Origin of the sequence: Streptomyces sp. NPDC058637 (genome assembly GCF_042717325.1) — a bacterium.
GTDB lineage: Bacteria > Actinomycetota > Actinomycetes > Streptomycetales > Streptomycetaceae > Streptomyces.
Map to the genome: position 1 here is coordinate 1 of NZ_JBHXRD010000015.1, position 55,793 is coordinate 55,793.

Below are 55,793 nucleotides of genomic sequence, written 5' to 3' on the forward strand. Positions count from 1 at the left end.
GTTTTTTTTTTGGGTGTTGTTTTTTTTTTTTTTATCCTCCCCCCCCCCCGGTGGGGGGGGTGGGGGGGGGGGGGGGGGGGGGGCCCCCCCCCGCGGCCGCCGTACGTCCGTGTCCGGCTCTCACCGGGTTCGGTCGCCGCACACCGCGGCGGTGCCGTCATCGCCCCGTCGTACGTACGCCGTCCGAGCCGCCCGCACACCGCAGGGCCCGAGCCGACCGGCTCGGGCCCTGTCGTGTACTCGGTACTCCGGCCACGACGCCCGCCCCTGAGGCCGGCACCACTCGCGCATGCCGTCCTCGGCCGAGGTGCGGACCACGTCCCGCCCGCGGCCGTGCGTACCGACCGGAGTCAGTAGCGCAGTTCCGCCGTCACCAGGCAGCGCTTCACCCGGGAGACCGAGCGCGGGTTGTCCATGGGCACCTGGATGGTCTTGGACGCTCCGGCGTCGACCTCGACCTCGGCCTCACCCGTGTCGACGGTCAGGCCCTTGGCGTCGACGAACGTCACGTCCACCTCGTACACGTGCGTGACCGCCGCGGTCGAGCGGATCTCGACCGACGAGGAGGTCGTCGCACGGCGCTTGCCCTTCTTGGGCGACACGCAGCGGATCACGCGCAGGGCGGGCGACTCCGAGGCGGTCGGGCCGGGGGCGGCCGACTCGTACGTGGAGCCTCCGGACGAGCTCGACGAGCTGTCGTAGTCGTCATCGTCGTAGTCGTCAGAGCTGCCGTTGCTCTTCTTCGAGTTGGAGCAACCGCCGTCGCTCGATCCGCCGCTCTTGCCGCTGCGGCTCTTGCCTCCGCTGCTGGAGGTCGAGAATCCGGTGAGCGCGAGCACCACCACGACCAGAACCGCTGCGAACCTGATCCGCCGCCGCATCATCGATGCAGCCCCCCTTGTTGTCGTCGGCCACCCGGCCGTCACGCAGCCGCGCGACACCGTAACGCACAGCCTCTCCCGCCCAGACCCTCGGCCCGGTCATGGCCCTGTCACGGTCTGGTCATGGTCTCCGGATGGCAGGGGTGAGGGGCCCGGCGTAGCGTCGAGCCGGGGAGCGGTGCAGTTCCGTGCGTGGCGCGCAGGCCCGGGAGGCCGACCATGATCCGCAATGTCCTCGGTTCCGTCCTCGCCCTGCTGGGCGCGGCGGCGGCCGTTCAGAGCCCCTTCCGCGGCTGGTACGGCGACCGCCTCGGGCGGGACTTCCGTGTCCAGGACCTCTTCGAGGGCATCGGCGACGTGTCGTCCGCCGTGCTGGGCTCGATCCTGCTGCCGTTCCTCTTCGCCGCCCTGGTCGCCCTGGTGGGCGTGGTGCTGCGGTCGCGCTGGGTCGTGGCCGTTGCGGGGCTGATCGCGCTCGGGTTCACCGTGCTGTGGATGGTCCGGCAGGGCCAGGCGGCGGGCGGTCTGGCGGTCGTCGGCGACGGTTCCGGGCTCGGATGGGGCGTGGCGCAGGCGCTGGGCGGCGGGGTGCTGCTCCTGCTGGGAGCGCTGGTGATGTCCGGGCGGCGCGCACGGACGAGGCGTAAGAACGATCCGTACCCCGTGCCGACCGACGCCCATCCGGACACCTGGCCGCCGACGCAGGAACCGGGACCGTCGGCGCAGACGTCGCCGTGGCCGGAGCCGGAGGCCGATCCGTACACAGGACCGCACACGGGACCGCGTACGGGTCCGCACGGCGACCCGTACGCGGGGCCGGGTACGGGTCACCACCGGGCGCCGCGGGCGGACGAGGACACGGCCTCGTACCCGGTGGTCCCGGACGAGGACCGCGACCGTTACCACCCGCCGCACCCCTGAGACGCGGGTCAGGCGCGGGCTCGGTTCCCCGTACCGGTCCCCTTCAGCGCGTCCAGCGCGTACACGCAGCGGTCCTTGCTGCACGCGTACACGACCCCCGCCTCGGCCACCGGTGAGCCCGTGATCTCGCCGCCGGTGGCGAGCTTCCAGCGCAGCTGGCCGCCCGCCGCGTCCAGCGTGTACAGCACGTGGTCGGCCGAGCCGAAGTGGACCCGGCCGTCCGCGACCACCGGCGCTCCGACCACTTCGCCGCCCGCCGCGAACCGCCATTTCGGTGTGCCCGTCACCGCGTCCAGCGTGTACAGCGCGCTGCCGCTGCCGACGTGCACGTTGCCCGCCGTGACCAGCACCGGCTCGATGGACTGCCGGGACTCCGTCGCGATCCGCCACCGGTCCTTGCCGGTCGAGGCGTCCAGCGCGTACACGGTGCCGAGGTAGTCGGCGAGGTACACCCCGCCCCCCGTGACCGCGGGTCCGGGCGCGAAGGCGGGCGGCGAGAGGAAGACGGCCGGCGACTCGAAGTGCCAGCGCACCCGGCCCGAGACCGTGTCCACGGCCAGCACCCGGGTGCCCGCGGCGACGTACACGAAGCCGTCCGGCGCCGGTGTCACCCGTACGGGCACGCCGCCGCAGGAGGCCGCGTCACCGATCGGGTACGACCACCGCTCCATGCCCGTGCGCGCGTCCACGGCCCGCAGCCGGGCGTCCTGCCACAGGTACACCACGCCGTCGTGGAGGACCGGCCCGGCCTCCGGCGTCTCGAAGTCCGTCTGGGCGCCCCTGGCCTCCCACAGCTTCTCGCCGCTGGACGCCTCCCACGCCTGTACGCCGCCGCCGCGCGTCCCGGTCACGACGGTGCCCCGGTCGGCCTTCAGCGAGTACACCCACGCGTCGGTCCGCAGCCGCCACCGCTCGGCCCCCGTCGCCGCGTCCAGCGCGTACAGGGACGGACCGTCCGAGGCGTGGATCCTGCCCCCGTCGACGGCCATCGCCCAGGCCACGTCCCTGGTCTTGAACTGGCGCCGCCCGTTGCCCACATCCAGGGCGTGGACCTCGAAGGACGTCACGTACAGCAGGTCGCCGACGACGACGGGAGTGCCCCAGACGTCGTTCGACATGCGGAAACGCCACGGCCGCCAGCGCTCCGGCGCGGCGGGCGACGTCTCGGGGGACGGCATGGGCGCGGGCACCGGAGCCGTCGCGTGACCGGCGGCGCCGTTCAGCCCGGCGGGCGGGCGGACCCAGCCGGTCGCCGGGTCGGCGTGCGCGGCGGCGGCGCCCCGCACGTCCACCGGGCGCGGGCCGGGACCGATCGGCAGCTTCGCCCCGGCCAGCCGCACCGGACCGCCGTCGGCCGCCGGGCCGGGCGCGGTGCGCACGTCGCCGCGCCAGGCCCCGTCCGCGTCGGCGCCCGGCGGCGGCTGCGACGGGGGCGGCGGCACGACGACCGGGGCGGGTACGGCGGCGATCGCACGCCCGCCGCCGCGCCGCTGCTCGATCATCGCGGTGGCGAGGGTCGGCAGCCAGGCCGAGGCCGTACCGCTGTCGTCGCTGCCGGAGGCGAACAGATGGGGGGCCAGCTGGGCCTGCAGGTCCGCCGGGCTGGGCCGCCGCGTCGCGTCCATCTGCATGCAGGACTCGATTAGCGGTCTCAGGTCGTCGGGCAGCCCCTCCGTGTCGGGCCCTTCCCGCAGCAGCATGAACACGGTCTCGACCGGATTCGCCCCGTGGAAGGGCGCGTGCCCCGTCGCCGCGAAGACCAGGGTCGAGCCGAGCGAGAAGATGTCGCTGGCCCCTGTCACGCTGCGCGAGTCGCGGGCCTGCTCGGGAGACATGTACGCGGGCGTGCCCACCGCCACGTTCGTCATGGTCAGCCGGGTGTTGGAGACACCGGACGCGATACCGAAGTCGATCACCCGCGGCCCGTCCTCGACCACGAGCACGTTGGACGGCTTCAGGTCACGGTGGACGAGGCCGGCCCCGTGGATCGACTGGAGGGCCTCGGCGATACCGGCGGCCAGCCAGCGCACGGCCTGCGTCGGCATCGGCCCGCACTCACTCACTATCTCCTCGAGCGAGGGCGCGGGGACGTAGGCGGTCGCCAGCCACGGCACGGCCGCCCGGGGGTCGGCGTCCACCACGGCGGCGGTGTAGAAACCGCTGACGGCGCGGGCGGCCTCCACCTCACGCGTGAAGCGGACCCGGAACAGCTGGTCCTCGGCCAGTTCCGTACGGACCGTCTTGATCGCCACCCGACGGCCCGACGCCGATCGTGCGAGATAGACCAGCCCCATGCCGCCGGCGCCGAGCCGTCCCAGCACCTCGAACGGGCCGATCCGCCTCGGGTCATGCTGCGTCAGCTGCTCCACTTGCCTGCCACCTCCCCGTACGGGCCTCAGGAACAGAAGCCCGCGAAATCCCGCCCTGTGCAGCGTCTCACCACTCGGCACCACCTGGCGGTGCGCACCCCGATTGTTGCTGGCTCGGGGCCCGGTTGCGAACCCGGGTGCGGAACGGGGTGGCTTGTGACACTCCATCCCTTTCAGGACAGCCCCCGGAACGGCCGCGTAACGGCTACGGAAGCAGTTCGGTCGGCTGCAGGACCGCGAAGGCGGCGCCCTGGTCGTCCTGGAGGACCGCCATCCGCCCGTACGGGATGTCGAAGGGCGGAGCCGAGATCCGGCCACCGAGGCGTACGGCGGTCTCGGCCGCGCGGACGCAGTCGGCCACGGCGAAGTAGCTGAGGAAGTAGCTGGGCAGCATCTCGGGGAACGCGTCCGTGATGACGCTGCGGCCGCCGATCGCGGTGTCGGGTCCCGGCTCGGTTCCCGCCGGGGACCACATGCGGAATTCGGCCCCGGCCTCCGCCGCTCCCGGGTCGCCGCCCGGGGCCCCGCCGAGGTCCAGGTCCGTCCCCAGGAAGCCGAAGACCTCCTCGTAGAAGGGGTCCACGCGCTCCGGCCGCCGGGTGTGGACCTCGGTCCAGCAGAAGGCGCCGGGCTCGTTCCGCTTCTCGAAGCCGGCACGGTCGCCCGCCTGCCAGAGGCCGAAGACCGCACCGCCGGGGTCGACCGCCTGGGCGAGGATGCCGGCCCTGCCCGCCCGCACCGGATCGGTGATCACCTGGCCGCCCGCCTCGCGGATCCGGGCGACGGTGGCACGGATGTCGTCGGTGGAGAAGTAGACGCCCCACGTGGTCGGCATGCGGCCGTCCCGCTTCGCGGCGAGGGCGGCGACGAGCTTCCCTTCGCTGTACGCGTCGGCGAACGGCATGCCGTCCCCCGCCCGGAAGGTCCACCCGAAGAGCCCGCCGTAGAAGCGCTTGCCCGCTTCGAGGTCGGCGAGCTGCACATCCACCCAGCACGGCACGGATTGTGCGAATGCGGCCATGGCCCCGGGTCCTTCCGTAGCGGTGACGCCCGTCACAGTCAACGTAGCGTCGTGGGCCGCGCGGCGCGCCCCGGGGCACTTCCGCACATCAAAATAGAACGTTCGCCCGAATCGTGAAGATTCGATGACCCGGTGGACAAGAGTTGTCCACCGAAGTTATCCACAGGCTGTTGATAAGACCATCGCATCGAGACCCTTCATGGAGGGCCCCGCCGAGCGCCCGCCCCGGCCCCACGAGGCCCCGGGGCCAACCCCCGGCCCTTCCGGTAGCCGTCGTGAAGAGCGCCCGCGCGCCGCCGGAAAAACCCCTGTTCACCCCGCCCCGGCTGGTCCGTTCCCCATTTGCAGTCGGTCAGATCGCGCTCGGATCCGCCCTCGGTAAGCTGACGGCATGACAGGACAAGTGCGCACCGTCGACGGCCGCGTGGCCGGTCGGCGAGGTCAGGCGACGCGGCAGAAGCTGCTCGACTGCCTCAGCGAAATGCTCAGCGCCTCTCCCTACCGGGACGTCAAAGTCATCGACGTGGCCCGGAAGGCAGGGACTTCACCCGCGACGTTCTACCAGTATTTCCCCGACGTCGAGGGCGCCGTCCTCGAACTCGCCGAGGAAATGACCAAGGAGGGCAGGGGGCTGACCGAACTGGTCGCCGGACGCTCCTGGGTCGGCAAGGCAGGATGGCAGAGCGCCGAAGAACTCGTCGAGGGATTCCTCGACTTCTGGCGCCGCCACGACGCGATCCTCCGCGTCGTCGACCTCGGCGCGGCCGAGGGCGACAAGCGGTTCTACAAGATCCGCATGAAGATCCTCAGTTCGGTCACCGGCTCCCTGACGGACTCGATCAAGGAGCTCCAGGCCAAGGGCAAGGTCGACAAGGACGTCAGCCCGGCGGCGGTGGCCGGTTCCCTCGTCGTCATGCTGTCCGGGGTCGCCTCCCACCAGAAGGGCTTCACCACCTGGGGCGTGAAGCAGGCCGAACTCCGCCCGAACCTGGCCCTGTTGGTACACCTGGGCATCACCGGCAGGAAGCCGGCCAGGTAGGCGCCCGCCAGGACTCCCGCATACGCCGGGCGCCGCGGGACCTTCCGCGGTTCCCCACGTCCTGTCTCACCGACGGCGGACCACCCGCGTGGTCCGCCGTCGGCGTTCCCGGACACGAGCTGCGGCGCACGCCTGCCCGCGCCCGCGTGTCCACACGCCCTCCCGCGCCCGCTTTCCCGCACACACCGGGCGAACGGCCGCGCGACGCTGTGGAATGGGTCCATGACCGATGCACAGAAGACGTTCCGCGACCTGCTCCACGCCCAGCGCGTCTGGGACGCCCCCCTCCCCCGCTTCGACCCGTCCACCGCACCCCCCGGCCCCCTCGGCCTCTTCCACACCTGGTTCGCCGAGGCGGTGGCCGCCGGGCAGACGGAACCGCACACCATGACCCTGGCGACCGTGGACGCCGAGGGCAGGCCCGACGTGCGGACGCTGATGCTGCACGACGCGGACGAGCGCGGCTGGCACTTCGCCACCCACTCCACCAGCGAGAAGGGCCGCCAGCTCGCGGCCCGTCCGCACGCGGCCCTCAACTTCTACTGGCCCGCCCAGGGCCGCCAGATCCGGGTCCGCGGCACGGTCACCCCGGTGGGCCGCGCGGAGAGCCTGGCCGATCTGCACGCCAGGTCGACCGGCGCGCTGGCCGCCGCGCTCACCGGCTCGCAGAGCGAGGTGCTGACCTCCTACGACGAGCTCGTCCGGGCCTCCGAAGCGGCCTGGGAACAGGCCCGGTCCGAACCGGACGCCGAGGTGGAGAGCTGGACGCGCTACGTGGTCGAGCCGCGCGAGGCGGAGTTCTTCCAGGGCGACGCGCAGCGACGGCACGTAAGGCTGCGCTACCGCCGGGAGGCCGGCGGCACCTGGACGCGGGAACTGCTCTGGCCGTAGCCGCCGCGCGGGGCTCCTGCCCGGTTCGCGACAACCAACTGGAGCTGCGGGTCCGGGCGGTGCCGGGGGACGACCTCCGGGTGGAGAAGGAACCGGCCCGGTGGTTCCCGGTGTGGGGTGCGCCGGGGATGTGAACGACATCGCGCACCGTTGTGTGCGGCGCGGCCGGAAACAGGCCCCCGGCACACAACAACCGCGCATCCGTGATCAATTCGCAACCGATTCCGGTCTTGACCGAGACCCATCAATTGAACGCCGGATTACGCTCCGAAGCATGTCAGACAGCACCTCCACTCCCGGTGGCCCCGCTCTTCCCGCTTCCTTCGACCGCACCGACGACCGGCCGGTCTATGTGATCGGCGGTGGTCCCGGCGGTCTCGCCGCCGCGGCGGCCCTGCGGGGACAGGGAGTACGGGCGGTGGTGCTGGAGAAGTCCGACGGCGTCGCGGCGTCCTGGCGCCGCCACTACGACCGGCTGCACCTCCACACGATCCGGCGCTGGTCGTCGCTGCCGGGGCTCGCGATGCCCCGCAGGTTCGGGCGCTGGGTGTCGCGCGACGACATGGTGCGCTATCTGGAGAAGTACGCCGAGCACCATGAGCTGGAGGTCGTCACGGGTGTCGAGGTGTCCCGGATCGACCGGGCGGCCGACGGGTCGGGCTGGCAGCTGAGCGCGACCGGGGGCCGGGTGCTGACGGGCCGCGCGGTCGTCGTGGCCACCGGCTTCAACCACACCCCGCTGATCCCCGACTGGTCCGGCCGCGACGGCTTCACGGGTGAGCTGGCGCACGCCGCGGAGTACCGCGCCCCGGGCCCGTACGCCGGCAAGGACGTCCTCGTGGTCGGCATCGGCAACACGGGCGCGGAGATCGCCGTGGACCTGGTCGAGGGCGGTGCCTCCCGGGTGCGGATCGCGGTGCGCACCACGCCGCACATCGTGCGGCGCTCGACGGCGGGCTGGCCCGCGCAGGCGACCGCCGTCCTGGTCCGCAGGCTGCCGGTCCGGCTGGTCGACCGCGCCGGGGGCCTGCTGGCCCGCGTCGCCGTCCCCGACCTGTCCGCGCAGGGCCTGCCCCGCCCGGACACGGGCCTGTACTCCCGGGTCAGGGAGGGGGCGATCCCGGTCCAGGACGTCGGGCTGATCAACGCCGTGAAGCGCGGCCGGGTGGTCCCCGTGGCGGCCGTCGAGTCCTTCGACGGGGACACGGTGGTACTGGCCGACGGAACCAGGATCACCCCGGACGCGGTGATCGCGGCGACGGGTTACCGGCGCGCCCTGGAGGGCCTGGTGGGGCACCTCGGCGTGCTGGACGCGCGTGGCCGCCCCGTGGTGCACGGTGCCCGTACGCCGGAGCAGGCGCCGGGCCTGTACTTCACCGGGTTCACCAACCCGATCAGCGGCATGCTCCGCGAAATGGCCCTGGACGCCCGGAAGATAGCCAGGCGGCTGGCCGCGAAGGGCTGAAGCGGCGGCCCGCGGCCCTCTCAACTGCCGTCCCGCCGGCCGAGGATCCGGACGTCACCGGCGTCCGGATCGCCGAACAGGGCGTACAGCTCGGGCCGCCGCCCGGTTCCGCCGGCCGTCCCCCTGACCGCACGTCTTCGGGGTCGGTAGCGGGCCCGTCCGGGCGGGAGCGCCCGGTGTCCTGGGGCGGTCCGCCGGTCTCCGGCGGATGACCAGGGCCATCAGGGCCGCCGACGCGCACAGCGCTCCGGACGCGTACCAGACCACGTCGTACGAGCCGAACACATCGCGGGCGACACCGCCGAGGAACGCGACCAGGGCCGCGCCCACCTGGTGCGAGGCCAGGACCCAGCCGAAGACGATCGCGCTGTCCTCGCCGTAGTGCTCGCGGCACAGGGCCAGGGTCGGCGGGACCGTGGCGACCCAGTCCAGGCCGTAGAACACGATGAAGAAGATCATCGGCGGGTGCACCGCGGGAGCCATCAGCATCGGCAGGAACAGCAGCGAGATGCCGCGCAGCGCGTAGTAGACGGCAAGCAGTCTGCGGGCGTCGAAGCGGTCCGTGAGCCAGCCGCTGAAGATCGTGCCGATGATGTCGAACACGCCGATCACGGCCAGGAGCGAGGCAGCCGCGGTGATCGGCATGCCGTGGTCATGGGCCGAGGGCACGAAGTGGGTGCGGATCAGACCGTTGGTGGAGGCACCGCAGATGGCGAACGATCCCGCCAGCAGCCAGAACGGCCCCGTACGGGCCGCGTCGAGGAGGACGCGTACGGTGCGGGCCGCCGCACCCACCGCGGGCGGCGGCTTCTCGGCGTACGTGCCGCCGTAGGGGGCCAGGCCCACATCCGCCGGGTGGTCGCGCATCAGCAGCCAGACGAACGGAACGACGACGAGAGCGGCCAGGGCGACGGTCACCGAGGCGGGGCGCCAGCCGTGTTCGTCGACTATCCAGGCGCAGAGCGGCAGGAACACCAGCTGGCCGGAGGCCCCGGCCGCGGTGAGGATGCCGGTGACCAGGCCCCGGCGGGCGACGAACCAGCGGTTGGTGACCGTCGCGGAGAAGGCCATCGCCATCGCTCCGGTGCCCAGGCCGACGAGCAGGCCCCAGTAGAGCATCAGTTGCCAGGACGCCGTCATCCAGACGCTCGCCAGTGCCCCGGCGGCGACCGCGGTCAGCGCGACGACCACGACCCGGCGGATGCCGAACCGGTCCATCAGTGCGGCGGCGAACGGCGCGGTGAGCCCGTACAGCGCCATGTCGATGGAGACCGCGAGACCGATCTCCCCGCGCGACCAGCCGAACTCCGTGTGGAGGGGGTCGATGAGGAGGCCGGGCAGGGAGTTGAAGGCCGCACCGCCGATGATCGTCACGAAGGTGACGGCCGCGACGATCCACGCCCGGTGGATCCGCGGGCGGGAGGGCCGGCGGGGCGGGGCGGCGTCGACGGGAGCTGCCGCGGCTACGGTTGTCGGGTTCTTCACGCGGACCAGCATCCTGGCCTGCGCCGACCGCTACGAGCGGCCGGACAGACACCCTTCGCAGGGATCGGGCCACGGCCTCACGTGGTCAGGTCCGGGAGCGTGACCGGACCGCCGTGCGGGCCACCGCCGTGCGGGCCACCGCCGTGCGGGCCACCGTCGCGTGGACCGCCCAGGCGAGGGCCGCTCCCATCACGTACCAGAACAGGTCCGGGGCGTTGAACGTCGAGCCCAGGACGAGCCGCGCCGCCGTGCTCTGCCGGGACAGGTCCGCGGGTATCCCCGTCAGCTGGGCCAGCTCGACCGCCCAGCTGAACACCAGCGCGACCCCGGCGGCCGACAGCGGGCGCACCCTGGGAACCAGCAGGACGACCAGGGTGTGGATCAGCACCGTGTACGAGGCGGAGCCCGCGTACTTGGCGAAGTCCCCGCCCGCCACCGACCGGACGCCCAGCCCGGCCGCCACGGTCACGAGGGCCGCCGCCCCCGCCACCACCCGGACGCGGGTGCCGGTCACCGGGGGAATGGATGTGCGAGCTGCCGACTTTTCATTCACAGCAGCGAGATGTATCAGCTTGAATGCGATGGCAGCCAACCCGAGGGGAACAGGAGTCCGCATGCCGCACCGCGTCGTCGTACTCGCCCTCGACGGGCTGCTCCCCTTCGAGCTGGGCATCCCACAACGGATCTTCGGGCGCTCACTGAGCGCCGGCCCGGCCGACGGCGGCCGGAAGCTGTACGAGGTGATGACCTGTTCCGTCCGCCCGCCGGGCGCGGTCCGCACCGACGCCGACTTCAGCATCCTGGTCGAGCACGGGCCCGAGGCCCTGGCCACCGCCGACACGGTCGTGGTCCCCGCCTCGTACGAACTCGGCCCTGTCCACACCGAGGGCAGGCTCACCGACGAGCTCGTCGCCGCGTTCGCGTACATCAGGCCCGGGACCCGGATGGTGTCCATCTGCACGGGCGGGTACGTCCTCGCCGCGGCCGGATATCTCGACGGCCGTCCCGCCACCACCCACTGGTCATCCGCCGAGCACTTCCAGCGGCTCTTCCCGAAGGTCCGCGTCGACCCGGACGTCCTGTTCATCGACGACGGGGACGTGCTGACCTCCGCGGGGGTGGCCGCCGGGATCGACCTCTGCCTCCACATCGTGCGCCGCGACCACGGCTCCGCCGTCGCCAACGACGTCGCCCGGCGCACCGTCGTACCGCCGCACCGCGACGGCGGCCAGGCGCAGTACATCCAGCGGCCCGTCCCCGAGGCGCAGCTCGCCACCACGACCGGCGCGCGGGCCTGGGCGCTCGGCCGGCTGGAACAGCCGATCCAGCTGCGCGACCTGGCCCGGCAGGAGTCGATGAGCGTCCGCACGTTCACCCGCCGCTTCCGCGAGGAGGTCGGGATCAGCCCGGGGCAGTGGCTCACCCAGCAGCGGGTGGAGCGCGCCCGGCACCTGCTGGAGTCCACGGACCTGTCGGTCGACCAGGTGGCGCGGGAGGCGGGGTTCGGGACGGCGACCTCCCTGCGCCAGCACGTGCAGGCGGCGCTGGGAGTGCCGCCCACGGCCTACCGGCGGACGTTCCGGTCGACGGTCGCGGGCCAGGAGGCCTGAGTCCGGGAAACCGCCGGTCGCAGGGCGGGCGCGGTCCTGAGGTCGCCCTGCTGCTCCTTGATCAGCGGGACCAGCACCGGGCCGCCCCGGTCGATCTCGCACCAGATCCGCTTCCCGGCGCCCTCCGGCTGCCAGCCCCAGCGGTCCGCCAGGCCGTCCACCAGCTCCAGGCCACGGCCGTTGGTGTCCTCACCCTCGGCGTGACGCGGCTGGGGCGGACGGCAGCTGGTGTCGGCCACCTCGACCCGCACCGTCCCCGCCGATCCGGTGGGGCCGAACAACATCCGCAGCACCGCCGGGCAGCCCGTGTGGACCACCGCGTTGGTGACGAGCTCCGAGATCAGCAGGACGATCGTCTCGGCGAGCGGCTCGTCCTCCATCCCGGACCCGATCAGCCGCGAGCGCGCCCATCTGCGGGCCCGCCCCACTTCCGCGGGATCCGGCCCGACCTCCAGCTGAACCTGAAGCACCTGCACCGCTCACACCATCCGAACCGGCGGACACATCGCCTAGCGCCTCCTCAGGGTCACGGAACGTGACTCCCCTTCGGGACAGCATGGTTGACGTACAGTCACCGCAACAAGCGCTTCGGGCATATTCCAGCGCGAAGGAGTACGCGTGGTCCATACTGTGCGACGCGCGCTGCGGAGAGTCGAACAGGAGCGCGCCGTCGCTCCGGGGACCGACTCCCCGGCAGGTCCGGTGCAGCTCCGTGGGTCGCGAGCGGAGCATCGCTCCCGGTCCGGAGCGGCCGCACGGGCCACATCCGGATCCTCCGGTTCCAGAACCACTCGCATCCAACGGAGCGTACCCGAGCAGGGTGTCCGACTCCGCCCGGTGACGGGTCACCCCGGGTACGCCTCAGGCCGTCCGCACCGCCCGGCTGCGCTGCGTCACCCGCACCGCCACCGCCCGCACGCCTCCGGTCAGCCATGACGCCGTGCGGACAGCGGTGCGGGCCGGTCCGGGGTCCTCCCCGGCCGGCCCGCACGGCGGCGCGAACTGCTCGCGCCGTTGGGCGTGTTGTGCGACGGGCTACGCGTCGGGTTCGATCACGGTGAAGTAGGCGGCCACCGCGGCTACCACGTCCGCTTCGGCGATCGTGCCGTCGCCGTCGGTGTCCAGGCTCCCGGCCGCCGTGCTCGCGACGTCCTCCTCGGCCCCCAGTACCCGCAGGGCCCGCTCCACGGCGGCGACCGTGGCGACGGTGGATCCGTCGGTCTCCGTGCTGCCCGCCACGGCGATCGCCGCGCGCAGGAAGGGCCTGGCGATCTCCGCGAAGCGTCCGGGGTTGTCGCGCAGCCGCTTCACGGCTCCGCCCACGAACTCCTCACGGGTGACGCGCTGGTCCCCGTCCACGTCGGCGATGCCCGCCATGCCCTGCCAGAAGGCCTCGGCGCCCGTATAGAGAGCCTGGCCCTTGTCGCATCGGGCCTTTGTACCGAATTCGGTGAGCAGACGGGCCGCTGCGGCGTTGAAATCGGCGCGATCGATGTAGTCGTTGCCGTCCTGGTCGAAGGCGGCGAAACGGTGCGCGATCTTGCGCTCGTACTCTGCGCTGTCCATGCGGGGAGCGTACGACGCCGACGGGCGTCACGTGTCACTAACCCCGGTTGCCGGTGGCGGAACCAGGGGTCGGCCTGAGGTGCTCAGGCGGTGAGCGGCCGGGATTCCTCGTCGGTGGCGGACTCCGCGTCGGGGTAGACCTCGAAGAGTCTTCGTACCCCCAGCGCCCCCAGCACCTTGTTGACGTGGGAGCCGTCCACCGCGCCGCGGGCCGGGAGGATCAGCCGCAGCCGTCCCCCGCAGGACTTCATGAGGTGGCGGGAGGCGATCAGCACGCCGACGCCGCTGGAGTCGCAGAAGAGGACTCCGGAGAGGTCGAGGACCACGTCGTGCTGTCCCTCGGCCACCGCCCCGTGGACGGACTGGCGCACGACGGGTGAACTCACCAGATCGAGTTCACCGCGTATCCGCAGTACGGTCCACTCGCCCTGCTCGGTCTCGTCCACCTTCAGCGTCACGCGACTGGGACCTCTCGTTCCGCGGAGTCCGGGGATCCGGAAGTTTCCGTTCCTCCTCGCGGCTGCCCCCTCGGCGCCGCCGCGAAACACCGGTCCACCTGTGGACGCGGCACAGGATTCATCCAGGAATGATCTCCGACAACCCGTTTACCCGGTCGGGAAACGGCAAAGCGGAACGTATTCCCTATCATTCAGCGCCACACGGGGGACGTACTTGGCGTAAAGGTGCGTGCGCGCCGGACCTAGCCCACTACATTCGGGGTGACGAGGGGCACAGGGCTGGGGGTTTGATGGCGAAGGACGCACCACCGCGCTGGGACCGCCGCATGCAGCAGCGGCTGACGCGTGGCGAGGCGGCGGCCCTCGGCGAGCTCTACGACCGTTTCGCGCCGCTCGTGCACAGCCAGGCCCACCGCATGCTCGACGACGAGGAGGCCGCGGACCTGGTGACCCGCGAGGTCTTCGGCTTCGTCTGGGAGAACCCCGGCGCGTACGACCCCAGGCAGGGCTCGATGAGGTCCTGGGTGGCATGGCTCACCCACCGCCGGTCCGTGCAGCGGCTGCGCGGGACACACGGCGCGGACGGAGCCGGCTCGGGCGACGACTCCGGCACGGACCACCGGGGCGTCTCGAACGCGGATCACCGGAGCGTCCCAGGAACGGGCCACCGGGACGCGAACGGCCCCGGTACGGACGCCCGGGAGCCGGAGCAGGAGCTGGAGCACCTGGTGCGCAGGGCCACCGTCGCCGCCCGCGCCGACTACATCGTCTCCTCGATGCCCGCGCCCCTGCGCGCCGCACTCGAGCTCGCGTACATCCAGCGCCGGGACTACCGGCAGACCGCCGCAGACCTCGGCGTCACCGGCGAGGAGGCCCGGCGCCGGCTGCGGCTCGGGCTGCAGCTGCTCGCCACCGCGAACACCCGCCCGCCGGCGGGTTCCTCGCCTCCCGGATACGGACACACCCCGTGAGCGGCGGCACGGACGGCACCGGCCGTGACGACGGGATCCCGGCGTGGCGCATACCGGGACCGCGGGCTCCCGCGGACGACCTCGCGTCCCTGCCGGCTCCGCCCGCCGCCCCGGCCCTGTCCCACGGGGTGCTCGCCTCGCTGCTCGGCGCCTGGGCCCTGGCCGCCTGCACGGCCGAGGAGACCGCGGCGGTGGAGGAGCACCTCACCTCGTGCGCCCCCTGCGCGGACGAGGCGCTGCGGCTGCGCGACGCAGTGGGGCTCCTGCACACCGACGGCAGCCTGGATCTGGACCCGATGCTCCGGGCCCGGGTCCTGGAGAGCTGTCTGGGCCGCCGCCCGGCCACGATCCCCGTCCCTTCCTGGGCCGCGCCGTACGACGCGGAGACCGCCAGGCTCGACGCGCTGCTCCGGGACATCGGCAGTTCCGAGTGGCATGCGCCGGTGCGGCTGAAGTGGTTCGAGGGCGAGCGGCAGGCCGGCCGCAAGACGACGGTCGCCGGGGTCATCGGGCATCTGATGGCCGTCGACGGCCTGGTCGCCTCGGCTCTCGGTCTGGACGACCCGCTGGGCAGCGGTGACAAGCCCCTGTCGCCGACCCGGCGCACCGAAACGTACTGGTCAGCCGCTTACCGGCCGCCCACCCGGGCCGTCCGGGAGCCGTGGCGCGAGCAGAGTCACACCCTCGTGCGCACGGTGTCGTTCGCGGGCCGGGACGTGGCGGCGCTCTCCGTCCCGTACGGGGACTTCGCCCTCCCGTTGCAGGACTCGATGCTGGAGCGGGCCTTCGAGTGCTGGGTACACGGCGGTGACATCGCGGACGCGGTGGACTACCCCTACGAGCCGCCGGCCGCCGCCCATCTCCACCGCATGATCGACCTCGCGGTCCGGCTGCTGCCGGCCACCCTCGCCGAGCGCCGCCGTGCCGGACTGGCGGGAGCGGCCCGCCATCTGGTCACGGCCGGAGCCCCGGGCCGCTCGCTGCATCTGGAGGTCGAGGGCCGGGGCGGCGGCAACTGGTACATCGCGCTGGACTCACCGGCCGCGGTCGGCTCCCCCGAGCACACGGTGGCGCAGGTCGCGCTCGACGGCGTGGAGTTCTGCCGGCTGGTCGCCGGGCACGTCCCACCGGTGGAAGCGGCGGCGGGGCAGCAGGGCGACCGCGAGGCGATCAGCGACGTGCTGTTCGCCGCGGCCTCCCTCAGCAGGCTGTGACTCCTCCGGCGGACGGCGGCGGGCGCGACGGCTCCGCTACGCGAAGACCACCGTGCGGCGGCCGTTGAGCAGGATGCGTCGTTCGGCGTGCCACTTGACCGCGCGGGCCAGTGCCTGGCACTCCACGTCACGGCCGACGGCGACGAGCTGGTCAGGAGTGACGCCGTGCCCGACCCGCTCGACCTCCTGCTCGATGATCGGCCCCTCGTCGAGGTCGGCGGTCACGTAGTGCGCCGTCGCACCGATGAGCTTCACACCGCGCGCGTGCGCCTGGTGGTACGGCTTCGCGCCCTTGAAGCTCGGCAGGAAGGAGTGGTGGATGTTGATGATCCGGCCGCTGAGCTGCTTGCACAGGTCGTCCGACAGCACCTGCATGTAGCGGGCCAGGACGACCAGCTCGACGTTCTCCCCGCGCACCAGCTCCAGCAGCCGCTCCTCCGCCTCCGCCTTGTTCTCCCGGTTCACCGGGATGTGCCGGAAGGGGATGCCGTACGAGGCGACGAGCTCGGCGAAGTCCGTGTGGTTGGAGACGACGGCGACGATCTCGACCGGCAGCGCGCCGATGCCGGACCTGAAGAGCAGGTCGTTGAGGCAGTGGCCGAACTTGCTGACCATCAGCACGACCCGCATCCGCTCGGACGAGCGGTGTATCTGCCAGTCCATCCGGAAGGAGTCACCGATCGCGGCGAAGCTCGCCCGCAGCTTGTCCACGTCCACCGTGGCGTCCGCCGAGAAGTGGACGCGCATGAAGAAGAGCCCGGTGTCGTGGTCGCCGAACTGCTGGCTGTCCTCGATGTTGCAGCCCGTCATGAAGAGATAGCTCGACACGGCGTGCACGATGCCCTGTCTGTCGGGGCACGAGAGTGTGAGGACGTACTGCTCGGCGGTGGCGTCCGAGGCAGCGGCGGGACGGGATTCGGCAGGCTGCGGGGCGGTCATCCCCGTAGGGTGCCACAGGTGCCCGGTGTCAGGCGGATCCGGTCATGATGCGGAGCACGTCGAGCGAACGGGGCGGAATGTCCGGGTCCTCGGCGTCGTTGGTGGCGAGCATCACATGGGCCTCGCGGGCGGCCTGCACGGCCTCCGCCCAGCCGTGGTGCTCCAGGTAGGCGGAGACGGGGGCGTCCGCACCGACCTGGTGCATGATGCGCAGCACGCGCAGGGCGGCGACGTCCACGAGGGCGGCCTCGGCGGAGTCGCGGAAGATCGTCCCCACGTATTTCTCGGCGGACCAGTTGTCCAGCCAGGTGTCCTCGACCAGGCGGTACACGGCGTCGGTGACGTCGCCGTACCCGGCCTGGCCGGTCAGCCAGCACTCGTGGTGGAAGACGGGGTCGGAGAGCATGTGCAGCGCCGAGCGCACGTTGCTGCGCCAGCGCCACCACGGCATGTCGTTGAGCGGCATGCCGCCCATGGTGGAGGAGCGACGGCCGCGACGGGAAGAGTTCTCCGAACCTTGCTGCACGGTTGTCGATCGTACGTTCCCTCCGCCCACCCGTGCACGGCCCCCCGTAATTCACCTTCACGTCACCGAGCGTTGAACAGAGCACACTGCAGCGTTACCCGTGGCGCGGAAAAGTTCACGACCATGACCGGATGGCGACGCCACACCCCTCTCCGCCCCTACGGAATCCTCACAATTACGGCGGCGGCCGGCGCATTGCTGTTGACCGGCTGCGGTGTCATCCCTGGTGCCTCGGGGGGCTCCAGGGACACCGTCACCGTGATGACCTGGGCGCCCGACACCCCGGGGGCCGCCGTGAACATGGCGGGCATGCCGGCCATGGCGCGGACCTACGCCGGCTGGATCAACGAGCAGGGCGGGATCGACGGGCACGAGCTGCGCGTGCTCACCTGCAACGAGGACGACAGCGCGACCGGAGCGTCGAAGTGCGCGCGGCAGGCGGTCGACGAGGACGTCGTCGCGGTCGTCGGCTCGTACAGCAGGTACGGGCGGGCGTTCCTGGCCCCGCTGGAGGCCGCCGGGATCCCGTACATCGGCGGGTACGGCGCCTCCGCCGACGAGTTCACCAGCTATCTCTCCTACCCGGTCAACGGCGGTCAGTCGGCGCTCCTCGCGGGCAACGGCAAGCAGCTGGCGGCCAGTTGCGACCGGGTCTCGCTGGTGCGGCCGGACACGCTGGTCGGCGACGGCATGCCGGGCCTCGTCGATCTGAGCCTCACCCGGGCCGACCGGCCCGCGTCGTTCGACATCAGGGCGCCCGAGGAAGCCACGTCGTACGAGTCCCAGGCGGTCAAGGCGCTGGAGGAGGCGGGCGACGGCTGCGTGACCGCGGTGCTCGGCAAGGGCACGGAGACGTTCTTCGACTCGTTCCGCCGCCTCGAACCCGAGGACAGTGACGTACGCATCTCGTCCGTGCTCGGCAGCGTCGGGCAGCCGCTCATCGACCGTACGGGCGGCCGGAACAGCCCCTTCGAGGGGGCGTACGTCACCGGCTGGTACCCGGAATCGGGCGACGCCCGCTGGAAGCCGATGCGCCAGGTGATCCGCGAGCACGCGTTCGGGGACAACCGGATCGACCCCGAGGACACGGGTGTGCAGACCACCTGGATCGCGTACACCGCGCTCAAGGCGGTCATCGAGGCGCTGAACCAGGAGACGATCACGGCGGGCGCGGTGTCCGTCAGCCTCAACCGCGGCACCGAGGTGGACACCGGCGGGCTCACACCGGTCCTGCGCTGGCGCTTCCAGGACACGGTCGGCTCGGCCGCGTATCCGCGCATCGTCAACGGCAACGTGACGTTCCAGGTGGTCCGTGAGGGGCGCCTGGTCGCGGACAGGAAGGGCTTCGTCGATGTGACGGAAACCCTGGTGGACGCCCGCATCAGGGGCTGACCAAAGGGCTGGTCCACCGTACGGAGACGGCCTCCGTCCCCCACCCGGGGACGGAGGCCGTCTCCGTACGGTCAGAGCTCGGTGGGGGCGCGCTTCGTCAGCGCCCACTTCTCCGCGATGGAGTTCCACAGCCCCGACGCCTTCTGCTTCTCCCGGGTGGCCACGCCGCTCGACGCGTTGGCCTTGGCCTTCTCGCCGGTCGACCTGGCCTTGCCGCCCTTGCAGACCTTCTTGTCGTTCTTCGCCTGGCCGGCCCAGGCCGCGTAGTGGTCGTCGGCCTCCGCCGAGGCCTGCCAGGCCGCGGTCAGCGCGGTCTTCAGCTCGGCGCTGGAGGGCAGCTGGTCGATGCTCAGCCCTTCGAGCCGGGTCACCAGATCGCGGCGCTGCGTGGCCGCGCCGCGCAGATCGGTGGCCGCCTGGTCCAGCGCCTGACAGTTCTCGATCCTGGCCACGGCGCTGATCACCGCCGCACGGCTGTCGTTGCTGTCGGCGAGCAGCTTGTCGAGTCCCTGGGCCTGCGTCTCGGCGGGGTCGGCCGCCTGGCCGGTGGCCTCACTCGTGGGTGAACTCTGCGCGGACACCGGCTGCTTGTCGTCCCCGGGCTTCTCTTCCCCGCCGCTCAGCAGGGCGCCCGCGCCCAGTCCGATGACGGCGCAGCCGACGACCACGGCGGCGATCAGCGGGATGTGCGCGGACCGCCTGCGGGGCGCCCCACCGCCCCCGTGCTCGTCCTGCGGGCTCTGGACGGCCTGCGGCCCCGACTGGAACGGCCGGGGCCCCTGCGGCGCCTGCTGCCCGTGCGCGCCCTGGTGCTGCTGATACGGCGGCTGGTGCGAGGGCTGCTGGTGCTGTGGAGCCTGCTGCGGCTGCTGGTGCGCGGGGCCGACCTGGGGCATCTGCTGCGTGGCGCCCGCGGGCGCCTCGTTGCGGAACAGGTTGTCGAACTCGGCGGGCGGCTGCCGTTCGCCGGGTGTCCCGGGCCGGATTCCGTACGGGACACCGCCGGGCACCGGGGGTATGTACTGGGTCGCGTCGGCGTCGGCCGCCTGCGCGGGCGGGGCCGACTGCCCGAGGTACTGGGTGGACTCCGCGGGGCGCTCGGGCGGCATCCCGCCGGGCACGGGGGCGATGTACTGCGTGGCGTCCGCGTCCCCGCCCGCCGCCATGCCGGGCACGGCCTCCGGCGGCAGCGGCTGGGCGTACGGCTGCTGCTGCCCCTGCTGCTGGTACGGGGCCTGCGGGGCACCGTACGACTGCTGCGGGGGCGCGTACGACTGCTGGGGCGGGTACCCGTACGCGTCCGACCGGGGCTGCTCGGGCGGCAGTTGCCCCGGGGCGTGGCCGTCCTCGTGCGCGGCGGGCCCCCAGGCCTGGCCCCACGGCTGCCCGCCCGCGGGGGCCGCCTGGTCGGCCGCCCGGCCCCCCGCGGTCCAGGGTGCGCCGCCCTCCGCGGGCAGCACGACACCTTCGTGCGTGGGCCGTACAGCAGGGAGCTGTTCGTCACCCTGTCCGCTCTGCGTCACCGGGACTCCTACGTGTGAACCAACGGAATCGTCGACTCACGCTACCGGGTGGCCACCACCCCGCGCCAAGTGCCCGAGGGCGCTCACCACCCCTTCACACAGCGGGTAACACGCGGCGCCCCTCCGACGCCGCTCATGGTCAGCTCATCGAATCAGCAGCTCAGGCGGCCTGGAGCTCCATCCGCGCGCCGAACTCCCGGACCGCGGGCGTCTCCCCGAACGGCACGAGCCGCTGCTGAAGGTCATCGAGATATTCAGCACCCCGGCTGGACCGCACCGTGCCCAGCAGTTCCATCGCCCGCATCCCCGTGTGGCACGCCTGCTCCACCTCGCGTTGCTGCACCTGCGCCGTGGCCAGCAGCACCAGGCCGATGCCGCGGCGCCGGGTCCGGGACTGCGGGAGGGCCGCCAGGGCCTCCTTCGCCCGGCGCGCGGCCGGCTCCCCCTGCCCCAGGTCGCGGTGGCAGTGCGCGAGCTCGTCCGCGAGGTAGCCGGCGTCGAAGTGGGCGATCCACGAAGGGTCGTCACCGGTGTCCGCGTCGGCCTGTTCCAGGGCCGCCACCGCCCGGCCGGCCACCGCCTGGCACGTGCGGGCGTCCCCCATCAGCGCGTGGCCCCGGGCCTCCGCCGCGTGGAACATCGCCTCCGCGCGCGGTGTCACCCGTCCCCGCGCACCCTCCTGGGCGGCCCGCGCCAGCTGGGCGATCTCCCGCGGGTTGCCGAGCTGGGCGGCGAGATGACTCATCGACGCGGCCAGCACATAACCGCCGTACGCCCGGTCGCCCGCGGCCTGGGCCAGGCGCAGCGCCTGGATGTAGTACCGCTGGGCCAGGCCCGGCTGGCCGGTGTCGACGGCCATGTACCCGGCGAGCTCGGTGAGTCGGGCGGCGGCCCCGAACAGCTCGCGGCCCACCGATTCGCGGTACGCCCCGGAAAGCAGCCCGGACACCACGCTGTTGAGGTAGTGGACCAGGACGGGCCGCACGTGCCCGCTGCCGAAGCGGTGGTCCAGGTCGACGAGCGCGGCCGTCATCGCGCGCACCGCCTCCACGTCCGGCGTCCCGACCCGGGCCCCCGCGGTGCGTGCCACCTGCGGGTCGGCGCCCGTGATCAGCCAGTCGCGGCTGGGCTCGACCAGCGCGGACGCCGCCACCGCCGACCCGGACAGCAGATCGCGCCGGCCGACGTCGCTGCGCCACAGCTCGCAGACCTGCTCGATCGCGCCGAGCACGGTGGGCGCGAACTGCAGGCCGACGCCCGAGGCCAGGTTCTTGCCGTTGGCCATGCCGATCTCGTCGATCGTGACCGTACGGCCGAGCTTGCGGCCGAGCGCCTCCGCGATGATTCCCGGTGCCCTGCCGCGTGGTTGTTGTCCACGCAGCCAGCGGGCCACGGAGGTCTTGTCGTAACGGAGGTCGAGCCCCCGCTCGACTCCGACCATGTTGACGCGTCGGGCGAGGCCCGCGTTGGAACAGGCCGCCTCCTGGATGAGCGTCTGGAGTCGTTCGTTCGGCTGGCGGGCGACGAGAGGTCTGGCTGCCATGTTTCCCCCTGGGACCGCAGTGATCGTTGGAACGATCATTGCCCGGAATATGGATGAGAAATGCGCATATTCATCTGTATTGGGTACGCGCGGTGGCGAGTTGGCACAGTCCTGCAAGTGGTTACCCGCCCTTCGGTGCACCGCCTCTCGCGCGCCCCCGCCCATGCCTCCGTGCGCCCCGTGTGCAGGATCGATCCGCCGTTACCGGCGCCGGTGCGCCCGTAACCCCGACCGGCGCCGGAAGTTGTGCTGTGCGTGGAAGAGCCCATCGGAGTGACGGAGACCGCGCAGGTCGCACAGGTGCCCCGGCAGCGGCGCGAACAGCTGCTCGACGCCGCGGCGCGGTACGCGGAGGTGCGGCACTGGGACGTGTTCCCCGGCACCTGGCTCGAATCGTCGGACGGCACCGAGCGCTGCTCGTGCGGGGATGCCCGCTGCGCCTCCCCCGGGGCCCATCCCACCCGTCCGGACTGGGCCGGCCAGGCGACCGGCAGCGCCGCCGCCGCCCGGCGGATGTGGTCCCAGCACCCCACGGCCTCGGTGCTGTTGCCGACCGGACGGTCCTTCGACGCGCTCGACGTTCCGGAGTCCGCGGGCTTCCTCGCGCTGGCCAGGATGGAGCGGATGGGCCTCCCGCTCGGCCCGGTGACCTGCGCCCCGGACCGCCGGATGCAGTTCTTCGTGCTGCCGGGGGCCGCGGCGAAGGCCCCCGATCTCGTCCGCCGGCTGGGCTGGGACACCGTCTCCATCGACCTGGTGGGACGCGGGGAGGGCCATTACGTGGCCGGGCCGCCGACCCGTGTCGGCGGGCGCGGAGCCGTCCAGTGGGCCCGTCGCCCCACCCCGACGAACCGGTGGCTGCCCGACGCGGAGGAGCTGATCAGGCCGCTCGCCTATGCCTGCGCACGTGAGGCGGCAGACGCCCGTACGCGCCTTTCGTAGGGTGGTCCCCACACGTGGGGACTTCGAAAGGCAGTGCCATGCCGGACCAGGCGGACAGCACGGGCGGGACGAGCGGGGCGGACGGTGCCTCCGCGGTGCCTCCCGCCGTGCGGGTACAGGGACTGTGGAAGCGGTTCGGGGATCAGATCGCGGTCTCCGGGGTCGATCTGGAGCTGCCCGCGGGCAGGTTCATCGGTCTGGTCGGCCCCAACGGTGCGGGGAAGACGACCACGCTCTCCATGGTGACGGGACTGCTCAGGCCGGACATGGGGAGCATCGAGGTCGGCGGTCACGACGTGTGGCGGGATCCGGTGGCGGTGAAGGCCCGGATCGGGGTCCTGCCGGAGGGGTTGCGGCTGTTCGAGCGGCTCTCCGGGCGTGAACTCCTCGCCTACACGGGTCGGTTGCGGGGGCTGCCGGGGGCCGAGGTCGACAAGCGGACCACCCAGCTGCTCGACGTCCTCGATCTGGCGGGGGCGCAGCACAAGCTGGTCGTGGACTACTCGACCGGGATGCGCAAGAAGATCGGTCTCGCGGCCGCGCTGCTGCACAATCCCGAAGTCCTGTTCCTCGACGAGCCGTTCGAGGGTGTGGACCCGGTGTCGGCGCAGACGATCCGCGGGGTGCTGGAGCGGTACACGCGCTCCGGGGCGACCGTGGTCTTCTCCAGCCATGTGATGGAGCTCGTCGAGTCGCTCTGCGACTGGGTGGCCGTCATGGCCGCGGGCCGGATCCGGGCCCGGGGCACGCTGGCGGAGGTGCGTGGTGACGCGCCGTCGTTGCAGGACGCGTTCCTCGAACTGGTCGGGGCGGGCGCCCGGGACACCGGGGAGTCCCTGGACTGGCTGGGCGGCGCCCGATGACCGTCCTGGAGAGCCCCGCGGGGCGGGCCGTTCCGGCGGTCGGGGGTCACGGCCTCGTGTCCGTCTTCGTACGGCTCAAGCTGACGCTGCTGCGCAACGGGCTGCGTCAGTCGTCCGGGCGGCGTGCGGTCTACATCGCGTCGCTCGTGGTCACGCTGCTGTTCGCCGCGGGGCAGGTGGTCGGGCTGGTCGCGCTGCGCGGGCACGCGCAGGCGGAGACGCTCGTGGTGCTGCTGACCGCGGTGGTGGCGCTCGGCTGGGCGGTGATGCCGCTGTTCTTCCCGGGCGGTGACGAGACCCTCGACCCGAGCCGGCTGGTCATGCTTCCGCTTCGGCCCCGCCCGCTGACCGGGGCGCTGCTGGTGTCCTCACTGGTCGGCATCGGGCCGCTCTTCACGCTCGCCCTGGCCCTCGGTTCGGTGATCGCGGTGGCGCGGGGTGCGGCGGCGGTGGTGGCCGCTGTCGTCGCCGTACCGCTGACGCTGCTGGTGTGTGTGGCGCTGGCCCGGTCCGTCGCCACGGCCAACGTCCGGTTGCTGACCTCCCGCAAGGGGCGCGATCTGGCGCTGCTCAGTGGGCTGGTCATCGGGGTGGGCATCCAGTTCGTCAGCTTCGGTGCGCAGCGTCTGGGGCGGGCGGGCGGCCTGTCCGCGCTCGAACCCCTCGCGGACGTGGTCCGCTGGCTGCCGCCGGCCTCGGCGCTCGGCGCGGTGGGGTCCGCCTCCGAGGGGGCGTACGGGGCGGCCGTCGGGCAGGTGCTGCTCTCGGTGCTCGCCCTGGGGTTTTTGGTGTGGCTGTGGCAGCGGAGTCTGTCGAAGCTGATGACGTCGCCGGACGGCTCCACGATCGCCGTCGCGGACCGCGAGGCCGGATCGGAACGTTCGGGCCTCCTCGCGCTGCTTCCCGAGGGGCGTACGGGGGCGGCGATGGAGCGCGGTCTGCGGTACATCGCCCGGGACCCGAAGACGAAGGCGACGTGGGTGGCGGCGCTGGCGATCGGTCTGATCGTGCCGGTGCTCAACGCGGTGCAGGGGTCGGGCTCGGTCTACCTCGCCTGTTTCGCGGCCGGGATGCTCGGCATGCAGATGTACAACCAGTTCGGGCAGGACACTTCCGCGTTCTGGATGGTGGCGCTGTCGATCTCCTCCTCCCGGGACGCCTACGTCGAACTGCGGGCGCGGGCCCTGACCCTGCTGCTGATCACCCTGCCGTACACGGTCCTGGTGACCTCGGTGACGGCGGCGGTGCTCGGGGACTGGGCGTCGCTCCCCGCGTCCATGGGTGTGTCCTTCGCCCTGCTCGGCGCGATGCTGGCGACGGGCGCGATGGCTTCGGCGCTGTTCCCGTACTCGATCCCGCAGGAGGGCGCCTTCAAGAACGTGGCGCCGGGTCAGGCGGGGCTCGCCTGGATCTCCATCCTCGGCGGGATGGTGGCGTCCGCCCTGCTCTGCGCGCCCGTGATCGGGCTGACGGTCTGGCTGCACGTGGCGGATCTGCGGGGCTGGTTGTGGCTGCTGCTTCCGGTGGGAGCGGTGTACGGGGCGTTCGTCGGGTGGCTGGGCCTACGGCTCGCCGCGCCCCGTACGGCGGCCCGGCTCCCGGAGATCCTGGCGGCGGTCAGCAAGGGCTGAGGGGGCGCGGGGCGCAGGTCCGCGAGGGCGAGAGGGCGGGGGGCGGGGCCGGGGCGCCTACGGGATCGCGGGATCGGGGGCCGACGGGTCCCGGTCGCCCTTGTCGCCCGCCTCCCCGTCGTCCCGGTGGTCCTCGGTGAGCTGGTCCAGGAACGGCTCCACGGCTGTGCGCCAGCCCTCCGGCTGGTCGTAGTGGACGAGATGACCGGCGTCGGCCACCTCCGCGTACTGCCCGCGCGGCAGTACGCGGACCATCTCCTGGGCCTCCGCCCGGCCCAGCTCGCCGTCGATCCCGCGCAGGACCAGGGTGGGGCACCGCACCTGCGCCAGCTCCTCCCAGTGGGCGTCGTAGACCCAGGTGGCCCGGGAACGGAGCATCTGCGCGCGGGAGAAGACGGGCCGCCAGCCGTCGGCACGCTCGGCCATGACCTCGGCGAAGAACTCGCCGCGGGACGGGTTGGGACGCTCCACCCAGGGGTCGTCCTCGCCGAACCACTTCCGCACGTCGGCGAGGGTCGCGAAGGGGACCGGCCACGCGTTGAACCAGTCCTCCCATTCGCGCTGCGAGGCGGCCCCGAGCGCGGAGGCCCGCATGTCGCAGATGACGAGGGCCTTCACGAGGTCCGGACGCTTCGCGGCGAGCTGCCAGGCCGTGAGGGCTCCCATCGAGTGCCCGATGAGGACGACGGGGGCGAGGCCGAGCTGCTCGATCGCGGCCTCGGCGTCGGCGACGTACGCGTCCCGGGTGTACGGGCCCTCGGCCGGCTTGTCGCTTCGGCCGTGGCCGCGCTGGTCGAGGCCGACCGGGCGGTGCCGCTCGGAGAGCCAGCGGGCGGTGGAGGCCCAGTGCGCGGACCGGCCCATCAGCCCGTGCAGCAATAAGACCCCGGGGGCGCGCTCCGCCTCCGCGCGCCCTTTGGGCGAGTCGGCGAACTCCCAGGCCGCGAGGCGTACGCCGTCGGACCCGGTCACGTCAATGCGCCGCACCATAGGTTCTGGCACCCCCTTCTGGTTCTCGATCACCGTGTGGTCGCCTCCGCCAGACTATCGAACCTTTATTCGAACAGTGGGGTTCGGCTCGCAACATCCCACGTTCGAGTGACACCGCTCCAGGATTGACGGACGCCGCCGAGGGGAGATTTCCTCCGGGAAGCGGATCACTCGGGGACAGGGGTCCGCGGGGACTGACCTCGAGAGCTCGGGGCTCCGGGTCAGAGCAGGGGAGAACCGGCCCCGGCGCCTACGGGCGCCGGGGCCGTCCCCTGTTCCGGAAGAGACCGGTCCGCCCGCGCGCGGGGCCCCCGGGGCATCTCGCCGGCTGCGGGCGGCGTGGCTCAGGGCGGCGTCCTTGCCGCTCCGGGCAGCGTCCTTGCCGCTCCGGGCGGCATCTTTCCCGTCCCGTGCGGCATCTTGTCCGCTCCGTGCGGCGATGAGGGCGGCCGGGAGCCCGGCAGTCACCGTTCGGTGCACAAGCCAGTACGACGGGCGCATTCCCTGCTCCCTCCCCGACCGCGCGGCAGACCCTGCCGGCACCCCAGGTCAAATGCCTGGCCACAGCCTGGCACGCGATTCGCCCGGCCGCTGCGATTCCGGACGGAAAACAGAAAGCGGGCGGAACCGGTTCACTTCTGCACGTGCATATGCACCGGTGCCTGCAACTGCACCCAGGCACCGGTGCCCACATCCGCGCTGGTCAGCGCTTCGCGACGAAGACGTGCGAGGCGACCTCGGCGTCCAGCTCCGCCGCCTCTCCACTGGAACCGACCAGCACACCACCGGCCGACTCGGTCACGCTGACGACCGAACCGGGCTGCACGCCCGCCCGTCGCAGCGCGTACATCAGCTGTGCGTCGGTCTGGATCGGCTCACCGATCCGGCGCACCACCACGGTCTTGCCCTCCGCGCCCGGGTCGAGCTCGGCCAGGCTCACCATGCTGTCGTCCAGGAAGGGATCGGCCTCGGCCTTCTCACCGAGCTCCTCCAGCCCGGGGATCGGGTTGCCGTACGGAGACTCCGTCGGGTGCCGCAGCAGCTCCAGGACGCGGCGCTCCACGGCCTCACTCATCACGTGCTCCCAGCGACAGGCCTCGGCGTGGACCTGCTCCCACTCCAGGCCGATCACGTCGACCAGCAGGCACTCGGCGAGCCGGTGCTTGCGCATCACCCGTGTCGCGAGGCGTCGTCCCTCCTCGGTCAGCTCCAGGTGGCGGTCGCCCGCGACCTGGACCAGCCCGTCCCGCTCCATGCGCGCCACCGTCTGGCTGACCGTCGGACCGCTCTGGTCCAGCCGTTCGGCGATCCGGGCGCGCATCGGGACCACGCCTTCCTCTTCGAGCTCGAGGATGGTGCGGAGATACATCTCCGTTGTGTCGATCAGTCCGGACATACGTGCCCCTCGATGCTGTGACATGAAAATCGTCGTGCGATGGCCCTCCGGCAATTCTGACGCATACGGCCGACAACCGTGCCGCGCCGTCGGAAGCATCTCGACGGGAGCGGTACCGGGTGGTTGACAGGTCACTGGTCCAGACCGCAACGTGAGCCGCGGCACAGACTCCCCACCCCCGTAGGAAAGGCCTCCTCGATGAGCGACAGCAAGCTCGCCGGTCAGTTCTTCGACGCCGCGATCGGCCTGCTGGAGCGTGTGCGTGACGAGGAGGCGGGATCCGTCGCGGCCGCCGGTGCCGCCATCGCCGACACGGTCGCCGCGGGCGGCCGGCTGTTCGCCTTCGGCGCCGGGCACTCCTCGCTGGCGGCGCAGGACGTCGTCTACCGGGCGGGCGGGCTCGCCCTGATGAATCTGCTCGCCGTGCCCGGCACGCTCGGCGTCGACGTCATGCCGGCCACGCTCGGCTCCGCGCTGGAGCGGGTGGACGGGCTCGCCGGAGCGGTGCTCGACTCCAGCCCCGCGAAGTCCGGCGACCTCCTCGTGATCATCTCCCTGTCCGGGCGCAACGCGCTGCCCGTGGAGATGGCGCAGAACGCGCGGGCGCTCGGGCTGACGGTCATCGGGGTCACGTCGGTCGCCTACGCGACGGGCACCCGGTCGCGGCACGCCTCGGGGGGATTCCTGCGGGACCACTGCGACATCGTGCTCGACAGCAAGATCGCGATCGGCGACGCGGAGCTTTCGGCGGAGGGCGTCGAGGCGCCGTTCGCGCCCGCGTCGACGGTGGTCACCAGTGCGCTGATGCAGGCGATGATGGCCACGGCGGCGGAGGAGCTGGTCGCCCGGGGGATCGAGCCGCCGTTGCTGCGGTCGGGGAACGTGGACGGCGGGCATGAGTGGAACGGGCGTGTGATGCGGGAGTACGGGGACCGGATCTTCTACCGGCACTGAGTCCTGGGGCAGGCCCCTGGGTTCTGTCCTCAGCGCTTGGCGGTGCGGCCGTGACCGCCCCACGAGACGGCAGGCCGGACCACCTGCACGGTTCCGCCCTCAAAGGCCGGACGGGCCGGGATTGCCGCCGCGACCGCCCCACGGAACCACAGCCCGAACCACCCGCACCCGTCCGCCCTCAAACGCCGGACGGGCTGGATTCGTCGGGCCGGTCCGGGGTGGGCGGGCGGTCGTGGTGGCCGAAGCCTGTCGTCAGGTGGGCCAGGTCTATCGCCGAGGCGACCCGGACCGCCACGCTCTCCGCGTACATCGCGTCCGGGCGTTCGAACGCGCTGCGGTTCGCCGCGCGCAGGAACGTCACCACGCCCAGCGTCCGCCCCCGGCTCCGCAGCACCGCGCACAGGGCGTGCACCGAGTCGCGGGGCCACTGGCGCTCCACCGCCCATGCCTCGCCCGTCCCGGTCCGCGCGCTGGCCCGGACCGACCCCGTGCGCTCCACCGCCTGCAGGGCCGGGTGTCCCGCCCCGTACCGCGCCGGGATCGCGCCCCCGGACACCGGCAGGCAGGGGCCCGGCGCGTCGGCCGGGGTCGCGGCGGCCCGTACCAGCCGCTCCCCCGCCAGCAGGTCCACGACGACGTGGTCGGCGAACCCGGCCAGGGCGTAGTCCAGCGAGGAGGTCGCCGCCTCCACGGGGTCCTCACACTCGGCCGCCTGCCGGGCCGCCCGGTGCAGCTGGTTCGACCGGAAGCGCACCCGGTCCGCCTCCTGCTCCGTGAGCTTCGCCGCCGTCACGTCCCGGAACAGCCAGCCGACGCCCAGCGGGACCGGTTCCTCGGCGAGCGGTGAGGCCAGCCGCAGAAACCCGCTGCGCCAGCAGCGCCGCCGGTCGCCCTCCGCCGTCCGCAGCGTCACCCACAGCTCCGTCGGAGCGGACGGGGCGCCTTCGGCGAGCACGTGCTGCAGCGCGCCCTCCAGGTCCTCCACCCCCTGTACGACGAGCTCGCCCAGCGGACGCCCCAGCAGTGCCGTACGCCCGCCGCCCAGCGCCCGTGACGCGTAGGAGTTGACGACGGTGGGCCGCAGATCGACGTCGACGAGGACCACACCCCACGACGCGTCCTCGAACAGCGCCTCGCTCAGCGCGATGGACCGCTCCAGGTCGATCTGCGCGTGCACCTCGCTGAACGCGCAGTACACCCCGGCCGGCTTCCCGTCCTCGCCGCGCACGCCCGACGACTGGGTCCGTACGAGCACCCGCCCGCCGTCCTTGCGCAGCAGCGCGAATTCGTGGACCTGCCGGCCGGGGGCCTCCATCGCGGCCGTCAGCCGCGCCTGCACGTCCCCGGCGTCGGCGCTCCGTACCGCCCATCCGGCGAACCCCGCCCGCCCTACGGCCTCCGCCGCGGACCAGCCGAGGATCCGTTCGGCCTCGCGGTTCCAGTGGGTGATCGTGCCGTGCGCGTCGAACGCGCAGAGTGCGGCGTCCATCCCGTCGAGCAGTGCCGCGAGCAACTGTGACCCGGGGACCGCTTCCGAGGGTCCGCGCCCGGGGTCCTCGTCGGGGCCGATCGCGTCCGTGGTGCCGCTGCTCCTGGAAGCACTCACTCCGTACCTCCCGCAGGACGTATTCCGCATTGCCGCACGTCAGACCATTGAACTCGAACGTGAGCCACCGCACAGCCACTTCCCGGAAATCCGGCGGCCATCCGATCTCCGATAAATGGCTTGTGCGCCAGGGAGAGGGTTCCTAGGCTGTGGTCACACGTCGAAAGGAGGTGATCCGAAAAGTGCAGTCTTATCGGATTCGTGAGGTGGCTGCGGGCTGACAGCCCGTCGTCGCACACAGTGCACCTCGGCAGGCTGTTCTGCCGAAACCCAAGCAGTCACCGACCCGCAGGCTCGCCGGTAAGTCCGGCCGGCTCCTCCGCGAGGAGGGACCAGAGCCTGCGGGTTTCTGCGTGTCCGGGGCCGCCCCGGAGGCCGGGGGCCCGCCGCCGGGGCCCGTGGCGGCCGTCCTACGGGCAGAGGCGCTCCACGCTCCAGTCCGCGCCCTCGCGCACGTACCGCAGCCGGTCGTGCAGCCGGTTCTCGTGGCCCTGCCAGAATTCGATCGTCTCCGGTACGACGCGGAATCCGCCCCATTGCGGGGGCGCGGGGACCTTCTCGCCCTCCGGGTAGCGGTCGGCCAGCTCCTCGTAGCGCCGTACCAGCTCCTCGCGTGAGCCGACCACCGTGGACTGCTCGCTCGCCCAGGCGCCCAGCTGGGAGCCGTGCGGGCGGGTGCGGAAGTAGGCGACCGTCTCCTCGCGGCCGACGCGGGCCGCGGTGCCGGTGACGATGACCTGGCGGGCCAGCGGGTGCCAGGGGAAGAGCAGTGAGACGTACGGGTTCGCGGTCAGTTCGCGGCCCTTGCGGGAGCCGTAGTTGGTGAAGAAGACGAAACCGCGGTCGTCGTAGTGCTTCAGCAGCACCGTGCGGGAGGACGGCCGGCCCTCGGGAGTGGCCGTGGACACCACCATCGCGTTCGGCTCGTGGAGCGCCCCGCCCGCGGCGACCTGCCGGAACCAGTGCGCGAACTGGTCCATGGGGTCGGCGGCAAGGTCCTTCTCGGTGAAGTCCTCGGAACGGTACTGCTCGCGCATCGCGGCCGGATCGGTGGTGCAATCGGAGGCAGAGGCGCGAGAGGAGACGGAAGCGGAGGACGGAGTGGCATCAGCTGTGGGCACGAAGGCCATCCTGCCGCAGCGGGCCGGTGCACCCGATGGGGAGGGGGCTCGACTCCCGCGCGACCCCTCGCGCGGGCAACGGGAGGCAGCGGGAGGCTGTGCCGGACGTCACCCTTCCCCGCGTCGTGGGAAACCGCCAATATCGTGGGCAGGCCCGTGTGGCCTGCAAACACCATCCGCCGAGCCGAGGGAGCCGCCCGATGTCCGATTTCGTACCCGGACTTGAAGGAGTCGTCGCGTTCGAGACGGAGATCGCCGAACCCGACAAGGAAGGCGGCTCGCTCCGCTACCGAGGTGTCGACATCGAGGACCTCGTGGGCCATGTGTCGTTCGGCAACGTCTGGGGTCTGCTGGTGGACGGGGCGTTCAACCCCGGTCTGCCGCCCGCCGAACCGTTCCCCATCCCCGTGCACTCCGGCGACATCCGTGTCGACGTGCAGTCCGCGCTCGCCATGCTGGCGCCCGTGTGGGGTCTGAAACCACTGCTCGACATCGACGCGGAGACGGCGCGTGACGACCTGGCGCGGGCGGCCGTGATGGCCTTGTCGTACGTCGCCCAGTCGGCGCGCGGACAGGGTCTGCCGATGGTCCCGCAGAGCGAGATCGACAAGGCGACCTCCGTGGTGGAGCGGTTCATGATCCGCTGGCGCGGTGAGCCGGACCCCAAGCACGTCAAGGCCGTCGACGCCTACTGGACGTCGGCCGCCGAGCACGGCATGAACGCCTCGACGTTCACCGCGCGCGTCATCGCGTCGACCGGCGCGGACGTGGCCGCGGCGCTGTCCGGCGCGGTGGGCGCGATGTCGGGTCCGCTGCACGGTGGCGCCCCGTCCCGGGTCCTCGGCATGATCGAGGAGATCGAGCGGACCGGCGACGCCACGACGTACGTGAAGCAGGCCCTGGACAGGGGCGAGCGGCTGATGGGCTTCGGGCACCGGGTGTACCGGGCCGAGGACCCGCGCGCCCGCGTCCTGCGGCGTACGGCACGTGAGCTGGCCGCGCCGCGCTTCGAGGTGGCCGAGGCACTGGAGAAGGCCGCGCTGGAGGAGCTGCACGCCCGCCGCCCCGACCGGGTACTGGCGACGAACGTCGAGTTCTGGGCGGCGATCGTCCTGGACTTCGCCGAGGTCCCGGCGCACATGTTCACGTCGATGTTCAGCTGCGCCCGTACGGCGGGCTGGTCGGCGCACATCCTGGAGCAGAAGCGGACGGGTCGCCTGGTGCGCCCCTCGGCGACGTACGTCGGCCCCGGCACGCGTGACCCGCGACAGATCGCGGGGTACGAGCAGCTCGCGGCCCTGGGGAACTGAGCCGCCCGGCGAACCTGTCCACCGCACCATGCCGGAGTGCGTCAGGTGCGGTACGCCCGGCCGCCCGGAAGCCCTGCCCGACGGCCTCTGCCGCTCCCGCCACCGGCCCGACCCGTCGGAGCCCGTGGCCCCTCCGGCCGGAGGTCTCGGTGAGTCCGACGTGCGCGCCCGCGCGGGCCACGTCCGCGAGCTGCTGCTCAGGTCCCGCTGAGCGGCCGGAGGCTGGAAGCCAGGCATCCCGAAACGGGACGTCCCGGAGCGGTCGGTCACGTTCCGGTGCGCCGAAATCCAGTCAATCTACGGCCGCGTGGCCGACTCACCCCGGGCCGGTGAAACCCGTTGCCGCTTCAAGGAATTCGGCGAGAACGGCGCTCACACGGGCCTCCACCGATGTGGCCAGGCTCGCTCATCGTGGCGATCATCACGCTGCGGTAAATGATCACTACGGATAGCTTTCGCGAGTGATCCCCCATCAGATTCAGCGCACCGAGACCCCGCTCGCCGAGCTCACTGACATCCTCTTCGCGGATCGACTCGAGTCGACCCACGAACGATGGAGGAAACTGTTCAGCTCCGCCCCGTTCCGGTTCCAGGAGGGACTGACGCACCAGGAGCGCATAGCGCTGTCCTACGAACGTCTCCGGCTGGTCAACGCGGCCGTGGACGGCCCGCAGGACCTGGTGACCGATCCCGTCGCGCTCACGGCGCTCCACGAGTGGGCGGGCATCGTCGATCCCGGCATGGCGACCGTCGCGAGCATCCACTACAACCTCTTCCTCGGCAGCCTGCTCGACCATGACCGCGCGGGACGTGATCTGTCCGAGTACGTCCGGGGAGACCGGATCGGCACCTTCCTGTGCACCGAGCTGGCGCACGGCAACGACGCCGCGCAGATGGAGACCACGGCCACGCTCGACCGCGCGTCCGGCGGCTTCGTCCTGCACACCCCGACGCCGGGTGCGGCCAAGTACATGCCCAACACCGGCCCCACGGGCGGAGCGAAGAGTGCCGTCGTGGCGGCGCGCCTGATCATCGACGGTGAGGACAAGGGTGTCTTCCTCTTCCTCACCCCGCTGAGCGACGAGGAGGGCCACCCGCTGCCGGGAGTGGAGGTGAGCCCGCTGCCCCAGGCCGCCAGCAGCCCCGTCGACCACTGCGCCACGGTCTTCGACGGCGTCCGGCTCCCCCTCGACGCCCTCCTCCAGGGCGACCACGGGCGCCTCGGCCCGGACGGGGCGTTCAGCAGTTCCCTGGGGAGTCCCCGCAAGCGGTTCCTGCGGTCCATCGGGCGCGTCACGGCGGGGAAGCTGTGCATGAGCGCGTACAGCCTGGGCGTGACGCGCCACGCGCTGGCCGTCGCCATGCGCCATGCGCACTCCCGGGTCACGTCCGGCATGACCAGCGGCCAGAAGGTGCCGCTGATAGCCCACCGCAGTCACCACGCCCCGCTGCTCGACGCCGTCGCGACGACGTACGCGGCCACGCTGCTGCACCGGTCCGTCGTACGGGAGTGGACGTGGGCCGAGGACACCGACCGTGAGGCGAACGAGCGCCTGACGGCCGTCACCAAGGGGTGGATCACCTGGCAGGCCCGCGCGGTCATGACCGAGTGCCGGGAGCGGTGCGGCGCCCAGGGGCTGCTCCTGGCCAACGGCATAGCGGGGCAGCTCGCGGCCAACGAGGGGACGATCACGGCCGAGGGCGACAACAAGGTCATCTGGGTGAAGGCCGCGGGCGAGATGCTCCTGGGCGGATTCTCGCCGAAGCCGCCCAGCGAGATCGGCCCGGAGCACCGTGCGCTGACGGACCCCGAGCACCTGCAGGACCTGATGGCCGACCTGGAGCGCATATGGCACGCCCGCGCCCGGAAGCGGCTCCGGGAGCGGGCGGCCTCGCCCATGGCGCGATGGAACGCGGCCGTCACACCGGCTCTGCGACTGGTCGACAGCCACGTCCACCGGCTGGCCGGCGAGGCACTGCTGACCGCGGTCGGCCAGGCCGCCTCTCCGCAGGCCCGTGATCTCCTCGGTGATCTGCACAGCCTGTTCGCCCTGCGCCAGGTCGCCGCGCACAGCGGAGACCTCCTGGCGGAGGGCCGGCTGACGGCCGCCCAGGTCCAGGAGCTCCCCGACGTGGTCGAGACCGTCGTCGCCGCGCTCGAACCGCACGCGCTCACGCTCACCGACGCCTTCGCGGTGCCCGACGCGCTCCTGGACACCTATCCCATGCTGGGGGGCTGAACGGGAGGACGCGGGGCCGGCACCGTTCGCGGGGAGCCCGCCGGCCGTCGTACGCCACCGACGGCCGGGGTCCGGAGCCCCCCGGCGGGTCCGGTCAGAAATAGAGCGCCCGGTGCATCGCGTACGTGAACCTGTCGCCCGCGCTCAGTGTCCGCACCATCCGGTCGCAGAAGGTCTCGTACTCCTCCTCCTGCGTCCCGTCCAGGGAGATCGCCGTCGCCGGCCCGGTGGGTGCCGCGTGCCGCAGTGAGCCCAGGAGGCGGGGAGGGGCCTGTATCTGGAGGATGTCCAGTACGCGGCGGAAGTTGTCCACCACGTTCTGGCCGTGCTCCGCGATCTCGCCGAGCGCGCGGGCCAGCGGGCCGACCGCTTCCGATTCCGCTCTCGCGAGCAGGCCGTGGCAGGCACTCAGCCCCGAGATGCTCTCCGCGCTCATCCCGACGACGTGCAGGCACGTCAGCCGCGCACCGCCCCGGCCCCGGAGCGTGTAGCCCTCCGGGTCCCTTCGCCGACGGGCCCGGCGGACCGCCGTCTCCTGCCAGTGGAGGCGGGGAGGCATCCGGCTCTGGATGTCTCCCCAGCCTTCGTACGCGTCACGAATGATCTTCGCCTGCCCGGGGGGAAGGTCGCGCAGGTAGAAGTAGTACAGCGAGTGGAGGAGCGGTTCCTCCATCGCCAGGAATCTGGTCATGAAGACGGGGTCTTCCGGCACCAGGACGTGCATCGAGCTCCTTCTGTCACCAGGCTGGGACGGGATCGCCGGGCACTCGCACCGATTCCGGGTCCGTCGGGGGCACGGGCCGTCCCGTCCCCGTCGAAGCGCCTCCGGAAGCCGTGTGCGCCACCACCTCGGTCACCACCGGCGGGCCTGTCCGCCGGCGGCCCGGATCCACCGGTCCGAGGCCGGTGGACGGCTCTTCCGGGAACGCGGATGCGTGGTGCGACCTGCGACGACGGGGTCGTTGCGGCAGCCACAACTGTCCGGTCCGGCACGGCAGTTACGAGTAATGATCTTGCCATGCCGAGGAGCGTCCGGAGACCGCGCGGCGCGGCTCCAGGTTCTCGGGAGCCGATGTGCGGGGCACAGGTGGGCCGGGTGGGATGCCCAGGAATCCGTACGGCGCCCCGGTCGTCCGGCGTCCACGCGGAGCCCGGTCGACGCCTCTGTGGACCAGGCAGGTAATTCGGTGAAAGTGTCGCCGGTCCCGACGTTAGGGTGACCCGCATGAGCCACATAGCGTTGAGTGATGTCACGCTGCACTACGACGACCAGGGGCCGTCGGACGGGCTGCCGGTCGTGCTCGTGCACGGCCATCCGTTCAACCGCGGCATGTGGGAACCGTCCGTGCGGGCACTGGTGGTGGCGGGCTACCGCGTGATCACCCCGGATCTGCGCGGCTACGGCGACAGCGGTGTCACCCCCGGCAAGGTCCTGCTCTCCGGTTTCGCGGACGACATCGCCGCTCTCCTCGACCACCTGGGCGTGGAACGCGCGGTCGTCGGCGGTGTGTCCATGGGCGGCCAGATCGCCATGGAGTTCCGGCGGGGCCGCCCGGAGCGGGTCCTGGGTCTGGTGCTGTCCGACACCTCCGCGCCCCCCGAGACCGAGGAGGGCAAGGAGATCCGCAACGCGATGGCGGACCGGCTGCTGGCCGAGGGCATGGACGGTTACGCGGCCGAGGTGATCGGCAAGATGCTCGCCCCGTACAACGTCACCGGCCTGCCGGACGTGGCGGCACACGTCCTGGGCATGATGCGGGCCACCGACCCCGAGGGTGCGGCCGCCGCGCTCCGGGGACGGGCCGAGCGGCTCGACCACCGGGACACCCTCGCCGCCGTCGACACACCGGTCCTGCTCGTGGTGGGCGCGGACGACGCCTTCACCCCGGTCCGCGACGCCGAGGACATGCTCCGTCTGGTACCCCACGCCACGCTCGCCGTCATCGAACGGGCAGGCCACCTGCCGGGGGTGGAGCAGCCCGAGCGGTTCAACGAAGCGCTACTGGGCTTCCTGGGCGCCCGGTTCACCGGCGGTGCGTGAGGGGCCCAGCGCGTCGTCCACCAGCCCCGCCCACTGTGCGACGACCCTGCGGCGGCGGGCCGTGTCGTCGGTGAGGAAGTTGGCGAGACCCAGGCCCCGGGCCATGTCCAGGAGGCCCTGGACCGTCTCGCGGACCCCTGGGCAGCCCTCGTCCGCGCCCAGGAGTTCGACGGCGATGCGGTGGGTCTCACGGCCGACGCGGCCTTCGAGCTCGGTGACGCGGGCGCGGAGCGGTTCCTCGTTGGAGGCGGCGACCCAGAGCTGGAGCGCGGCGCGGAAGAGCGGTCCGGTGTAGAGGTCGACGATGGCGGCGATCACCGCCGGGCGGCCCTGGACGGGCAGGGCGCGCAGGGCGGCGGAGCGTTCCTCGGCGACGTACTCGATGGCGCCGGTGAACAGGTCCTCGCGGGTCGGGAAGTGGTGCTGGGCAGCGCCGCGGGAGACCCCGGCGCGTTCGGCGACGACGGAGACGGTGGAGCCTGCCCAGCCGTGTTCGGCGAGACAGGCCACCGCCGCTTCGAGCAGCCGTTGACGGGTGGCACGGCTGCGGTCCTGCTTGGGGGACTTGGGGCTCGTGGCGATCACAGCAGCCATGCGGGATCCCGTCGTTCCAGGAAGGCCGTCATCCCTTCCCGTGCCTCGTCGGAGGCGAAGAGTGCAGCGGAACGGGCGATGAGGTCTTCGGCGTACTGATCGAAAGTCCTCAGCACAGTAACCGTGACCAACTCCTTCGACGCGGCCAGCCCCTGGGGGGACGCTCTGCGCAGCCCGTCCAGCACCGGTACGAGGGCCTCGTCCACGTCCCCGGCCGCGAGGGTCACGAGGCCGGTCCGGGCGGCTTCCGCCGCGTCGAAGCGTTCCCCGGTGAGGTAGTAGCGGGACGCCGCGCGGGGGTCGAGGCGGGGCAGCAGGGGCAGGGAGATGACGGCGGGGGCGAGGCCGAGGCGTGATTCGGTGAGGGCGAAGGAGGAGTCGGGGCCCGCGACCGAGATGTCGCAGGCGCCGAGCAGTCCGAGCCCGCCGGCCCGGACGTGCCCGGTGACCCGGGCGACGACCGGTTTGGGCAGGGTGACGATGCGTCGCATGAGGGCGACGAAGGCGTGCGGGTCGGCCGGTGCCCTGAGATCGGCGCCCGCGCAGAACGTGTTGCCGGTGTGGGTGAGGACCACGGCCCGTACGGTGTCGTCCGCGGCGCAGGCGTCGAGGGCGTCGGTCAGCCCGGACACGAGCCGTGCGCTCAGGGCGTTGCGGTTGGCCGGGGAGTCGAGCGTGAGCGTGGTGACACCCCGGTCGTGGGTGGGTGCGGCGAGGGTCATCGTTACTCTCCCCGGGTCGGGTTCGTGCGCGGGTCCGGCGTGGATCATTGACGCCGCTCCCGGTCGCGCAGTTCCCTGCGCAGGATCTTTCCGGAGGCGGCGCGCGGTACGGCCTCGATGAATTCGGCCCGTCTGACCTTCTTGTACGGCGATACGCGCTCGGCGACGTACGCCATGACGTCGTCCGCGGTGAGGTCCTGGGCGGCCGGTCCGCGTACGACGTAGGCCTTGGGCACCTCGTTGCCGTCGGCGTCGGGGACGCCGATCACGGCGGCGTCGGCGATCGACGCGTGGGTGAGGAGGAGGGCTTCGAGCTCGGCGGGGGCGACCTGGTAGCCCTTGTACTTGATGAGTTCCTTGACCCGGTCGACGACGAAGAGCCAGCCGTCCGCGTCGACGCGGCCGACGTCCCCGGTGTGCACCCAGCCGTCGCCGTCGATCATGTCGGCGGTGGCTCCGGGGCGGCCGAGGTAGCCCTTCATCACCTGCGGGCCGCGGATGAGGATCTCGCCGTCGGTGTCGACGCCGAGGTCGGTGGCCGGGTCCTCGATGGACACGATCCGCATCTCGGTGCTGGGCAGCAGCTTCCCGACGGCTCCGGGCGGCGGGTTCTCCGCGTCGAGGGGCACGACGTGGGTGCCTGGCGAGAGTTCCGTCATGCCGTACGCCTGCCGGACGGGCGGCACGCCCAGACGGTTCGAGCAGGCTTCGGCGAGCTCGGCGTCCAGGGGCGCGGCGGCGCTGACGATGTATTCGAGCGAGGACAGGTCGTACGTGCCGACGGCCGGGTGCTTGGCGAGGGCCAGGACGATCGGCGGGGCCACGTACAGCCCGCTGATGCGGTGTTCCTGGATGGCGCCGAGGAACTGGTCGAGGTCGAACCGGGGCAGCACGACGACGGTGGCTCCGCAGCGCAGCGGGACGTTCATCAGGGCGGTCAGCCCGTAGATGTGGAAGAAGGGGAGGACGGCGAGGATGCGGTGGCCGGGCCCCATGGGGATGAAGGGGCGCAGCTGCTCCAGGTTGGTACCGATGGAGCGGTGGGTGAGCATGACGCCCTTGGGGGTACCGGTGGTCCCGGAGGAGTACGGGAGGGCGGCGACGTCCTCCGCGGGGTCGAAGGCGATGTCGGGCTCGGGGGCGGTGGAGCCCAGCATGTCGAGTACGGAGGTGTGGCCCTCGGCCTGGTCGCAGACGAAGATCTCCTGGATGCCGCCCGCGAGTTCGGCCGCCCGGCGGGCGACGTCGAGGAACGGGGACACGGTGACGATCCAGCGGGCGGCCGAGTCCTCCAGCTGTTTGGCGAACTCCTCGGCCGTGGCCAGCGGGTGCACGGTGGTGACGGCGGCGCCGGCGCGCGTGGCCCCGTAGAAGACGGCCGGGTAGGCGATCGTGTTGGGGCTGTGCAGGGCGAGGACGTCGCCCTTGCGCAGTCCCGCCGCGGCGAGGTGCGCGGCGATGCGGCGGTGGAAGGTGTCGAGCTGGGCGTAGGTGACGGAGAGGCCGTTCGTGCCGTCGACCAGGGCGACGGTGTCGCCGAAGGCCGCGGCCCCGCCGAGAACCGCTTCGTGGATGGGTGCGTCGAGGGCCGGAACGTCTGCGTACACACTGCGGAACACCATGGTGGTCCCCTGTCGTCGCGGTGCGGCGGGCACGCGGCCCGCTCGGGAGCGGGGCCGTCGCGCGGGTGTGAGGAGTCGGGGTCTCGCCTGTCGGCATGCCGGGGGAGACCCGGACCGACCGGGTTACGTCGTCAGTACGACTTCGGCAGTCCCAGCGACTGGTGGGAGACGTAGTTCAGGATCATCTCCCTGCTGACGGGCGCGATACGGGCCACGCGTGCGGCCGTGATCAGCGAGGCGAGGCCGTATTCGCGGGTGAGGCCGTTGCCGCCGAGGGTGTGGACTGCCTGGTCGACGGCCTTCACACAGGCCTCGCCGGCCGCGTACTTGGCCATGTTGGCGGCCTCGCCGGCGCCGACGTCGTCGCCCTCGTCGTACAGCCTGGCGGCCTTCTGCATCATGAGACGGGCCAGTTCCAGCTCGATGTGGGCGATGGCGAGCGGGTGCGCGATGGCCTGGTGGGCGCCGATGGGGGCTTTCCACACCTGGCGGGTGCGGGCGTACTCGACGGCCTTGCCGAGTGCGTAGCGCCCCATCCCGATGCCGAACGCGGCGGTCATGACGCGCTCGGGGTTGAGCCCGGCGAACAGCTGGGCCAGCCCGGCGTCCTCATCGCCCACGAGCGCGTCGGAGGGCAGTCGCACGTCGTCGAGGGTCAGCTCGAACTGCTTCTCCGGAGCGTGGAGTTCCATGTCGATCCGCGAGCGTCCGAAGCCGAGGGCGTCGCGCGGGACGATGAAGAGGCAGGGCTTGAGCGTGCCGGTCCGCGCGTCCTCGGTGCGGCCGACGACGAGGGTGGCGGCCGCGATGTCGACGCCGGACACGAAGACCTTGCGGCCGGTGAGGATCCAGTCGCCCCCGCCGTCGCGGCGGGCGGTGGTGGTGATGCGGTGGGAGTTCGATCCGGCGTCGGGCTCGGTGATGCCGAAGGCCATGGTGAGGCTGCCGTCGGCGAGGCCGGGCAGCCACTGCCGCTTCTGGGAGTCGGTGCCGAAGCGGGCGATGACGGTGCCGCAGATGGCGGGCGAGACGACCATCATCAGCAGGGGTGATCCGGCGGCGCCGAGCTCCTCCAGGACGATGGAGAGCTCGGCCAGGCCGCAGCCTCCGCCGCCGTACTCCTCGGGGAGGTTGACGCCGAGGTAGCCGAGTCTCGCGGCGTCGGTCCACAGCTCGTGGGGGTGGGAGCCCTCACGGACCACGGTGGCCATGTAGTCGCGCCCGTAGCGCGTGCCGAGGGCGGCGACGGCGGCGCGCAGTGCCTTGTGCTCTTCTGTTTCGAGGACGGTGCTCATGCGTTCTCCGTTGGCTGTCGGGCGGCGGGATCCGGTGCGGCGGGGTCGGTGACGACGGCGAGCAGTGCGCCGACCTCGACCTGGAGGCCGGGGGCGGCGTGGAGCGCGGTGAGGGTGCCTGAGGCGGGGGCGAGGATGCGGTGCTCCATCTTCATCGCCTCCAGCCAGATCAGCGGCTGCCCGGCCTCGACGGCCGCGCCCGGTGCGAGGCCGTTGGCGAGGCGTACGACGGTGCCGGGCATGGGGGCGAGCAGTGAACCGGGTTCGGTGCGTTCGGCGGGGTCGGTGAAGCGGGGCAGGACGGTGAAGGTGTACCCGCCCGCGGCGCCGTCCACATGGGTCCGCCCGTCGTGGACGGTGACGGTGAAGTGCCGGGTGAGGCCGCCGGATTCGAGGGTGACGTGGCCGGGGGCGGCGGTGACGACACGTTCGCCGGTCTCCGGCCGGGCGCCGGTGCGTCCGGTCCGGTAGGCGATCTCGTGCTCGGTGCCGTCCGGCTCGCTGCGGTAGCTCACGGTCTGGGCCTGCGAGGTGAGGTTGCGCCAGGCGCCGAGGCGGGCGGTTCCCGTGGCGGGCCGGGTGGCGGCCCGGGCCAGGGCGGCGGCGGTCGCCGCGAGGCGGCGGCCGTCCTCGTCCTCGGACCGGGTGAGCGCGGTGAGGTGCCGGTCGTAGAAGCCGGTGTCCGGGCGGGCCCCGGCGAAGTCGGGGTGGCGCAGGGACCGTACGAGCAGGTCGCGGTTGGTGACCGGCCCGTGGATGCGGGCGCGTTCAAGAGTGCGGGCGAGGAGGCGTACGGCTTCGGTGCGGGTGGCGGCGTGGGCGACGACCTTGGCGAGCATCGGGTCGTAGTGCACCCCGATGGTGTCGCCGCCGGTGTAGCCGGTGTCGAGCCGCAGGCCGGGGCCGTCCGGGACGTCCAGGGTGTGCAGGGTCCCGGTCTGCGGCTGCCAGTTCGCGGCGGGGTCCTCGGCGTACAGCCGGGCTTCGACCGCGTGCCCGTACGGCTCCGGGGGCGTGGCGGCGGGCAGCGGTGCGCCCTCCGCGACGCGGAGTTGCAGGGCGACGAGGTCGAGCCCGAACACCGCTTCCGTGACGGGGTGTTCGACCTGGAGGCGGGTGTTCATCTCCAGGAAGTACGGGCGTCCTTCGGCCGATACGAGGAACTCGACGGTCCCCGCGCCCCGGTAGCCCACGGCCTGGGCCGCGGCGACGGAGGCGTCGTGGAGCCGCGCACGCAGCGCGTCGTCGAGGCCGGGGGCCGGGGCCTCCTCGATGACCTTCTGGTGGCGGCGCTGGAGCGAGCAGTCCCGGGTGCCGAGTGCCCACACCGTGCCCTGTGCGTCGGCCATGACCTGGACCTCGACGTGCCGGCCGTGCTCGACGTAGGGCTCGGCGAAGACCTCGCCGTCGCCGAAGGCGGAGGCGGCCTCGGCGGTGGCGGCCGTCAGCTCGCCGGGCAGGTCGGCGAGGTCCCGGACGATCCGCATCCCGCGTCCGCCGCCGCCCGCCGCGGCCTTGAGCAGCAGCGGAAGGTCCTCGGTGGTGGCGGCGCACGGGTCCACGGGGGCGAGGAGGGGCACCCCGGCGGCGGCCATCAGTTCCTTGGCGCGGGTCTTGGACGCCATCATCTCGATGGCCTTCACCGGCGGCCCCACCCACAGGAGGCCCGCGTCCCGCACGGCCTGGGCGAACCGGGCGTTCTCGGAGAGGAAGCCGTAGCCGGGGTGCACGGCGTCGGCGCCCGCCGCGAGGGCCGCGGCGACGACGAGGTCGCCGCGCAGGTACGTATCGGCGGGTGCGGCGCCCGGGAGGCGTACGGCGGTGTCGGCCTCCCGGACGTGCAGGGCTTCGGCGTCCGCGTCCGAGTACACGGCGACGGTGGAGATGCCCAGCTCACGGCAGGTGCGGAAGATCCGGCAGGCGATCTCGCCCCGGTTGGCGACAAGGAGAGTGGTGATCATATGTGCCTCACATCCGGAAGACGCCGAAGCCGCCGCGGGCGCCCTCGACCGGTGCCGTGTGGATCGCGGACAGGCACATCCCGAGGACGGCCCTGGTGTCGCGGGGGTCGATGACCCCGTCGTCGTACAGCCGCCCGGACAGGAACATGGGCAGGGACTCGGACTCGATCTGCTGCTCCACCATGGCGCGCAGTCCGGCGTCGGCCTCGTCGTCGTAGGGCAGGCCCCTGGCCGCGGCCGAGGCGCGGGCGACGATCGACAGGACGCCGGCGAGCTGCTGGGGGCCCATGACGGCGGACTTGCTGCTGGGCCAGGCGAAGAGGAAGCGGGGGTCGTAGGCGCGGCCGCACATGCCGTAGTGCCCGGCACCGTAGGAGGCGCCCATGAGGACGGACAGGTGCGGGACCCTGGAGTTCGACACCGCGTTGATCATCATCGCGCCGTGCTTGATGATGCCTCCCTGCTCGTACTCCTTGCCGACCATGTAGCCGGTGGTGTTGTGCAGGAAGAGGAGCGGGATGTCGCGCTGGTTGGCGAGCTGGATGAACTGCGCGGCCTTCTGCGACTCCTCGCTGAACAGCACCCCTTGCGCGTTGGCGAGGATCCCTACGGGATAGCCGTGGAGCCGGGCCCAGCCGGTGACCAGGCTCGTCCCGTACAGCGGCTTGAAGGCGTCGAAGTCCGATCCGTCGACGAGCCGGGCGATGACCTCGCACGGGTCGAAGGGGATCTTGAGGTCACCGGGCACGATCCCGATCAGCTCGTCCTCGTCGTACTTCGGCGGTTCGGCGGGCGCCGGATCTGCGTGCGACTTCCGCCAGTTGAGCCGGGCGACGATGCGGCGCGCCTGGCGCAGGGCGTCGTGCTCGTCGAGCGCGAAGTGGTCGGCGAGTCCCGAGGTGCGGGCGTGCATCTCGGCGCCGCCGAGCGATTCGTCGTCGCTCTCCTCGCCGGTGGCCATCTTCACCAGCGGTGGGCCGCCGAGGAAGACCTTCGACCGCTCCTTGATCATCACGGTGTGGTCGGACATGCCGGGGACGTACGCGCCTCCGGCGGTGGAGTTCCCGAAGACGACGGCGACGGTGGGGATGCCGGCCGCCGACAGCCGGGTGAGGTCGCGGAACAGCGCGCCCCCCGGGATGAAGATCTCCTTCTGCGAGGGCAGGTCGGCGCCGCCCGACTCGACGAGGCTGACGCAGGGCAGCCGGTTGGCGAAGGCGATCTCGTTCGCCCGCAGGGCCTTCCTGAGTGTCCACGGGTTGGAGGCGCCGCCGCGTACGGTCGGGTCGTTGGCGGTGATCAGGCACTCGACGCCTTCCACGGTCCCGATCCCGGTGACGAGTGAGGCGCCCGTCGCGTAGTCGCTGCCCCAGGCGGCGAGCGGGGACAGTTCGAGGAACGGTGTGTCCGGGTCGATCAGCAGCTCGATCCGCTCGCGGGCCAGCAGCTTTCCGCGCTCTCGGTGCCGCGTCACGTACTTCTCGCCGCCGCCCGCCAGCGCCTTGGCGTGTTCGGTGTCCAGCTCGGCGAGCTTCGCGAGCATGGCCTCGCGGTGGGCGGTGTATTCGGGTCCGGCGGTGTCGAGTGCGGTGGGCAGGACGGTCATGCGGTCACCTCCGGTTCTTCTAGGAGCGCTGTGGGGACGGGGAGGTGCCGGGACCGCAGCCACTCCCCCACCGCCTTGGCCTGCGGATCGAAGCGGGCCTGTGCGGCGACGCCCTCGCCGAGGAGGCCGTGGACGACGAAGTTCAGCGCCCGCAGGTTCGGCAGGACATGGCGTACGACGGTGAGCCCGGCGGTCTCCGGGAGCAGTTCCTGGAAGCGGGCGACGGTCAGCTCGTGGGCCAGCCACCGCCACGCGTCGTCGCCGCGCACCCACACGCCGACGTTGGCGTCGCCGCCCTTGTCACCGCTGCGGGCTCCGGCGACGCGGCCGAGCGGGGCGGTGCGGACGGGGCCGGGCGGCAGCGGGTCCGGGAGTCCGGGCTCCTCGACCGCTTCGAGCGCCCTGTGCGGTCCGGCCGGGGGCACGTCCTCCCGGTCCCCGTCCGGGAGGACGGCCACGTGCCCGACCTCCGCCACGGGTACGTACCTGGCCTCGAACACCCCGTACGGGGCGCCCTTTCCCGGCGGGGCGGTCAGGTGGAAGCCCGGGTAGCTGCCGAGGGCAAGCTCGACGGCCGCCCCGGACACCGCACGGCCCACGGTGTCCGCGTCCCGGTCGCGCACGACGAGGCGGAGCAGGGCGCCGGCGGTCTCCTCGGTGGCGGCATCGGGCCGGTCGGTGCGCACGAGCTCCCACCGCACCTCGGCGGGCTGCCGTCCGCCCCGGGCGAGGGCGTCGGCGAACTGGTCCTTCACGAGGCGTGCCTTGGCCTCGATGTCGAGGCCGGTCAGCACGAAGACGACCTCGTTGCGCCAGCCGCCGAGCCGGTTGAGCCCGACCTTGAGCGTGGGCGGCGGGGCCTCACCCCGGACTCCGGAGATCCGTACGCGATCCGGCCCGTCCGGTGTCAGCCGTACGGTGTCGAGCCGGGCGGTGACGTCCGGCCCGGCGTACCGGGCCCCGGCGGTCTCGTACAGCAGCTGGGCGGTGACGGTGCCGACGTCCACGACACCGCCCGTGCCGTCGTGCTTGGTGATGACGCTCGCCCCGTCCTCGTGGATCTCGGCGAGGGGGAATCCGGGCCTGCGGACGTCGTGGTCGCCGAAGAACGCGTAGTTCCCGCCCGTGGCCTGTGTCCCGCACTCCAGCACGTGCCCGGCGACGACGGCCCCGGCGAGGGCGTCGTGGTCCTCGGGCCCCCAGCCGAAGTGGGCGGCGGCGGGTCCGGTGACGAGGGCGGCGTCGGTGACGCGTCCGGTGACGACGATGTCGGCCCCGGCCCGCAGACAGGCCGCGATGCCCGCGCCGCCGAGGTAGGCGTTCGCGGTGAGGAATCCGTAGGGTGCGGGAAGGCTGTCGCCCTCGACGTGCGCGACCCGCACGGGCACGCCCACCGTGTCCGCCAACTTCCTCACGGCGTCGGCGAGTCCGGCCGGATTGAGCCCGCCGGCGTTGGTGACGATCTTCACGCCGCGCTCGTGGGCGAGGCCGAGACCGTCCTCCAGCTGCCGCAGGAAGGTGGAGGCGTAGCCGCGGGTGGGGTCCTTGATCCGGCTGCGACCGAGGATCAGCATGGTGAGCTCGGCGAGGTAGTCCCCGGTCAGGACGTCGAGGGAACCGCCGGTGAGCATCTCGCGTACGGCGTCGAAGCGGTCGCCGTAGAACCCGGAGGCGTTGCCGATCCGCAGCGGCCCCGGCCCCGTCATCGGTCACCCCTGGGGAGACGTCCTCGTCCGGCGGGTCCGGCGAAGGCCTGCGCGATGTCCAGCCAGTGGCCGGCGTCGGCGCCCACCGCCACCAGGGCGAGGTCGTCGCGGTGGGCGCGGTGGGTGACGAGCAGGCAGAAGTCGAGCAGGGGCCCGGTGACACGCTGGGCGGCGTCCTCGGGGCCGTACGCGTACGCCTGGCCGTCCGGTCCCTCCAGCTCCACCCGGAACGGCTCGCCGGGCGGCCTCTCGCCGTGCACGAAGTAGGCGTAGTCCCGGGCCCGCACCCCGATCCTGGCCACGTGCCGCAGCCGCGCGGTCGGCTTCCGGGCCGCCCCGAGGGCGTCGGCGACGTCCTGCGCGTGGGCCCAGGTCTCCATGATCCGCGCGGTCGCCATCGAGGCGACGCTCATGGGTGGCCCGTACCAGGGGAATCTGGCCCCGTCGGGTGCCTCCCGCAGCGCCCGGTGGAGCCGGTCCCGGCCCTCCCGCCACTGCACGAACAGGGCTTCGGGCGGCAGCCGCGCCACTCTCTCGGCGGCTGCCTCGTCGACGAAGGTGTCGGGGTCGGCGAGCGCCCTGTCGACCTCGGCGGCGAAGGCCTCGGGCTGGGTGACGGCGATCAGCGCGACCTCGTCGGTCCAGTTCAGGTGAGCGATCTGATGGGCTACGGTCCACCCCTCGGCGGGTGTCGGCCCGGCCCATCCTCCGGCGCCCAGTCCGGCGACCAGCAGGTCGAGTTCGTCGCTCTCCCGGCGCAGGTCGTCGAGCACGGCGACGGTGACGGCTGCGGCATCGGACACGGTGCGCTCCCTCGGGGCGTGGCGGTGTGCCCCGGAGCATGCCAGCGGCCCGGAAAACAAGCAAGCACGCTTGCATGGTTTTTTCGCAGGGAGCAACCACGCCTGGAGAAAGGCCGGTTCAGGTGGTGAGCGGTGGCCGGTTGTCGCCTCCACGTGGTCGGGGATGCCGTCGTGCCGATCACCCACGGTCGGCGTCCCGGCGGGCTCGGACATCAGGATGGCGGCGCCGGACGGGGCGGACGGCCCGTGCTCCGCGGGGGACGGTGAAGACCGCGCCGTGCGGGAGCAGGACCGTGCGCTCAGCAGCAGTTCGTGGAGCGCCCCATGCCCGACCTGCCGGACGAGTCCCTGGCGCCGGTGCCGGCCTGGAGCCCGGGAGCGGCTGGACTCACCCCTCACGGTGGCGGAGCCGGCGGCACGGGCGGCCGTCAGCCCCGCGACGCCGCACCGCCGCTTCCGTGCCCAGCTGGGCACGACGCCGCCGGCGTGGCTCACGGGGGAACGCCTCGCCCTGGCCTGCCGGCTGACCGAACGGGGCGAGGCCCGCCTGGAGGTGGTCGCCCGGCGCGGCGGGCTCGGCCATGCTCGCGTGCGACGGGCAGGTTTCCGGCGCCAGCGGTACCCCGACGAAGTACTGCGGCAGCGGTCGGGTCCGCCCGGCCTCGTCGGTACCGCAACCGTGGCTACGGCCCGCGCGCTGTGGCGGGCGGGCCGTAGCCAGGCCGAGGTGCCCTACGTATGGCAGGTGGTATTTTGGAGGCATGATAAAGACGACGGTGTACCTCCCGGAGGACCTGGAAGTGCGGCTGGACGCCGAGTCGTCGGCCACCGGGGTCAGCAAGGCCGAGCTGATCCGACGGGGCATCGCGATGCTCCTGGAGAACGCGGAGCGGCCCAAGGGGACCCGGAAGCTTCCGGTCTTCGACAGCGGGCGCCCGCTCAGCCCCGACGCGATGGACGACTCCGTCTACGAGCACATCAAGGAACGAGCGGCACGCCGTTGATCATCGTCGCCGACACGTCCGCCCTGTACGCCGCCTTCGACGCTGCACAGCCGGAGCACCACGAGGCAGCGAGGGTCCTGGAGCGTGAGCGGCTCGCCGTCTCGCCGCTCGTCGTCACCGAACTCGATCACCTGGTGCACCGGGATCTCGGCTTCCCGGCGGCGATGCAGGTGATGGAGGCCCTGAACTCACGCATGGCGGACGGCCAGTACAGGCTGGCCGAGCTGAAGTCCGCGGACCTCGGTGCGGCCCATCAGGTCCGCCGGACGTACGAGGGGCTGAGGCTTGATCTCGCGGACGCGGTGGGCGTCGTCCTCGCCGACCGGTACAGGACCGACCGCATCTTCACCCTCGACCAGCGGGACTTCCGGGCCATCACGCCTCTGACCCCCGGCTTCGCCTCGTTCCGCATCCTGCCGGCCGACGGCTGAGGGCCGGCCCGGGGCCTACTCCGTGCGGCCCCCCTCCGCCTGGGAGGGTTCGGTCCGTGGGACGTCCGGGTGGGTCTCGGAGGCCCGGCGGCGGTCGGTGGGTTCGTCGCGTTCGCCCTCGGCCTGCGAGGGGGTGTGCGCGTACAGCCCGTCGTACTCATCGGTTCCCTTCGTGGATCCCATGCGCGGGCCTCCTTCCTCAGGTCCCTTCCATCGTCCCTCTCCGCGAGGCGGCGCGCACCGCGCCCATGCTCGCGCCGATGACCAGGGCGATGGCCAGGGCGTCCGTCGTGGAGAGTGCCTGGTCGAGGATGAGGAAGCCGGCCGCGGCGGCGATGGCGGGTTCCAGGCTCATCAGGATCGCGAAGGTGGGAGCGGGCAGCCTGCGCAGGGCCATGAGCTCCAGGGTGTACGGGAGGACCGAGCTCAGCACGGCCACCGCCGCGCCCAGTGCCAGCGTGGACGGGACCAGGAGTCTCGATCCGGCCTCCATGATGCCGAGGGGCAGCGAGAGGACCGCCGCCACCACCATCGCCAGGGCCAGGCCGTCGGCCTGCGGGAAGCGGCGGCCGGTGCGTGCGCTGAAGACGATGTACGCCGCCCACATGGCGCCCGCCCCCAGCGCGTACGCCGCTCCGACCGGGTCCAGCCGGTCGAAGCCCCCGCCGCTCAGCAGGACGACGCCGCCGAGTGCCAGGCCCGCCCAGACCAGGTTGGCCAGGCGGCGGGAGGCGACCACCGAGAGGACCAGCGGGCCCAGCACCTCCAGGGTGACGGCGGCGCCCAGCGGGATGCGCTCGGCGGCCTGGTAGAAGAGCGTGTTCATCGCGCCCATCACGACGCCGAACGCCACCACCGTGCCCCAGTCCGCGCGCGAGTGACCGCGCAGCTTGGGGCGGCAGACGACCAGCAGGACGAGCGCGGCGGCGGCGAGACGCAGGGTGACCACACCGAGCGCGCCCGCCCTCGGCATCAGCAGGACCGCGACCGCCGCCCCGAACTGCACGGAGAGCCCGCCCGCGACCACCAGGGCGACCGGCCCGAGCGCCGCCCCGCGGGCGCCGGGGCGGCCATGACCGGGCTCGTCGAGCGCGGACACCGCCTCCGGTACGGCGACGGCTGCGGCCGGCTCTGCGGTGCTGCGCGGGTCGTTCACCTGACACCTTTCGGAAAGTTCACTGGAGTGCACTGAAAGGTCCACGATACGGCACCGGTGCCGCACCCTCCCCCTGCTCACGGTAGAGACGCGCGCGCCTCGCGTGAAATGCCGATTGCGCTCCCGTTATGCTCCCCACGCATGAGCACTGGACAGGGCGGCGGGCGCGGTATCGAGGTGCGCCATCTGCGCGCCTTCCTCGCGATCGCCGACGAGGGCAACGTCACACGGGCAGCCGGCAGGCTCCGGCTGACCCAGCCCGTCGTCTCGCGGACGCTGGCCGCCCTGGAGAGGCATCTGGGCGTCCGTCTCGTCGACCGGTCCACGCACCATCTCGCCCTCACCGCCGAGGGTGTCCTCTTCCGGGACAAGGCCGCCGCCGCGGTCGGCGCCTTCGACGAGGCCGTCGATCCCGGGCGGCCGCGTCACCGGCCGCTGCGGCTCGGGCACGCCTGGTCGGCGTTCGGCCCGTACACCACGCCGCTGCTGCGGACCTGGCAGGAGCGGGACCCGGCGACCCCGCTCGAACTGCGGCGGATCGACGACCGTACGGCGGGGCTGACGCGGGGCGAGGTCGACGCCGCGCTCCTGCGGGGGCCGGTGGACGCGCCGGGACTCGTCGCCGAGGTGCTGTTCACCGAGGCCCGGGTGGCCGCCGTCACCGCCGACGGGCCGCTCGCGGCCCACGGGTCGCTGACGCTTGCGGACCTGGCCGGGGACGCCGTCGTCCTGAACAGCGTCTCCGGCACCACCACGCTCGACCTGTGGCCCCGGGACGCGCGGCCGGTCGCCACGGTCACCGTCGCCAACACCGACGACTGGCTCGCCGCCATCGCCGCCGGGCGCGGGGCGGGGGTGTCCGGCGCGTCCACGGCCGACATGCATCCGCACGCCGGGGTCGCGTACCGGCTCCTCGACGACGCCCCGCCGCTGCCCGTCCTGCTGGCCCGCCGGGACGGTCCCGGCCACCCCGCGCTTCCGCGGCTCTTCGCGCTCGCACGGGAGATCGTCGAGCGCGGGCGCTGAGGCGCCCGCGGCAGCCGAGGGCCCGCCCCACGCGGCCCGGAGCCCCCGGACCCCCGCGAGAGGGCCGGGGGCTTCCGGGGTCCGGCGGGCCCGCGCCCGCACGGCCGGCGGGCCAGCGCGGGGGGCCTACTTCGCGCAGACCGCCTTGTCCGCCTGGACCTGCTGGATGTCGGCCGGGGCCTTGTCCGGGGCGGACAGCGGGGTGCCCGCCTCCGTGAAGTCGGGGCCCAGGGTCAGCACCATCGGGTCCATCTCGCCCGCGTCCGTCTTCGTCGGCTTCATGACCGAGGCCGACAGGCCCATCAGGTCGGCCAGCCGGCGCGCCTGGTCCGCCTGGTTGGGGGCGTAGACGAGCTGGGTCCTCTTGACGTCCTGGGGGGCGTTGGCCTTGTTGGTGGACTTCAGCACGCCCTCCTCGTTCTGCAGCCAGTCCAGGGCGTTCTGCGCGGACCCGGCCGGGGCACCGCCGTTGTAGACGTCGACCCGCACGTCCGCCGGGTCGGCCATCTCGCCCTTGAGCTTGGCGGCGGCCGCCGCCTTCGCCGCGGCCTTCTCCTGCTTCTCCACCGCGGTGAAGGAGACGTCCTCACGCATCATCGAGAACACCTGAGGCGCCTTGGACTCGTCGAGGATGACGGTGGCCTTGTCGTTCGGGTTGTCCAGCACCGGCACCGTGGTGAAGGTGATGTTCTTCGGGTCGACCGAGGCCAGCTCCATGCCCAGCTTGCGCAGCTCGTTTATCTCGGCGATCTTGTCGTCGACGGTGAGCGCCTTGGTGGCCGCCTCGGCGAGGCTCCACATCTTGGTGGGGCTGGTCAGGGTGTCGTTGGACTTCAGCTTGCGCATGAGCGAGCCCAGGAACTGCTGCTGGAGCTCGATCCGGCTCAGGTCGCTGCCGAAGCCGACGGAGTACCTGGTGCGCAGGAAGGACAGCGCGTCCTCGCCCTGGAGGTTGTGCTCGCCCTTCGTCAGCTTCAGGCGGGACTTCTTGTCGTTGATGTCCTTGTCGAGGCAGATCTCCACGCCGTCGACGGCGGTGGTCAGGGTCTTGACCGCGTTGAAGTCGGCCACCATGAAGTGGTCGACCTTCATGCCGGTCAGTTCCGTGACGGTGCGCATGGTGCAGCTGGGCGTCCGCTCGGACTGCCCGAGACTCGTGTTGAATCGGTCGCCCTCGGTCCCCGGGATGTCCTTCGTCGAGCCGTCGCTCTGCCTCGTCGGACAGTCCGGGATGGTCGCTATCAGGTCACGCGGAATGCTCAGCGCGGTGGCGTTCGTACGGTCCTTGGAGACGTGGAAGAGGATCGTCGTGTCGGCATGGCCGACGCTCTCCGCGTCCCCGTAACCCTCGTTCCCCGCACCGGTCCGCTTGTCGGTCCCGATCACCAGGATGTTGATGGGCCGGTCCTTGCTGAATCCGCCGGTCCCGGCGCCGTCGCTGGAGACGGACGTGATGTTGCCGTTGAAGTGCTCGTACACGAAGTAGCCCGTGGTCCCGACGCCCACCAGCAGGAACGCCAGTACGCCACCGGTCCACACCAGGGCCTTCTTCTTGCCGGACTTCTTCTGCTTCGTCCTGCGGCGCCCGGTGGACGTCGTGGCACCCCTGCCACCGGACCGGTTCGCGGCCCGCCCGCCCGGCTTCCGCTCCGGCTGCGCGTCGTCGTCGTCACGCGCGTCGGCGTCTCCGCGCCCGTCGCGCTGTCCCGGTACGGAGGCCCGCTCGCCCGGGGGCGGTGGTGCGGGCTTCGAGCGGCGGCGCGGCGACGGCGTGGCCGCGGCGCCTCCCGGGGAGGACGGTGCGACCGATCGCCCTGTGGAGGGGGTCAGTCGCAGTTCGTAATCACCGGTGTCCGGGTTGAGTACCCATTGGTCTGCGGGGTCGATTCCCTCGTCCCGCCCACGGCCTTGCGCGTCCACGGTTGCCTGCGTCCTCCGTCGGGGCCCACACGGCGCCTCCCCCTTCAAGGCGCGCGGTGTGTCATACGGCAGTGCGCGACCTGGGGGTCGGCTGCACCGGAGCGCTCACATTAGCTGGCCACCCGCTCCTGAGCGACGATCGTGATAAATCAAGCCCCCCATAGCGGGCGTAACACTACAAACGGCACTCATTCCCCGCTCGCCCCACTCGTTCACCCCCGCAACAGGACCTGCAACACCCGGCAAGAGTCGCCTTCAAGCCACATTCCAAACAGAAGTGGCCACAAGGAATCCCCAAACAACTCGCCAATTCTCCTATAGTTGCCGTGACTTGATCAGGAACAATCAGCTCCAGTTGTGGTTCTTTCACCCCAGCCGCGCCGAGTGTCCCGATTGTCCCTTCCCCCGAACCGTCCGCCCCGAGGACTCCGATTGCGCCCTTCACTCCGGCCAACCGCGCTCGCCCTGCTGATCTCGGCAGCCGTCACCGGTTCCCTGTGCCTGTGGGCGGTCGCCGCCGCTCCCACCTCGGTACGGACCCCGTTGTTCTGGGGAGCGAGCGCCGCTGCCGTACTGCTGTGCGCCGCGGTGACCGTCACCGTCCACACGCTCGCGACGGCACGCAACCTTCGCGCGTTGCGGGCCGCCGACTCCGAACGCTTCACCGCCGAGACCTCCCGGCTCGTCTCGTCCTCCGCCGCCGAGGCGCAGCGCTTCACCGCGGAGACGGCCCGGATCAGGGCCGCCGCCGCAGCCGAGACCGCCCGGGTCACCGCCGAGGCCAACGGCCTGGTCGCCCGCGCCACCGAGGAGGCCGCCGAGCGCGGCGGCCGTCTCACCGCCGAGGTCGCCCGGCTCACCGCCCGTGCCCGGCGCAGCGAGACCGAGCGCGCCGCGGCCGTCGCCGCCTGTGCCAACGCCGCGGGCCGCATGCAGGCCCTGTCCACGAGCATGCTGGCCGACCTGCGCGAGATGGAACACCGGCACACCGCCGAGGACGTGCTCGGGGACCTGCTGCACCTGGACCACCGCACCGCCCAGGCGGGCCGCCTCGCCGACTCCATCGCCGTGCTGACCGGTGCCCGCTCGGGGCGCCGCTGGGCGAAGCCGATCGTCATGGAGTCGATCCTGCGCGGCGCGATGGGCCGGATCGGCAGCTACCAGCGCATCCGCCTGCACTCCACCAGTGACGTGGCGATCGCCGGTCACGCCGCCGAGGGCGTCATGCACGCGCTCGCGGAGCTCCTCGACAACGCCGCCAACTTCTCGCCGCCCACCGCCGAGGTACATGTGTACGTCGAGGAGGTCCCGGCCGGCATCGTCGTCACCGTCGAGGACAGCGGCCTGGTGATGAGCGACGTGCAGCTGCGCCGCGCGGAGCGTGCCGTGTCCGCCGAGAACCAGGACCTCACGGGCCTCTCCGGCACCCGCCTCGGCCTCGCCGTCGTCGGCCGGCTGGCCCGCAAGCACGGTCTGACCGTCTCCTTCCGGCCGTCGGCGCGCGGCGGTACGGGCGCGCTGATGATGCTGCCGCAGGAGCTCATCTCCCGTGCCCCCGTCCCCGCACCGGCGGCTCCGGCCGGCCGCCCCGAGCCGGAACCGGACCACTCGTCGGCCGCCGCACCGGGCTCCGCCGAACCGTCGACCGGGTCCGCGACCGGGTCCGCGCCGGGTTCCGTGACCGTGGCCGCGCAGGACTCCACGCGGGAATCCGCGTCCGCGCCCGTCCCGGAGTCCGCGTCCGAGTCCACCGGTGCCGTGCCCCAGTTCGGTGACAGCGGTCTGCCCAAGCGCCGCCGCGGCCGCACCCTGGCCGCCGCCGAATCCCGTACCGGCAATGCCACTCCCGGCGGCGCCGACTCCCCCCGGCCCCGTGCCACCGACCCGAAGGTCCAGGCCGCGCGCTTCAGCACCTTCAGCCAGGCGGTACGAGCCAACTCCCCGCACCCGGAAGGCAACACCCGATGACCGCGACCACCGACGAGAAGCTCAACTGGCTGCTGGAGGGGCTCCTGGACCGCACGCCCGGCGCCCGGCACGCCCTGGTCCTGTCCCGGGACGGCCTGAAGCTGTGCCGTACCCCCGAGCTCTCCGTCGACCAGGCCGATCAGCTGGCCGCGATCTCGGCCGGGATCCAGAGCCTGTCGCACGGCGCCTCCATCGAGTTCGGTGACGGCACCGGCGGCGTACGGTCCGCGATGGCCGAGTTCTACGGCGGCGTGCTGTTCATCGTCGAGGCCGGCGCGGGCGCCCACCTCGCGGTCGTGGCGGCGGAGGACTCCGACGTCGGCCTCGTCGGCCACAACATGAGCGAACTCGTCGAGCAGCTCGGCGAATACCTCGTGGCCCCGCCCCGGAGCCCCGCCGAGGCGGACGACGCAGCGGCCCACGCCGCGGAAACCGCGGACGTATGACATCGGTGCCGCGCCCCCGCCCCGGACGCGACGACGATCCGGACCGGCTGTACACCCTCACGGGTGGCCGCAGCAGGTCCGACTCGGCCGCGTTCGACCTGGTGACGCTCGTCGTCGCCGAATGCGATCCGAACCCCGGGATGCAGTCGGAGCACGTCGCGATCCTGCGGATGTGCCAACGGCCCACCGCGGTGGTGGAGATCTCGGCAACCCTGAACCTGCCCGTCAGCATCGTCCGCATCATGCTCTGCGACCTGCTCGACACCGGCCGGATCAGCGCCCGCCACCCCCGTACTGCCCGTGTCGCGGACCGGCTCCCCGACACCGACACCTTGGAACAGGTACTCGTTGGACTCCGCAACCTCTGACCGTGCCGCCCTTCAGGCGACAGCCGACAACGGACTGAAGATCGTCGTCGTCGGCGGCTTCGGTGTCGGCAAGACCACCATGGTCCGTTCCGTGAGCGAGATCCGTCCGCTCAACACCGAAGAGACCATGACCCGCGCGGGCGAGGCCGTCGACCACCTCGACGGTGTGCAGTCGAAGACGTCCACCACGGTCGCCTTCGACTTCGGCCGGATCACCCTCGACGCGCGCTCGGTCCTCTACCTCTTCGGCGCCCCCG

Annotated in this window: 50 protein-coding genes and 2 pseudogenes (1 of these 52 running past the window's edge); 24 read left to right on the plus strand and 28 right to left on the minus strand. The window is 72.4% G+C overall.

What is annotated here, in order from left to right:
* Positions 1-350: 350 nt before the first annotated feature.
* Positions 351-884: a hypothetical protein gene (locus tag ACFWVP_RS17115; RefSeq protein ID WP_384497423.1), complete on the minus strand. Its 534-nt coding sequence runs from the start codon at positions 882-884 to the stop codon at positions 351-353.
* 216 nt (positions 885-1,100) lie between these two features.
* On the opposite strand from ACFWVP_RS17115, the gene ACFWVP_RS17120 reads away from it, so the two are divergent.
* Complete coding sequence (locus tag ACFWVP_RS17120) at positions 1,101-1,802, plus strand: hypothetical protein (protein ID WP_384497425.1); 702 nt, start codon at positions 1,101-1,103, stop codon at positions 1,800-1,802.
* Positions 1,803-1,810: 8 nt separating this feature from the next.
* Here the strand turns inward: ACFWVP_RS17120 and ACFWVP_RS17125 are convergent, their stop codons facing one another.
* Positions 1,811-4,171 carry a PQQ-binding-like beta-propeller repeat protein gene (locus ACFWVP_RS17125; protein WP_384497427.1) on the minus strand — a complete coding sequence of 787 codons (2,361 nt, stop codon included), beginning with the start codon at positions 4,169-4,171 and terminating at the stop codon, positions 1,811-1,813.
* 205 nt (positions 4,172-4,376) lie between these two features.
* Positions 4,377-5,192, minus strand: a complete 816-nt coding sequence (locus ACFWVP_RS17130) for a VOC family protein (protein WP_384497429.1) — start codon at positions 5,190-5,192, stop codon at positions 4,377-4,379.
* A gap of 391 nt (positions 5,193-5,583) precedes the next feature.
* On the opposite strand from ACFWVP_RS17130, the gene ACFWVP_RS17135 reads away from it, so the two are divergent.
* From ACFWVP_RS17135 to ACFWVP_RS17150, 4 genes and pseudogenes are all read left to right on the plus strand, one after another.
* Positions 5,584-6,231 carry a TetR family transcriptional regulator gene (locus ACFWVP_RS17135; RefSeq protein WP_384497431.1) on the plus strand — a complete coding sequence of 216 codons (648 nt, stop codon included), beginning with the start codon at positions 5,584-5,586 and terminating at the stop codon, positions 6,229-6,231.
* A gap of 222 nt (positions 6,232-6,453) precedes the next feature.
* Entirely contained in the window at positions 6,454-7,122 is a 669-nt protein-coding gene (locus tag ACFWVP_RS17140; protein ID WP_384497433.1) for a pyridoxal 5'-phosphate synthase, read from the plus strand.
* Positions 7,123-7,142: 20 nt separating this feature from the next.
* Positions 7,143-7,256, plus strand: a pseudogene (locus tag ACFWVP_RS17145) (hypothetical protein); the annotation flags it as partial.
* A gap of 140 nt (positions 7,257-7,396) precedes the next feature.
* Positions 7,397-8,587, plus strand: coding sequence for a flavin-containing monooxygenase (locus ACFWVP_RS17150; protein ID WP_384497435.1), 1,191 nt, complete (start codon positions 7,397-7,399; stop codon positions 8,585-8,587).
* A gap of 54 nt (positions 8,588-8,641) precedes the next feature.
* Here ACFWVP_RS17150 and ACFWVP_RS17155 read toward each other — a convergent pair whose 3' ends face one another.
* Positions 8,642-10,084, minus strand: coding sequence for an MFS transporter (locus ACFWVP_RS17155; protein WP_384497437.1), 1,443 nt, complete (start codon positions 10,082-10,084; stop codon positions 8,642-8,644).
* A 73-nt stretch (positions 10,085-10,157) separates the two neighbouring features.
* Positions 10,158-10,586, minus strand: a complete 429-nt coding sequence (locus ACFWVP_RS17160; protein ID WP_384497438.1) for a DUF2809 domain-containing protein — start codon at positions 10,584-10,586, stop codon at positions 10,158-10,160.
* A 100-nt stretch (positions 10,587-10,686) separates the two neighbouring features.
* Between ACFWVP_RS17160 and ACFWVP_RS17165 the strand changes: the two genes are divergently transcribed.
* On the plus strand, positions 10,687-11,682 hold the full coding sequence (locus tag ACFWVP_RS17165) for a GlxA family transcriptional regulator (protein ID WP_384497439.1): 996 nt from the start codon (positions 10,687-10,689) through the stop codon (positions 11,680-11,682).
* Here ACFWVP_RS17165 and ACFWVP_RS17170 read toward each other — a convergent pair.
* The 3 genes from ACFWVP_RS17170 to ACFWVP_RS17180 all read right to left on the minus strand — a co-directional run bounded on the left by ACFWVP_RS17170 (position 11,637) and on the right by ACFWVP_RS17180 (position 13,706).
* Complete coding sequence (locus ACFWVP_RS17170) at positions 11,637-12,158, minus strand: ATP-binding protein (RefSeq protein WP_384497441.1); 522 nt, start codon at positions 12,156-12,158, stop codon at positions 11,637-11,639. The two genes, ACFWVP_RS17165 and ACFWVP_RS17170, sit on opposite strands and share 46 nt — an antisense overlap.
* 559 nt (positions 12,159-12,717) lie before the next feature.
* Positions 12,718-13,248, minus strand: a complete 531-nt coding sequence (locus ACFWVP_RS17175) for an EF-hand domain-containing protein (protein ID WP_384497443.1) — start codon at positions 13,246-13,248, stop codon at positions 12,718-12,720.
* 83 nt (positions 13,249-13,331) lie between these two features.
* Positions 13,332-13,706 carry an STAS domain-containing protein gene (locus tag ACFWVP_RS17180; protein ID WP_384497444.1) on the minus strand — a complete coding sequence of 125 codons (375 nt, stop codon included), beginning with the start codon at positions 13,704-13,706 and terminating at the stop codon, positions 13,332-13,334.
* 290 nt (positions 13,707-13,996) lie between these two features.
* Here ACFWVP_RS17180 and ACFWVP_RS17185 point away from each other — a divergent pair, with 290 nt between their 5' ends.
* Both ACFWVP_RS17185 and ACFWVP_RS17190 read left to right on the plus strand, forming a co-directional pair.
* On the plus strand, positions 13,997-14,677 hold the full coding sequence (locus tag ACFWVP_RS17185; RefSeq protein WP_384497446.1) for an RNA polymerase sigma factor: 681 nt from the start codon (positions 13,997-13,999) through the stop codon (positions 14,675-14,677).
* Complete coding sequence (locus ACFWVP_RS17190) at positions 14,674-15,891, plus strand: maleylpyruvate isomerase N-terminal domain-containing protein (RefSeq protein ID WP_384497448.1); 1,218 nt, start codon at positions 14,674-14,676, stop codon at positions 15,889-15,891. The genes ACFWVP_RS17185 and ACFWVP_RS17190 overlap by 4 nt, the downstream gene beginning before the upstream one ends.
* Before the next feature lie 36 nt (positions 15,892-15,927).
* On the opposite strand, the gene purU is transcribed toward ACFWVP_RS17190, so the two are convergent.
* Both purU and ACFWVP_RS17200 read right to left on the minus strand, forming a co-directional pair.
* The gene (purU, locus tag ACFWVP_RS17195; protein ID WP_384497450.1) at positions 15,928-16,830 is read right to left on the minus strand and encodes a formyltetrahydrofolate deformylase; all 903 of its coding nucleotides are present in this window, start codon (positions 16,828-16,830) and stop codon (positions 15,928-15,930) included.
* Positions 16,831-16,858: 28 nt separating this feature from the next.
* Positions 16,859-17,305, minus strand: coding sequence for a hypothetical protein (locus ACFWVP_RS17200; protein WP_384497651.1), 447 nt, complete (start codon positions 17,303-17,305; stop codon positions 16,859-16,861).
* A gap of 174 nt (positions 17,306-17,479) precedes the next feature.
* Between ACFWVP_RS17200 and ACFWVP_RS17205 the strand changes: the two genes are divergently transcribed.
* Positions 17,480-18,748 (plus strand): ABC transporter substrate-binding protein, encoded by a 1,269-nt coding sequence (locus ACFWVP_RS17205; protein WP_384497451.1) that lies wholly within the window; start codon positions 17,480-17,482, stop codon positions 18,746-18,748.
* A gap of 71 nt (positions 18,749-18,819) precedes the next feature.
* On the opposite strand, the gene ACFWVP_RS17210 is transcribed toward ACFWVP_RS17205, so the two are convergent.
* Positions 18,820-20,271, minus strand: a complete 1,452-nt coding sequence (locus ACFWVP_RS17210) for a hypothetical protein (protein WP_384497453.1) — start codon at positions 20,269-20,271, stop codon at positions 18,820-18,822.
* A gap of 160 nt (positions 20,272-20,431) precedes the next feature.
* Complete coding sequence (locus ACFWVP_RS17215) at positions 20,432-21,814, minus strand: transcriptional regulator (protein WP_384497455.1); 1,383 nt, start codon at positions 21,812-21,814, stop codon at positions 20,432-20,434.
* Positions 21,815-22,060: 246 nt separating this feature from the next.
* Between ACFWVP_RS17215 and ACFWVP_RS17220 the strand changes: the two genes are divergently transcribed.
* From ACFWVP_RS17220 to ACFWVP_RS17230, 3 genes are read left to right on the plus strand one after another with little or no spacing between them, the layout of a single operon-like run.
* Positions 22,061-22,756: a bifunctional DNA primase/polymerase gene (locus ACFWVP_RS17220; protein ID WP_384497457.1), complete on the plus strand. Its 696-nt coding sequence runs from the start codon at positions 22,061-22,063 to the stop codon at positions 22,754-22,756.
* Between the two features lie 38 nt (positions 22,757-22,794).
* Entirely contained in the window at positions 22,795-23,619 is an 825-nt protein-coding gene (locus tag ACFWVP_RS17225; protein ID WP_384497459.1) for an ABC transporter ATP-binding protein, read from the plus strand.
* Complete coding sequence (locus tag ACFWVP_RS17230; RefSeq protein WP_384497460.1) at positions 23,616-25,250, plus strand: transporter; 1,635 nt, start codon at positions 23,616-23,618, stop codon at positions 25,248-25,250. The genes ACFWVP_RS17225 and ACFWVP_RS17230 overlap by 4 nt, the downstream gene beginning before the upstream one ends.
* A 57-nt stretch (positions 25,251-25,307) precedes the next feature.
* Here the strand turns inward: ACFWVP_RS17230 and ACFWVP_RS17235 are convergent, their stop codons facing one another.
* The gene (locus ACFWVP_RS17235) at positions 25,308-26,240 is read right to left on the minus strand and encodes an alpha/beta fold hydrolase (RefSeq protein ID WP_384497462.1); all 933 of its coding nucleotides are present in this window, start codon (positions 26,238-26,240) and stop codon (positions 25,308-25,310) included.
* A gap of 703 nt (positions 26,241-26,943) precedes the next feature.
* Positions 26,944-27,636 (minus strand): metal-dependent transcriptional regulator, encoded by a 693-nt coding sequence (locus tag ACFWVP_RS17240; protein WP_384497464.1) that lies wholly within the window; start codon positions 27,634-27,636, stop codon positions 26,944-26,946.
* Between the two features lie 198 nt (positions 27,637-27,834).
* Between ACFWVP_RS17240 and ACFWVP_RS17245 the strand changes: the two genes are divergently transcribed.
* Complete coding sequence (locus ACFWVP_RS17245; protein WP_384497465.1) at positions 27,835-28,590, plus strand: SIS domain-containing protein; 756 nt, start codon at positions 27,835-27,837, stop codon at positions 28,588-28,590.
* Between the two features lie 178 nt (positions 28,591-28,768).
* On the opposite strand, the gene ACFWVP_RS17250 is transcribed toward ACFWVP_RS17245, so the two are convergent.
* Both ACFWVP_RS17250 and pdxH read right to left on the minus strand, forming a co-directional pair.
* A complete protein-coding gene (locus ACFWVP_RS17250) occupies positions 28,769-30,196 on the minus strand; it encodes a PAS domain-containing protein (protein ID WP_384497466.1) in 1,428 nt (475 codons plus the stop codon).
* 410 nt (positions 30,197-30,606) lie between these two features.
* Positions 30,607-31,233 carry a pyridoxamine 5'-phosphate oxidase gene (gene pdxH / locus ACFWVP_RS17255; protein ID WP_384497469.1) on the minus strand — a complete coding sequence of 209 codons (627 nt, stop codon included), beginning with the start codon at positions 31,231-31,233 and terminating at the stop codon, positions 30,607-30,609.
* Between the two features lie 284 nt (positions 31,234-31,517).
* Between pdxH and ACFWVP_RS17260 the strand changes: the two genes are divergently transcribed.
* Positions 31,518-32,627, plus strand: a complete 1,110-nt coding sequence (locus ACFWVP_RS17260) for a citrate synthase 2 (RefSeq protein WP_384497471.1) — start codon at positions 31,518-31,520, stop codon at positions 32,625-32,627.
* 461 nt (positions 32,628-33,088) lie between these two features.
* Positions 33,089-34,867: an acyl-CoA dehydrogenase gene (locus ACFWVP_RS17265; protein WP_384497473.1), complete on the plus strand. Its 1,779-nt coding sequence runs from the start codon at positions 33,089-33,091 to the stop codon at positions 34,865-34,867.
* Positions 34,868-34,961: 94 nt separating this feature from the next.
* Here ACFWVP_RS17265 and ACFWVP_RS17270 read toward each other — a convergent pair whose 3' ends face one another.
* Positions 34,962-35,558, minus strand: a complete 597-nt coding sequence (locus ACFWVP_RS17270; protein WP_384497474.1) for a hypothetical protein — start codon at positions 35,556-35,558, stop codon at positions 34,962-34,964.
* Positions 35,559-36,092: 534 nt separating this feature from the next.
* Here ACFWVP_RS17270 and ACFWVP_RS17275 point away from each other — a divergent pair.
* Entirely contained in the window at positions 36,093-36,908 is an 816-nt protein-coding gene (locus ACFWVP_RS17275; RefSeq protein WP_384497476.1) for an alpha/beta fold hydrolase, read from the plus strand.
* Here the strand turns inward: ACFWVP_RS17275 and ACFWVP_RS17280 are convergent.
* The 8 genes from ACFWVP_RS17280 to ACFWVP_RS17315 form a co-directional block, all read right to left on the minus strand.
* Positions 36,867-37,502: a TetR/AcrR family transcriptional regulator gene (locus ACFWVP_RS17280; protein ID WP_384497478.1), complete on the minus strand. Its 636-nt coding sequence runs from the start codon at positions 37,500-37,502 to the stop codon at positions 36,867-36,869. The two genes, ACFWVP_RS17275 and ACFWVP_RS17280, sit on opposite strands and share 42 nt — an antisense overlap.
* Complete coding sequence (locus tag ACFWVP_RS17285; RefSeq protein ID WP_384497479.1) at positions 37,490-38,224, minus strand: enoyl-CoA hydratase family protein; 735 nt, start codon at positions 38,222-38,224, stop codon at positions 37,490-37,492. Before ACFWVP_RS17285 ends, ACFWVP_RS17280 begins: the two co-directional genes overlap by 13 nt.
* A gap of 44 nt (positions 38,225-38,268) precedes the next feature.
* Positions 38,269-39,846, minus strand: coding sequence for a 4-coumarate--CoA ligase family protein (locus ACFWVP_RS17290; protein WP_384497480.1), 1,578 nt, complete (start codon positions 39,844-39,846; stop codon positions 38,269-38,271).
* Between the two features lie 131 nt (positions 39,847-39,977).
* Positions 39,978-41,141, minus strand: coding sequence for an acyl-CoA dehydrogenase family protein (locus ACFWVP_RS17295; protein WP_384497482.1), 1,164 nt, complete (start codon positions 41,139-41,141; stop codon positions 39,978-39,980).
* Entirely contained in the window at positions 41,138-43,102 is a 1,965-nt protein-coding gene (locus ACFWVP_RS17300; protein ID WP_384497484.1) for an acetyl/propionyl/methylcrotonyl-CoA carboxylase subunit alpha, read from the minus strand. The genes ACFWVP_RS17295 and ACFWVP_RS17300 overlap by 4 nt, the downstream gene beginning before the upstream one ends.
* 7 nt (positions 43,103-43,109) lie before the next feature.
* Entirely contained in the window at positions 43,110-44,708 is a 1,599-nt protein-coding gene (locus ACFWVP_RS17305) for an acyl-CoA carboxylase subunit beta (protein ID WP_384497486.1), read from the minus strand.
* Entirely contained in the window at positions 44,705-46,414 is a 1,710-nt protein-coding gene (locus ACFWVP_RS17310; protein ID WP_384497488.1) for an acyclic terpene utilization AtuA family protein, read from the minus strand. The genes ACFWVP_RS17305 and ACFWVP_RS17310 overlap by 4 nt, the downstream gene beginning before the upstream one ends.
* Positions 46,411-47,217, minus strand: a complete 807-nt coding sequence (locus ACFWVP_RS17315; RefSeq protein WP_384497490.1) for a TIGR03084 family metal-binding protein — start codon at positions 47,215-47,217, stop codon at positions 46,411-46,413. The genes ACFWVP_RS17310 and ACFWVP_RS17315 overlap by 4 nt, the downstream gene beginning before the upstream one ends.
* A gap of 300 nt (positions 47,218-47,517) precedes the next feature.
* On the opposite strand from ACFWVP_RS17315, the pseudogene ACFWVP_RS17320 reads away from it, so the two are divergent.
* The 3 genes and pseudogenes from ACFWVP_RS17320 to ACFWVP_RS17330 form a co-directional block, all read left to right on the plus strand.
* Positions 47,518-47,872 (plus strand): annotated as a pseudogene (locus ACFWVP_RS17320) (helix-turn-helix domain-containing protein); the annotation flags it as partial.
* A 106-nt stretch (positions 47,873-47,978) separates the two neighbouring features.
* Positions 47,979-48,221, plus strand: a complete 243-nt coding sequence (locus ACFWVP_RS17325) for a CopG family transcriptional regulator (RefSeq protein ID WP_384497491.1) — start codon at positions 47,979-47,981, stop codon at positions 48,219-48,221.
* Positions 48,218-48,652, plus strand: coding sequence for a PIN domain-containing protein (locus tag ACFWVP_RS17330; RefSeq protein ID WP_384497493.1), 435 nt, complete (start codon positions 48,218-48,220; stop codon positions 48,650-48,652). Before ACFWVP_RS17325 ends, ACFWVP_RS17330 begins: the two co-directional genes overlap by 4 nt.
* 15 nt (positions 48,653-48,667) lie before the next feature.
* Here ACFWVP_RS17330 and ACFWVP_RS17335 read toward each other — a convergent pair whose 3' ends face one another.
* Positions 48,668-48,835, minus strand: a complete 168-nt coding sequence (locus ACFWVP_RS17335) for a hypothetical protein (protein WP_384497494.1) — start codon at positions 48,833-48,835, stop codon at positions 48,668-48,670.
* Between the two features lie 16 nt (positions 48,836-48,851).
* The gene (locus tag ACFWVP_RS17340; protein ID WP_384497496.1) at positions 48,852-49,808 is read right to left on the minus strand and encodes a DMT family transporter; all 957 of its coding nucleotides are present in this window, start codon (positions 49,806-49,808) and stop codon (positions 48,852-48,854) included.
* Between the two features lie 141 nt (positions 49,809-49,949).
* On the opposite strand from ACFWVP_RS17340, the gene ACFWVP_RS17345 reads away from it, so the two are divergent.
* Positions 49,950-50,834 carry a LysR family transcriptional regulator gene (locus tag ACFWVP_RS17345; protein ID WP_384497497.1) on the plus strand — a complete coding sequence of 295 codons (885 nt, stop codon included), beginning with the start codon at positions 49,950-49,952 and terminating at the stop codon, positions 50,832-50,834.
* A 126-nt stretch (positions 50,835-50,960) separates the two neighbouring features.
* On the opposite strand, the gene ACFWVP_RS17350 is transcribed toward ACFWVP_RS17345, so the two are convergent.
* Positions 50,961-52,754 (minus strand): LCP family protein, encoded by a 1,794-nt coding sequence (locus ACFWVP_RS17350; RefSeq protein ID WP_384497499.1) that lies wholly within the window; start codon positions 52,752-52,754, stop codon positions 50,961-50,963.
* 432 nt (positions 52,755-53,186) lie between these two features.
* Here ACFWVP_RS17350 and ACFWVP_RS17355 point away from each other — a divergent pair, with 432 nt between their 5' ends.
* The 4 genes in view from ACFWVP_RS17355 to ACFWVP_RS17370 are tightly spaced (each overlapping or abutting the next) and all read left to right on the plus strand, a layout consistent with a single transcriptional unit that may run on beyond the window.
* A complete protein-coding gene (locus ACFWVP_RS17355) occupies positions 53,187-54,722 on the plus strand; it encodes a sensor histidine kinase (protein ID WP_384497501.1) in 1,536 nt (511 codons plus the stop codon).
* The gene (locus ACFWVP_RS17360; RefSeq protein ID WP_384497503.1) at positions 54,719-55,168 is read left to right on the plus strand and encodes a roadblock/LC7 domain-containing protein; all 450 of its coding nucleotides are present in this window, start codon (positions 54,719-54,721) and stop codon (positions 55,166-55,168) included. The genes ACFWVP_RS17355 and ACFWVP_RS17360 overlap by 4 nt, the downstream gene beginning before the upstream one ends.
* The gene (locus ACFWVP_RS17365) at positions 55,165-55,536 is read left to right on the plus strand and encodes a DUF742 domain-containing protein (RefSeq protein WP_384497505.1); all 372 of its coding nucleotides are present in this window, start codon (positions 55,165-55,167) and stop codon (positions 55,534-55,536) included. Before ACFWVP_RS17360 ends, ACFWVP_RS17365 begins: the two co-directional genes overlap by 4 nt.
* Positions 55,517-55,793 carry the 5' portion of an ATP/GTP-binding protein gene (locus ACFWVP_RS17370; RefSeq protein ID WP_384497507.1) on the plus strand. 383 nt of this gene lie beyond the right edge of the window, so the window shows 277 of its 660 coding nt (coding positions 1-277); the start codon lies at positions 55,517-55,519; its stop codon lies beyond the right edge, outside the window. Before ACFWVP_RS17365 ends, ACFWVP_RS17370 begins: the two co-directional genes overlap by 20 nt.

What these genes read in the sequence shown, in the direction of transcription:
- ACFWVP_RS17115 (WP_384497423.1), bottom strand. Translation starts at nt 884, where the DNA reads ATGATGCGGCGGCGGATCAGGTTCGCAGCGGTTCTGGTCGTGGTGGTG.
- ACFWVP_RS17120 (WP_384497425.1), top strand. Translation starts at nt 1,101, where the DNA reads ATGATCCGCAATGTCCTCGGTTCCGTCCTCGCCCTGCTGGGCGCGGCG.
- ACFWVP_RS17130 (WP_384497429.1), bottom strand. Translation starts at nt 5,192, where the DNA reads ATGGCCGCATTCGCACAATCCGTGCCGTGCTGGGTGGATGTGCAGCTC.
- ACFWVP_RS17135 (WP_384497431.1), top strand. Translation starts at nt 5,584, where the DNA reads ATGACAGGACAAGTGCGCACCGTCGACGGCCGCGTGGCCGGTCGGCGA.
- ACFWVP_RS17140 (WP_384497433.1), top strand. Translation starts at nt 6,454, where the DNA reads ATGACCGATGCACAGAAGACGTTCCGCGACCTGCTCCACGCCCAGCGC.
- ACFWVP_RS17150 (WP_384497435.1), top strand. Translation starts at nt 7,397, where the DNA reads ATGTCAGACAGCACCTCCACTCCCGGTGGCCCCGCTCTTCCCGCTTCC.
- ACFWVP_RS17155 (WP_384497437.1), bottom strand. Translation starts at nt 10,084, where the DNA reads ATGCTGGTCCGCGTGAAGAACCCGACAACCGTAGCCGCGGCAGCTCCC.
- ACFWVP_RS17165 (WP_384497439.1), top strand. Translation starts at nt 10,687, where the DNA reads ATGCCGCACCGCGTCGTCGTACTCGCCCTCGACGGGCTGCTCCCCTTC.
- ACFWVP_RS17175 (WP_384497443.1), bottom strand. Translation starts at nt 13,248, where the DNA reads ATGGACAGCGCAGAGTACGAGCGCAAGATCGCGCACCGTTTCGCCGCC.
- ACFWVP_RS17185 (WP_384497446.1), top strand. Translation starts at nt 13,997, where the DNA reads ATGGCGAAGGACGCACCACCGCGCTGGGACCGCCGCATGCAGCAGCGG.
- purU (WP_384497450.1), bottom strand. Translation starts at nt 16,830, where the DNA reads ATGACCGCCCCGCAGCCTGCCGAATCCCGTCCCGCCGCTGCCTCGGAC.
- ACFWVP_RS17200 (WP_384497651.1), bottom strand. Translation starts at nt 17,305, where the DNA reads ATGGGCGGCATGCCGCTCAACGACATGCCGTGGTGGCGCTGGCGCAGC.
- ACFWVP_RS17205 (WP_384497451.1), top strand. Translation starts at nt 17,480, where the DNA reads ATGACCGGATGGCGACGCCACACCCCTCTCCGCCCCTACGGAATCCTC.
- ACFWVP_RS17215 (WP_384497455.1), bottom strand. Translation starts at nt 21,814, where the DNA reads ATGGCAGCCAGACCTCTCGTCGCCCGCCAGCCGAACGAACGACTCCAG.
- ACFWVP_RS17225 (WP_384497459.1), top strand. Translation starts at nt 22,795, where the DNA reads ATGCCGGACCAGGCGGACAGCACGGGCGGGACGAGCGGGGCGGACGGT.
- ACFWVP_RS17230 (WP_384497460.1), top strand. Translation starts at nt 23,616, where the DNA reads ATGACCGTCCTGGAGAGCCCCGCGGGGCGGGCCGTTCCGGCGGTCGGG.
- ACFWVP_RS17235 (WP_384497462.1), bottom strand. Translation starts at nt 26,240, where the DNA reads ATGGTGCGGCGCATTGACGTGACCGGGTCCGACGGCGTACGCCTCGCG.
- ACFWVP_RS17240 (WP_384497464.1), bottom strand. Translation starts at nt 27,636, where the DNA reads ATGTCCGGACTGATCGACACAACGGAGATGTATCTCCGCACCATCCTC.
- ACFWVP_RS17245 (WP_384497465.1), top strand. Translation starts at nt 27,835, where the DNA reads ATGAGCGACAGCAAGCTCGCCGGTCAGTTCTTCGACGCCGCGATCGGC.
- pdxH (WP_384497469.1), bottom strand. Translation starts at nt 31,233, where the DNA reads ATGCGCGAGCAGTACCGTTCCGAGGACTTCACCGAGAAGGACCTTGCC.
- ACFWVP_RS17260 (WP_384497471.1), top strand. Translation starts at nt 31,518, where the DNA reads ATGTCCGATTTCGTACCCGGACTTGAAGGAGTCGTCGCGTTCGAGACG.
- ACFWVP_RS17270 (WP_384497474.1), bottom strand. Translation starts at nt 35,558, where the DNA reads ATGACCAGATTCCTGGCGATGGAGGAACCGCTCCTCCACTCGCTGTAC.
- ACFWVP_RS17275 (WP_384497476.1), top strand. Translation starts at nt 36,093, where the DNA reads ATGAGCCACATAGCGTTGAGTGATGTCACGCTGCACTACGACGACCAG.
- ACFWVP_RS17280 (WP_384497478.1), bottom strand. Translation starts at nt 37,502, where the DNA reads ATGGCTGCTGTGATCGCCACGAGCCCCAAGTCCCCCAAGCAGGACCGC.
- ACFWVP_RS17285 (WP_384497479.1), bottom strand. Translation starts at nt 38,224, where the DNA reads ATGACCCTCGCCGCACCCACCCACGACCGGGGTGTCACCACGCTCACG.
- ACFWVP_RS17290 (WP_384497480.1), bottom strand. Translation starts at nt 39,846, where the DNA reads ATGGTGTTCCGCAGTGTGTACGCAGACGTTCCGGCCCTCGACGCACCC.
- ACFWVP_RS17295 (WP_384497482.1), bottom strand. Translation starts at nt 41,141, where the DNA reads ATGAGCACCGTCCTCGAAACAGAAGAGCACAAGGCACTGCGCGCCGCC.
- ACFWVP_RS17300 (WP_384497484.1), bottom strand. Translation starts at nt 43,102, where the DNA reads ATGATCACCACTCTCCTTGTCGCCAACCGGGGCGAGATCGCCTGCCGG.
- ACFWVP_RS17305 (WP_384497486.1), bottom strand. Translation starts at nt 44,708, where the DNA reads ATGACCGTCCTGCCCACCGCACTCGACACCGCCGGACCCGAATACACC.
- ACFWVP_RS17310 (WP_384497488.1), bottom strand. Translation starts at nt 46,414, where the DNA reads ATGACGGGGCCGGGGCCGCTGCGGATCGGCAACGCCTCCGGGTTCTAC.
- ACFWVP_RS17325 (WP_384497491.1), top strand. Translation starts at nt 47,979, where the DNA reads ATGATAAAGACGACGGTGTACCTCCCGGAGGACCTGGAAGTGCGGCTG.
- ACFWVP_RS17335 (WP_384497494.1), bottom strand. Translation starts at nt 48,835, where the DNA reads ATGGGATCCACGAAGGGAACCGATGAGTACGACGGGCTGTACGCGCAC.
- ACFWVP_RS17345 (WP_384497497.1), top strand. Translation starts at nt 49,950, where the DNA reads ATGAGCACTGGACAGGGCGGCGGGCGCGGTATCGAGGTGCGCCATCTG.
- ACFWVP_RS17360 (WP_384497503.1), top strand. Translation starts at nt 54,719, where the DNA reads ATGACCGCGACCACCGACGAGAAGCTCAACTGGCTGCTGGAGGGGCTC.
- ACFWVP_RS17365 (WP_384497505.1), top strand. Translation starts at nt 55,165, where the DNA reads ATGACATCGGTGCCGCGCCCCCGCCCCGGACGCGACGACGATCCGGAC.